This window comes from Hominibacterium faecale (assembly GCF_020734085.1).
Taxonomy (GTDB): Bacteria; Bacillota; Clostridia; order Peptostreptococcales; family Anaerovoracaceae; genus Hominibacterium; species Hominibacterium faecale.
Genome location: NZ_JAJAGH010000007.1, coordinates 288,358 through 346,028, shown reverse-complemented (window position 1 = coordinate 346,028; position 57,671 = coordinate 288,358). Strand labels below are relative to the sequence as shown.

Here is a 57,671-nt window from a genome sequence, read left to right as displayed (position 1 = left end):
GTAAAGGGCGATATCCATGATATCGGCAAAAACATCGTCAAAGTTATTATGGAAAATTACGGATTTGAGATCATCGATCTGGGAAGGGATGTTCCCATTGAGAAGGTGGTTCAAACGGTAGTCGATAACCGGATTAAGATGGTGGGCCTCAGCGCATTGATGACCACGACCTTAAAGAGCATGGAAGAGACCATTGCAGCTGTCAGGGCTGAGGCGCCGGACTGCAGGTTTATCGTTGGCGGAGCGGTATTGACTCCTGAATACGCAGAAAAGATCGGAGCAGATTATTATTGTAAGGATGCGATGAAGTCGGTGGAAGCGGCGAAAGAAGTCTTTGGCCTTTAACCTTCTTTTTTGACCGAATAAAAACACAAAGTATTGACAATAAAAATCATGGTGATACAATATGTAGTATCTTGTGGTGATTTAAGGAGAAAATAATGAAATTAAATGCAAATGCAGAAACGGTACTGAAGCAAAGGTACTTGATCAAAGACGAGAATGGAAATCCGGTGGAAACGGTAGATGGTATGTTTCACCGGGTGGCAAAAGCCATCGCTTCTGCCGATGCGCTCCATGACGAACATGCTGACACGGATAAGACGGAGAGCATTTTTTATGATATGATGACCAATCTGGAATTCTTGCCCAATTCTCCCACGCTGATGAATGCAGGCCGGGATCTGGGACAGCTCTCCGCATGCTTTGTGCTGCCGGTAGAGGACAGCATGGAATCAATTTTTGAAGCCATCAAACAGGCGGCGCTTATCCATAAGAGCGGCGGCGGCACAGGTTTTTCCTTTTCCAGACTTCGCCAGGAAGGAAGCACGGTTAATTCCACCGGAGGCGTAGCAAGCGGCCCCATCAGCTTTATGAAGGTATTCAATATGGCAACAGAAGCGATTAAGCAGGGCGGCTCCAGGCGCGGAGCCAATATGGGCATCCTGCGCATCGACCACCCGGATATCTTGAAATTCATCGACTGCAAAGCAGATAACACGGAGATTACCAATTTCAATCTTTCCGTCGGCCTTACAGAAGAATTTATGAAAGCTGCGGAAGCTGGAAAGGATTACGATCTGGTTGACCCCCATACAGGTGAAACGGTAAAGCAGCTCAATGCGAGAACTGTTTTTAATAAAATCGTTGATGCGGCATGGAGAAACGGTGAACCCGGGATTATTTTCCTGGATCGCCTCAACCGGGATAATATCGTACCGGAACAGGGAAAGATCGAAGCCACCAATCCATGCGGTGAACAGCCGCTGCTGCCCCATGAAAGCTGCAATCTGGGTTCGATCAATCTGACGCAGATGGTAAAGGCAGAGAAGGGAAGAAAAACTTTTGATTGGGAAAAGCTGGAGAGGACCGTGAAACAGGCCGTCCACTTTCTGGATAATGTTATTGAAGTCAATAAATATCCTCTGGATCAGATCGAATTTACCACTAAGCAGACAAGGAAGATCGGACTGGGCGTCATGGGATGGGCTGACAGCCTGCTGATGATGGGAATTCCCTACAACACAGAGGAAGCCGTACAGCTGGCCGAGGAGGTCATGTCCTTTATAACGGAAAAAGGCCGCCAGGCCAGCCAGCAGCTGGCGGAGGTCCGCGGAACCTTCCCCCTCTTCGAGCAGAGCATCCTTCCTCAGGACAGACCCCAGAGGAATGGAACCATTACCACCATTGCGCCGACAGGAACCCTTTCCATCATCGGAGGCTGTTCTTCCGGCGTGGAACCGGTCTTTGCGTATGTTTTTATCCGCAACATCATGGATGGTACGGAAATGCTGGAAGTCAACCCCATTCTCAAAGAGGAACTGGAGAAACGAGGCTTATATTCGGAAGGGCTGATGCGGCGTATTGCTCAGGAAGGCGCGGTCAGCCATATCAAAGAGCTGCCGGAAGATATCCGCAGAGTCTTCGTTTCCACCCACGATATCAGCCCCGAATATCATGTGCGCATGCAGGCCGCTTTCCAAAGACATACGGACAACGCGGTTTCCAAGACGGTTAATTTCAGCAACGAGGCGACCAGGGAGGATGTGGCAAAAGTTTATTCGCTGGCCTTCACGCTGGGCTGCAAGGGCGTTACCATTTATCGCGACGGCAGCCGGGATGAACAGGTGCTCAACATCGGAAAAGTAAAACGTGCCGACCAGGCGGAGGAAGCCCGGCATATTACGCCCCGTCCCCGTCCTGACGTTGTCACCGGAGTGACCGAACGGGTGAAGATCGGCTGCGGCAACTTATATATAACGGTTAACTACGATGAGCAGGGCATCTGCGAAATCTTCACCAATACTGGAAAAGCAGGCGGGTGTCCAAGCCAGAGCGAGGCTACGGCCAGATTAGCTTCGGTAGCGCTGCGAAGCGGCATCGATGTCAATACCATCATTGATCAGCTGAGGGGAATTCGCTGCCCTTCGACCATTCGTCAACACGGATTGAAATGCACGTCCTGTCCAGATGCCATCGCAAGGGTGATCGAGCAGGAATATGAAAAACAGGTTGCACTTGGTAACTGGCTGCCCCTGCCGGACGCCATAAAACCGACGCCGGAAATTCAGCCGGATGAAGAAAGCCGCTGCCCGGAATGCGGCAGCCGGCTGGAACACGAGAGCGGCTGCGTCATTTGCAGGCAGTGCGGATACAGCAAATGCGGCTAAAAAGATAAAAAATGACAGAACCCCGAAGCGAAAGTTTTGCGGGTTCTGCCATTTTTTTTGTTGAATTTTAATAAAGTAGTTGTATAAAATGCTATAATGGAATATAATATATAGTTAATAGGAAACATCATCAGAGAATGCGAAGGCAAAAGAACGCCATGATGAGGTGGCTGGATTCGCACTGAGTGTTTCTTTTTCATTGGTAAAAATACGAAAAAAGGGGGTTAATGATTATGAACAAAACAGAACGTATTTTGCTGCATGGGGGATATATCAAAGAAGACAGACTGTATGACAGCAGCGGTACTTTAAGAGGACCTCTGAATGTGGCTGAACTGAAAGTTTTGCCGGGGTACCTGAAAACCCACGACGGCAGGACCTATTATGTGGCAGTATAAGGCTTCTGCCTGATAAAGCTGAAAAGAAACTGCGGACTAGGATGCTGCCGGCTCCTGCCGCAGTTTTTCTTTTTCGGTTTATATGTATGAGGACGCCTCCAAGGTTGCTCTTGTTTAACCTATTTGCTATACTATAGCTATATATGTGTAAAGTATGGTTGCAAGGCCGGCTTTGCGTGCTTAGATGAAAAATAGAGGGAGACACGGCTATGCGAAAAAGATTGGTAATACTTGCACTGATTTGTGTTCTAACCGCATCTTTACCAGCTTGCGGCTCCCAGGAAACCAGTTCCACCATTACGATTGATGAAAAAGTTGACGAATCGGTCGCTCTTTCCATGTTTGTTCCGGTAGGTGTGGACCTAGGTGGCACTGATAGCTTTCGGGACTTGACGCTGGCGTATAATAAACAAGACAGCAAAATTCGAATTACTGTAGACAGCGTTTCTACCGCAGATGGGTTTGACGATTTTTTAGAAAAACGTCTTGATACAAAAGATGCGGTGGATATCTTTGTTGTTAATGCAGAAAATGTTAAGGACATCGCACAAAAAGGGCAATTCTATGATCTGTCCGGCCTTAAGAGTTTCCATGAACTCACCAAAAGCGCCAAGGAGCAGGCGATGGTTGGTGATATTGCTTATTCAATTCCGTTGAAAATGGCGGTCTATGTAATGGATGTCAATGTATCCCTTCTAAAACAGTATGATTTGGAAGTGCCGGAAAATTATGAGGATTTTCTGCACTGCTGTCAAGTCCTGAAGAAACAAAACATTACGCCAATTTCACTCAATCGCTGGTGAGCTATGGCTGTTCCGGTCATGGCACGCAGTCTCTATCCAATTTACCAGGCGGAAAATCAACGGCAGCTGATCGATGGTCTGAATAAGGGAGACTTGAAAATCGGCGACTATATGATCAATGGATTTCGAATGTTTGAGGAATTTCTAAAGAATGGGTATTACGGTGAAGGTCTGACGATGGAAAAGGTGGATGCGATCAAGGCTAATACTCAGGACCGTGCGGATTTTCTCAGCAGCAAGACAGCCTTTCGTTTCTTTCCGATTGAAGAACTGAAGGCTACTGAAATGGAGAATGAAGATAAGGCCATCTGTACGGGAATTCCCATGCTGCCCGACGGAGTGATCACCCTGCCGTCAATCTCCGTTCGTCTTTGTGTGAATGGGGGCAGCAGCCACCTTGAAGATTCGATCAAATTTGTAGATTATCTGACTTCACAGCGTGAGGAGCTGCTGTCATCGGATACGTCGGGCAGCCTTTCTCCTTTTAAACGACCGGCTGAGACGAAGGCAGAGGTCCCCTGGAAGCAGGCTGTATTGGAATTGCTGGATGGGGGCGGGCAGATACCTTTGGAAGATATGAACCTCCGTTTTGGCTGTTGGGACAATACCCGTCAACTTTGCTTGAAAATGATAGGCGGCATGTCGGCGGAAGATGCCGCGAAAGAATTCAATCGCATTCAGATGGAAGAAATTCAGGCATATGAAGAGAAGCAAGCATTAGAAGGAGGGGCTGGTGGTGAATAAAGTCAACCGAAAAAGAAATCCTGCATGGTACATAACCGCTTGTTTCTTATTGTTTTTGGCATTGATTTTGTTTCTTGGATATACCGTGAAAAAATATTCCGACGGAATTTACCAAAATATCCGGGAATCCACAACGGAAAGCGTGGAGGCATTAACCTCCGACCGAGTAAAGATGTTGGATAAAACGCTCAACCTGCTCGAAACCCAGGCCCAGGCACTGGCGATACATCTATCAGAGCCGAAACTTACCGTTACTCCCGATATGTTAAAAACTTTTGCAAAAATGCGTAAAGAATATCTTTTCATTGGGGTGTTCAACTCGGATGGAGCTGTTGTCAGCTCGGGGGGAACATCAGCCAAAATCTCTTCCAACGATGAAGTCTATCGTCAGGTGTTTGCCGGGAAGTCCGGTGTCACCGATACTTTTTTAGGTGAGATGGGTTATGAGGAAGTACGGGTTTACGCGCCGATTTATCAAAGCGGTGTTATCACTGGGGGCGTATATATTGATCTTGACGCGGAGATACTACGCAGCGCTGGTGAGAGCTCTCTTTATGACTCGGCCGGATATAGTTATCTTTTGAAACAGGACGGCACCATTCTCCTGGCGCCCAGTTTTTATAGCTATGCTCAAATTTATCACAATGTACGAGACGTGTTTGCCGCTTCTAAAAGCAATCAGAAGACCGTGGAGGCGCTTATGAATGCACTGAAAAAAGGAGAGCGGGGAAATGCGGTGTTAGAGTTTTCGGGGGAGATGCAAATCCTTTGTTTTGAGCCTTCCGCAGTAAAAGAAGGGTGGTATTACGTTTCCGTACTTCCTTTGGCCCTGGTGGAAAACAACGGTCAGACCGTGATTCGGCTGTCTTCTCGGATGATTGCGCTGTTTCTTGGATTCGTTCTCGCTTTTTTTGTTTTTCTAGGGGTCATCTTATTTGTTCTGCTGCGAGACAAATGGAAGCAGGAGACAAACGAAGGGCGGGTCTATAAAGCTATTTCTGAGAATATTGATACGGCTATCTTCATTATGGATCAGCATACACACCGTATCCGCCATGTGTTCGAAAACATGCGCAGTATTCTCGGCATTCCGGCAGAGAAGGTGCAAGGGAATATATGTGATTCGCAGTGGCTGACACATATCGGTCTGCCCGCCGAGGTGATCGCTATGGTGGAGGAGGTAGAATTATCTTCACAACCGGTTACGGCGGAATTGAAATATAATAACCCCCATCTGGGAAAAGAAGTCTGGCTGAGCGTCAGCGTTTCGCCTTTGAACCTTAAGGGCCGGAAAGAATATATGGTGGCCTTTACCGATATTACGGAGAATAAAAACCTGATGGAACAGCTGCATGCAAGTATGCTGGAAGCCCAAAGCTCCAATGAGGCCAAAAGCAGCTTTTTGGCAAATATGTCGCATGATATTCGTACGCCGATGAACGCGATTACAGGAATGACCGATATCGCAATCCGCAGTATCGAAGACCGGGAGCGAGTACTGGACTGTCTGAATAAGATTACCTTGTCCAGCAACCACCTCAAAGGCTTAATCAATGATATTTTGGATATGTCCAAAATCGAAAGCGGAAAGCTGACCTTAAATGCAGGTATCACATCGCTTCCCGAAGTGATGGAAGGACTGGTAAATATTATTCAGTTCCAGGCGGATGAGAAAGAGCAGCAGCTGCTGGTGGTGATTCAGCATGTGGAACACGAAACTGTTTTGTGCGATGCTGTCCGTTTGAATCAGGTTCTTATGAATATCCTTGCAAATGCTGTGAAATTTACTCCAAATAAAGGGTCAATCCGGTGTACTGTGGAAGAAACTTTTTCCCCGCGTGGTGCGGAATACGGTCGATATTTGTTTACGGTCAAGGACAACGGTATCGGAATGAGCAAAGAACTCCAGGAGACCATCTTTGATGCCTTTACAAGGGAAAAGAGCAGCCGCATCGAGAAAATCGAAGGCAGCGGCCTGGGGATGTCCATCAGCAAATGGATCGTCGATCAGATGGGCGGTACGATCCAAGTATCCAGTCAATTGGGACGAGGAAGCGAGTTCCTGGTAACGTTAGATTTCCCGGTATCCGGCCAACCGATAGAGGTATGCGGTCTAGAACAAGGCCTTTCACTGCTGCTGATCGATAGGGATGAGCAATCGAGTCAGAGTGCCGCCTCTACTCTTGAAACCCTCCGATTTCTGGTGGATACGGCCTGCGATACAAAAAAAGCGCTGGAATTTATTTCGCACAAGCATGAAGCGGGGTGTGAATACGATGTTATTTTGCTGAATCATCATTTTTCTAAGGAAGACCTCTTTGCTTCCATCGCCAGGATACATGAAGCGGCTCGCCGCTCGATTATAATCGTGGCTGGGGCAAACGATTCTGAGATCGGAAAGCAGGTGGAGGAAGAAGGGGCAGATGCTGTGATCAGTCCTTTGTTTTTTAAATCAACCTTATCCAGAGAGATCACACGAGTCTTGCTTCACAGAGCAGATGAACCCACGCCGCTTCCAACGGATAAACCTTTGGAAGCCTGCCATGTTCTTATGGCGGAGGATAATGAACTGAATCGGGAAATCGCAGTGGAGCTCCTGTCCTCAAGCGGAGCTCTGGTGGATACTGCAGAAGACGGATACCAATGCTTAGAACGCTTTTTGGCATCTGAGGCCGGCTATTACCAGATGATTTTGATGGACATCAGGATGCCGGTAATGAACGGCTATGAGGCCGCAAGGCAAATCCGATCCAGTGCCCGTGCTGATGCAGAAGCGATTCCCATTCTAGCAGTGACGGCCGACGCCTTTTCTGAGGATATTCAAGCGGCAAAGGATGCGGGTATGAATGGACATATATCCAAACCCCTTGATATGGTGCAAGTGATCGCAGAGATGAAAAGGTGCCTTTCACGATTTTAACTCACATAATACTACGTTGAGACTAAGCTGAAAAAATCTGCGGTGATAATCGTTCTTAAAAGATTTTTATAAAAGGGTTGTCCAGGAGGCGGCTTTCGAAAGTCCTGGACGGGGCAGACTTGATCTGCAAGACATAATCAATCGATGCACGGCATATCTTTTCAAAGAAGCGCTGAAAGGAGAGTCCAAACGCGGGCCAGCTGGCGATGGCCTATGATGCTGCGAAAATAACCCAAGGAATCACGATGATTTGCTCCCGGCCCCGACTCCCGGCCTCAGCCCTCCGGGAACGTAACACTTAAGGATTCAGGGATCACGACGATTACTATTACTGCGGCAGTCACCTGGTGCTTTTACTGCTGAAAAAGCAGAGTGAAAGGAGAAGAGAATTGAAACAAACGTTTATCATAACAGGCGGTAAAATCTTTACTTCTGATGAGGAAGGCTTGTATGCGGATTCCATGATTGTCGAAGACGGTGTGATCACTTGGATTGGTGCTGAGGCGGAGCTGCCGGTTAAAGATTATCCAAGCATTGATCTGGCAGGAAAGCGGGTGCTTCCGGGCTTTGTTGATGCCCATATGCATTCGGTGATCCTGGCCGATTTCAGCAGGCAAATCTCTTGTCTGCCGCCAAAGGTGCATTCTATTGAAGAGATGGTAAGCGAGATTAGCCGAGCGCGCCGCAAGCAAGGCCCGGATCAGTGGATTCAAGGGTGGGGCTACGATGAGGGAAAGCTGGCGGAAAAGCGTTCCCCCAATCGCTATGACCTGGATCGGGGATGTGCGGATGCTCCGGTGTGCATCCTCAGAACCTGCGCCCATATCCGCTGTGTCAACAGTAAAGCGCTGGAGCTGGCCGGAATCGATAAAAACACCCCCGATCCCCAGGGAGGTCAAATCGACCGGGATGAGAATGGAGAACCCACCGGAATTCTGAGAGAAAATGCCAGAGATTTAGTGATGGGAGTAATGCCGGAATTGACCCGGCAACAGATTGTAGAAGAGTTGGTGGAGCTGGGGCAGCTGCTGGCTTCCCAGGGAATAACGGCAATCGGCGATATGGGAAACCTGGAGCCTGGAGATCATTTTGACAAATATCTGGAGGCCGCAGAAAAAGGGTTTAGACAAAGAGCGGCGATCTATTATATGTGGGATCATTTTGCGGATAACAAGGAGTTTGACATTCCTGCATCCCATTTCGCAAAGAATCGGCAGATACGGGCGGCAGGTCTGAAATTGATCGGAGACGGCAGTGTTTCCGGCAGGACGGCCTGGATGAACAAGCCCTACTTGGGAACAGGCGATGAATACGGAATGCCGGTCTGTTCCGATGAACTCATGGAGAGCGCCATAGCTTTCTGTAAAAAGAAGCGCTGCCAGCTTTCCATGCATGCTATGGGGGCAAAGGCGATCGAGCGGATTGTAGGTCGGGTATATGGGGAACCGAAGTGGACAGATGGAAATGAGCCTCATCTTCGGGTGGAACACGTCACCGACCCGACGGAAGAGGCGATGGACCAAGCTATTGAAAAGGGGATTGCTTTTGTTACTCAGCCGATTTTCCTCTATGCGGAGATTGAGAGCTATCTGACCAATCTTGGAGAAGATTGGATGAAACAAACTTACCCGATCAAGCATATGCTGGATAAGGGCGTTAAATTATGTTTTTCTACCGATGCTCCCGCCACATCGTGGGCAGTTCCTTCGGATCCGTTTCCCTGCATCAAAGGGGCTGTGACCAGAATTGCTTATGATGGTACGGACTGCGGGCAGCAGCAAAAGGTGGATGTAGAGACTGCAATTAAGCTCTATACAAGAGAAAGCGCCCAGGCTGCCGGGTTCGAAAGGATCGGACAGCTGAAACCCGGATACTATGCGGATTTTATTGTCCTCGATCAAGATATTTTCAGCATTCCTCCTGAGGATATTGATAAAATCACTGTTGAACAGACTTATATCGCGGGTGAAAAAATATATCAGAAGTAGATTTAAGAAAAGAGGAATCGAAAATGAAACGATCGACAAAAGACAGTCTGGTGATCGGGTTTGCCATGTTTGCCGTATTTTTCGGCGCGGGCAATCTGATCTTTCCGCCTCAGATCGGGCTGGTGTCTGGCGCACACGTTGCCGCGGGAATTATCGGTATGACTCTGACCGGCATTCTGCTGCCCATGCTGGCGGTAGCAGCAGTGGGAAATATGGGCGACAGTCTGAAATCGGTCACCAGGCATGTCAATTCTTGGTGGCACGTGCTCTATATGGTACTCAGCCTGTTCATTATTTTATTCGGCACGATCCCCAGGTGCGGCGGCGTCGCCTATGAAACCGGGCTGATGGGGATTTTTCCCGACCTTCCGCCATTTAGCAAATGGATTTTTCTGATTTTGTTTTTTGGGATTTCCTACTATTTTGCAAGCAGCAGATCCAGTGTAATTGATAAGATCGGCAAATACATAACACCGATTTTGCTCATCGCCCTTGTGGCGATTGTGGTTATGACTTTTGTAAATCCCCTGGGTCATCCTTCAGGGGAAGCTGTGGCCAATCCATTTTCAAATGCGCTGCTGACCGCATATAACACGGGAGATGTGGGCACCGGCTTGGTCTGCGCCGGGATTTTTATCGCGACCATTAAAGGAAAAGGTTATACGGCTGATAGGGATTTTAAAGGGGTCCTTTTTAAGACGATTCTGGTCTCTTTTATCATCCTATTCATCGTCTATGGCGGCCTATGCTATTTAGGCTCCACCGGAACCCAGCTATTTGCCTCTGACACGGACCAGACCGTTCTACTGGTAGGATTGATTCGAAAACTAGCCGGCTACGGCGGAATTGTTGTCCTTTCCATTGCGATTATCTTTGCTTGTCTGACAACTGCGGCCGGAATGATCGCTACCGGGTCAGATTGGATTTGCATCGCTTTCCCCAAGCTGTCGTTTCGGATCGTGAGCCTGGTGGTTACACTGATTATTTTATTGATGGCATCTACAGGGGTCAACTTTGTGGTTAAGGTTTCCGGCCCGATTTTTACGTTTATTTATCCCATGTCCATAGTGATGACTATCCTTGGTGTTGGCAAGAAGTTCGTTCCCAACGATGGGGCCTGGAAGGGCGCGGTTTATGCGGCAACCTTATTCAGTTTTTACGACGCCTTTGCTCTGGCGAGGGCCAACGGACTGATTTCAATAGCAACCGATGGACTGGATCGGCTGATCGGAGCCATTCCGCTGGCTCAGTACGGGTTTGACTGGCTGATACCTGCGGTCATAGGTTTCATCGTCGGCGCTGTGATCTGGAAAGTGCTGGGAAAGCAGGATGCAGGTCCGGAAAAGAAGTTGGATGATGCACAGGCTTCTAGTTAAAATTTAAAAAATTGGGGAGATGGACATTTCAGATACAAAAAATGCAAAGACTCGAGGTTTTGTATCTGCCACACCACTTCTGTCTGAGACGCCTCATGACCATGATGGAAATGATCATACACAGGGTTTGAATTTACAATTGTTCGAATTTTTTATATAATGTCTGGAGAAGTGAACAAAACCCAGAAAAGGGACTTTGATTCAGGGGCTCCTGCATAGCTGAAAGGAACAAGTGTGAAATGATCCATTTAACAAGTGAGACAAAACAGCTTTTAAATATTATCGAAGGGCTGGTGATAATCGATCCCAGCAGCGATATCCTTTTTATGGAGGATGAGCTGGCCAGAAGTATCGGATTTTCAAAAGGGGACGAAGCAGTAGGAAGATCCATCAAAGAGCTCCTGCCCCATAATACCGCCTATAAAGTATTGTCCACCGGTCAAAAACAGATCGGCGAAGTGTATATTTCTGAAGGACACACGATCGTTTCCAATGCGTTCCCCATCTATATGGATGGAAAGCTTGAGGGCGTTTTGGAATACGATGCTTTTGGCGATGCAGCAGAAATCCATAAATTCCTTGATAAAGTGATCAATATGAACCATGAGATCAATTATCATAAAAATGATCTCCGGCCTTTGAAGAGCACTAAATACTCCATCGATAATATTATCGGCCGCAGCAGGGCTACTGCACTCTTGAAAAAACAGATTAAGCAGGTGTCTTACAGTGTTTCCACTGTCCTCATCTATGGGGAAACGGGTTCAGGAAAAGAATTGGTGGCACATTCCATCCATGACCTGAGTACCAGGTCCCTGCACAATTTTATCAAAGTCAATTGCGCCGCGATCCCTTCCGAGCTCTTTGAATCCGAACTCTTCGGCTATGAAGAGGGGAGTTTTACCGGAGCTAAACGGGGCGGAAAAAAGGGGCTGGTGGAGCTGGCGGATGGAGGAACCTTGTTCTTAGACGAAATCCATCAACTGTCCTTCGCCATGCAATCCAAGCTGCTGCGGTTTTTGCAGGAGCGGGAGTTTATACGGGTGGGCGGCAGTAAGACGATGACCGTGGATACAAGAATCATTGCTGCTACCAATGAGAATTTACAAGAGCTGGTGGAACAAAAACTGTTTCGGGAAGATCTGTACTACCGGCTCAATATCCTTGAAATACAAGTACCGCCTCTGCGGGACCGAAAAGAGGATATCCAGCCCATCACAGAATCGATCGTGCAGCAGCTGAACAATCTGCTGGGGAGAGCTGAGGTACGCCGGATTAAAGGCATATCGGAAGGCGCTTTGCTGCTGCTGAAGCAATATGACTGGCCGGGAAATATCAGGGAGCTGCACAATGTTCTGGAGCGAGCGGTGAATCTCTGCTATGAGCCGATTTTGGATTTAAAGCATTTGAAAGATTTTCAGCAGAAAGTCATCGAATCCCAGCCTGCGGCCACTGTCAACCGAATGGGAGAACTGTTTCCGCAGATGAGCCTGATCACGCTCAAAGAAGCAAAGATGAACGCAGAGCTGGCAGCAGTACGTGCAGCGCTTAGCGTTTTTCATGGAAATAAGACAAAAGCGGCCCAGTCGCTGGGAATCAGCCGGCAGGCCCTGGGTAAGATCGTAAAAAAGCATAATCTATAAATAAAAATAAGCCGAAGCCCTGGTTGAACCTTTCAGCCGGGGCTTTTTGCTGTATAGAAAAAAATGAATGATGTATGCTGCGAACCGATTGTTTCATGGCGATGATCTTAAGGGAGTGGAAACAAATGTTTCCGATATGCAGAATGTTTAGCAAATAGGAAAGAAAAGTTTACATATGGGAAAGAAGCCTGAAATTAGGCGAAAAGATGCAGATTTGGTTGAAGAGAACGAAATCGTGGAAACAAAACATTACACTTTTAGATAGCAGAACGAAGGTTTTTTTTAACAGTCAGTCTGGACACCCCCCGCACTCAAGCTTAGAAACCTTGAAAAATGCAGGACCGGCTATATGGAGCGTCAACTTAAAAACAGAGTGGCATGGGTTTTGCTTAATATCTAAGTGTACACAGACATGTCTGAAAATTTAGAATCTATAGGAGGATCATTATGGGAAGATTTTTAAACGTAGGCATCTTGCAGATGCCTGTCACAGAAGACCCGTCCGTAAATCTGGCATATTTTGAAAAAGAACTGGAGCGCATTATGATGGGATTTCATAAACCGGAACTGGTAGTCGGTGTGGAATGTCTTCAAAGCTTGGTCCCATGCAGTATTCCCGGACCAATGACCGATTATTTCGCATCCCTTGCAAGAAAATATGAAATTTATCTCATTCCCGGAACTGTTTATGAAAAGCACGAAGAGCTGCCTGATGACAAATTCTATAATGCGGCGCCGATTTTTAATCCCCAGGGAGAACTGATCGATGTCTATCGTAAAATGGCCCCCTGGTATCCGGCCGAAGATAAAGTAATGCCTGGTAATCGCTACGTTGTATTTGATATTCCGGAAAAGGATACCAAGATTGGTGTGCAGATCTGCTATGATCTCAACTTTCCGGAGATTTCGCGAAATGAGACGCTGATGGGTGCTGAAGTCTTGGTCAAATTAACGCTGGACCCCCAGGAGCTGTTTGAATTGAACCAGCATATCCATTATGCCAGGGCTTTGGAAAATCAGGCATACCTGGTATCAACCAACTGTGTCGGCCAATTTGCTTCATCGACCATGTACGGCCATTCACAAGTGATTAGTCCGGAAGGATTTCTCGTATGGGAAGGCGGAGATGTGGCTGCGATCTGTGTTGTTACGCTGGATTTGGACTTGGTAAAGCGCTCAAGAAACTGCGGAACCAAGTTTATGGACCACTATTTACAACATGTGGGAGAATTCAATTTTCCAGCGCCCTTTGCAGGGGCCGCGGCAGACGCGCCGCTGTTTGAAACCATATCTAGCGTCGCCCGTGATGCCGAGTCCTATGATAAAAACGTACAGCCTTACGGTGCCAATATCTTGGGCAGGCGGACGGCGATAGACCATGATTTGGAAGCATATGAAAAAGACCTGGACCTGTTTTTACAGGAGCGAGGGTTTGAATAAGAATACACAGGAGGTAGACTGATGAGTAAAAATACGGCAAAAACCAATCTGATGCGGCTTGCAGTATTATCAATTGCGGTGGTTGGTTCAATGAACTGTTTTATGATCCCCGCGCTGGCGGTCATCGCTGACGCTTTTCCCGAGGCCAGCCCGACAGCAATCCAAATGATCATGACCTTTGCCATGATCGGCCAGTTTCCGATGAGTGTAACTTCCGGCTTTGCCGGGGCTAAGATCAGCCAGAAAAAGCTGCTGCTCTTTGGCGTCATCTGCATTATTGCGGGCGGAGCGATGCCCATGCTGCTCCACGGAAGCATCATTTATCTATATATCGGCTCCCTGTTTATGGGCATTGGACAAGGGATTGCTCTCACCCTGATGGGGAGCTTAATCAATACCCTATTCACGGGGAAGATGCGCAGTCAGCTGCTAGGATGGCAGAATACGGTGACCATGATTACCCTGATTCTGATCTCCATGCTGGGAGGAGCTCTCGCCAGCATTCAATGGACCTATATCTACTTGATCAGCTTTCTGGGCATACCGACCCTGATCTTCATTGCCCTCTGGCTGCCGAAAGAAAATCCCCACAGTACAGAAGAGGAACTGGCAGAAAATGCGGATTTATCGGGGCCGAAGGCAAACAGAATTCTATCCGTACCGGTCATTCTGCTGTTGGCGTTTATCTTTTTCTTTGAAATTGGCTTTGCCTCGATCAATGTGAATGCGGCTATGCTCATTGAAGACCGGAATATTGGAGGCGGTGCCGCATGGGTAGCTGGCCTGATGAGCTCTTTTTCCTATCTAATCAGCATGGTCTCCGGAATCTTATATGTCTATATCCTCAAGCTTTCCAAAGAATTTATCCTGGTGACCAGCGCCGTATCCATGACCATTGGACTGTTCCTCAGCTATGCGTCGTACAGTGTTTTCATCTATGCGGTCGCACAGACCTTCATCTTCTTCGGCTACAGCATCGGCATCGTAGGAGGCATGGAAATGGTAGGGCGCTTTGTCAAACCAGAATGGGTTTCCAGCTGCATGGGAGTCTTTTGGGGATTCGACTGCATCGGAACAATGGTCGAGCCCTATTTGGTCAACTCGATCACAAAATTTTTCTCAGGAGAAGTAACGCCGGGAGGCGCGCTCTTTGTAGGCGGTATATTTATGGCGGTCACAATCGTCATTGCAATTATATTAGGTATGAAAGGACGAAGCAACTTTATGGATCTGAAAAAGAAAACCCGCCAATCCGCGTGATCTGAAACAAGAAAGGAATAGGTTGAAAAATGTTAAAGTTTAATCAAGAAACGGGAAACTATGAAATGGTCAGAGAAGCGGTTGTCATTGATCCGACGGCCTTTTCCCTGGAAGAATCAGCAGATGAAAACGGCGTCGGTCATTTGTTCATCACAGCCAAAGGAGCCGAAAAAAATTTGGAAATGAGCGATTACTGCGTCAATGAAGGGGATGAAGTCCCTTACCATTATCATGAATACGGAAGTGAGATTTTCTTTGTCACAAGAGGAAGCGTAGATGCAGTGATGGGAGGAAAACAGATTGTTGTCAATCCAGGTGATATGATTCTGATCCGGCCCTTTATGCCCCACGGCTTTGAATATCGCGAAAATGGAACTGTCTGGCATGAGATTATTCAAGGAATGGATTTGTGGGAAGGTTTGACTGGGCTTGACCGAATCTATGAAAACTGCCCGGAAAAAATAGAGGACGATCTGTTCATGCGAGATTATCTGAAAACAGAAGGCCGAGTGGATTATCTAGGCTATCCTTATCTGGAAGCGGAGACAGTTTCTCCGGAAGAAATGCCTGGATTCTGCGGCAAAGACATGTATTACAAGAGCTACCAATTGCCGGGTATCGAATGCCGCATCAAATATCCAAGGTGGAAAATGGATAACAGAAAAGAAGTATGGGAGTTCATCATGGACCAGGGTCAGATCATCGCCTGGGATGAACCCTACTTCAGCCATGAACTGATGGTAGTGCGCAGCGGCAGTGTGAAGGTCGAAATCGAAGGATATGAAACACAAATCGCAAAGACTGAGGATATCATCCATATCCCCGATTATGCAAGACATCGAATTACTGTTTTAGAGTCTGGGACAGTGCTGCAGGACTTCAATGTTCAGTACGATTTGTTTCTGATGATGGAAGAGCTGGACATTGCAAGAAGAGAAGGACGCTTGGACGATGATTTGGTTTTAGACTGCCTGAATCGTTATCAATGTCCGGTTACAGAAGCCAGCGGGCTGATCTGCCGCTAGCGGAAAACAAGTTGTTGCAAGAGAAAAAGAAAAGAGGTTGACATGAATACAGAAAGAATCATCCTTGATCCAAAGGATCCAACGCATGCGATCAGCGCCGTTTCCGGAAAAGAAGACAGCGCCCACAGCTTTGTGCAAAATGTGCATATCAGCGGCAATAATGAAATGAACGATTATATCGCTTACGAAGGAACGAGCATACCGCTCCATACCCATGACAAAGGATATGAGCTGTTCTATGTTCAGGAAGGGGAGATGACCGCTGTTTTGGGCGGATATCAGGCAAAGGTAAAGTCGGGGGATATGCTGCTGATTCCGCCCGCCATGCCCCACGGTTTTACCTATGGCAAAGAGACCGTATGGTGGGAAGTCATGAATGGTATGTTCATGTGGGATGGAATCTGGTCTTTGGATCGAATCTTTGAAAATTGTCCGGAGAAATATGAAGACAAAGCGTTTCGAGATCAGTTCGAGAGAAGAAAAGGTCAGGTATCCTATCCCCAGTTTCCAATGAAGGCAGTGACAAAGACGGAGGCGGAAAACTTGCCGGGCTTCAGCGGAAAGGGCAGATTTTATAAGACCTACAGTTTTCCCGGGATCCAGTGCAGACTGAGATATCCCAAGTGGGAGATGGCCGGAAGAAAGGAGATTTGGGAATTTGAGCTGGATGAACAGATAGCGGTGAGCTTCACCCATTATGTCAGCCATGAGCTCATTGCTGTGACACAGGGCAGCGTCAAAGTTGAGGTGCAGGGGCGCGATCCTATGACGGCCAAGAAAGGCCAGATTATCAACATTCCCAACTTTACGGCCCACAAACTGACTTCTCTGGAGTCCGGTACGACTTTGCAGGATTTTAATGTTCAGTTTCCTTTGATGCTGCTGTTGGACGAACTTGTCTTCACGAAAAAACAGGATCCGCAGAACGTAGATAAGGCGTTTCTGAAAGAGCGGTTTGACAAGTACCAGTGTCCGTATACGGAAATTACCGGCATTTTTGTACCATGATAGACAGGAGGACCTTCTTATGGAATTTGTACTGGAACAAAAAGTCAAAGTGCTCATAGGCGATGGGAAATTGGATCAGATCGGCGTTCTTTTGAAGGAGGCCGGATATAGCAGAGCGTTTCTTGTCTATGACAGTGGGGTCAAAGCAGCGGGGATTATTGAACGGGTTTTTACATATCTAGACCGCCAACAGGTTTACTATACAGCTTTTGATAAAGTTGAGCCGGACCCTCCTGCAAACATCATTGATGAGGGGGCTGAACTGTGCAGGAAGGAGCATTGTGATTGTGTTGTTGCAATAGGCGGCGGAAGCGCGATCGATACGGCCAAAGGCATCACTGTACTTCGCTTTAATGATGGAAAAATTTTGGACTATAGAGAAAAGGAGATTAAGCCTGCCGCCGGTCTGATCACCATCCCCACGACTGCAGGAACCGGCTCTGAGCTTTCTCAGGGGATTATCATTACGGATCCCTTGAAAAAGGAAAAAGTGCCGCTGCTTGCTTTTCAGGCTATGAGCGAATATACGATCCTGGATCCGGAGCTGACGCAAACCATGCCAAGAAAGCTGACGATTACCACTGGGCTGGATGTGTTTTCCCATGCGGCGGAAGCCTATACGACTCTTATGTCCAACCCTGCTTCAGATTTAATCTGTGAAAAACTGATGGAAACGGTTTTCCAGTGTCTGCCCGCAGCAGCCAGCGACGGGCAGGATTCAGAGGCCAGAAGAAAGATGCTGATCTGTGCTTCTCTTGGAGGCTGGATGCTTTATAACGCCAGCGCCCATGTGGGACATTCCATCGCTCACGTGATCGGCGCCGAACTGAAGATCGCTCACGGAGCAGCCTGCGCATATGCTTTTCCGGCTATGATTAAGGAAGCGGCCTGCGTTCTGCCGGAGAAGGTCCGCAAGATCGGCCAGATTCTTGGTGCGCCATTGGATGAAAATCTGACGCCAAATCAGATTGGAGAAAGGACGGCCAAAGCATACATGGTTTTCCGCGACCAGATTCTGGGCCTGGAGCCGCAGCAGATGCCAAGTCTCCAGGCAGACCATGTTGAAACGATGGCAAATGCGATTGCCAATGAGCCGTTTGCACAGATCGCACCTTTTAAAGTCACGGAAGCGAAGGCGAAAAAGATGTTAATGGAAATTCTGGTGCGGCAAGGAGGAATAGCATGAATCCATATGATCAGGAATTGGAAAAGATAAAACAGGTCCTTGAGACTTACTTTGAAGCGGCTTACTGCAAGGATCTGGAACGTTTGAGAGAGATCTTCCATCCGCAGGCATCTATGTACGGATATCTGGCCGGGGAGCTTGTTCTTGGATCACCGGAGCTTTTTATTCAAGACATTGGGGCAAGGCCCTCGATGAGAGAGGAGGGCATAGACTGCCGCTGCATAGTGAAATCCATTTGCATGACCAAGGATACTGCGACTGCTGTTGTGGCAGAAGATAACTTTTTCGGCTCTTTCTGCTTTGAAGATAGCTTTCAGCTGCTGAAGGCAGATGGAACATGGAAGATTGTGAGCAAACTGTTTACCACAATTGATGAATAGACTATTTGAAAAGGGGGCTTGCGTTCGGATTTTTTGAAGAATCAGCATTTCAGATTCAAAAAAGAAAAAAAGTTGGATTTTTTGTTTTGCATCCAGGCATCTCATTTTTTCTCGCCCCCTTTTTGCCTGGCGCTCTCCCCAGCCCAGGCCGATTCCCGCGGAACTTCCCCAGTGAAAACAGCTGGAATTTCTGCCGCAGAATGGTATAATGGAACCATTCTGATTGAAGCGGAGGGATTAACTTTTTCATGAAACGATTGCTGAATTTTGAATATGCCTGCATCCACGGAACATACTGGATGTTCTACGGGGTGGCCAGCAGCTTTGCCTCGGTCTTTTTACTGGCAAGGGGCTATTCCAGCTCTCAAATCGGGGTCACGCTGGCCGCCGCCAATATTCTGGCCGTCGTGCTCCAGCCCATGGTCGCGGACCTGGCTGACCGGATAAAGCGGCTGTCACTGATTGGAATCACTGAGATTCTTACTATTATGATGATGGCTGTGACGGTGGGTCTTTTTATCTTTGACGGCCGAACGGCTGCGCTTTGTACGACGTTTGTCCTCCTGATCGCCTGGCACACTGTGCTGCATCCTCTTTTGAATTCGCTGACCTTTAAACTGGAGGAATGCGGGGTGGCTATTAATTTCGGCGTTGCCAGGAGCATGGGATCACTGGCTTATTCCGCTTTGGTGGCTGTGCTGGGGACTTTGGTGGAAGAGCGGGGGATCTTGGTGCTGCCTATCACGGGCGAGATCATTCTGGCAATGCTGCTCATCAGTCTGATTTTTACAAAAAAGTCTTACGATCAGGCAAGGCAGATCAATGAAAAAAAGGTGCCGGCAGCAGCGGAGAAGCCCAATGGGAAGGATGAAGAGTCGATCAATCTTTGGCAGTTCATCAAGAATAACAAACCTTTCTTTCTGGTCAATCTGGGTGTGATCGGCTTATATTTCAGCAACTCTATACTCAACAACTATATGATGCAGATCGTCGCCTCTGTAGGCGGCAGCAGCCAGGACATGGGCTGGATCCTGTCGCTCATGGCTTTTTTAGAAATTCCCACCATGATCTGCTTTAATTTCCTGCGAAAAAAGTTTTCCTGTCAGCTGCTGATCAAAACAGCGGCTGTCGGCTTTACGGCCAAGATTGGGATTTGCTATCTGGCAGGCTCCGTGGCTATGATCTTCGTCGCCCAGGTATTCCAGCTGGTTTCTTTTGCTCTCTTTTTGCCGGCTATGGTTCATTTTATCGACGAGGTTATGCGCAAGGGGGAAGCGGTCAAAGGTCAAGCGCTGTTTACAACCATGATCACGATTACCACTGTATTTTCCAGCTTGATCGGCGGCATGATTATCGACGCCAGCGGCGCAAAGATGCTGACTATGGTAAGCACGCTGGCGACTGCCGCAGGGGCGGTCATTATAATTGCAGCTGTGGATAGAGTAAAACCAAAGACAGAGTAATACCGAGAAAAATCCTTAAATCATTCATTTATTTAAGGATTTTTTCATAATTGCCCCGTTATACTGATCATACAAAACAGGAAAGGACGAAAACTTATGATAGGGCGAATACTGAAAAAAGACATGAAACGGAGAAAAAGCATCAATCTGATTCTCTTTCTCTTTATAACCATCGCAACCATTTTTCTGTCCAGCAGTGTGGGCAACATTCTGGTAGCGTCATCTGCGCAGAATTTTTATTTGGACTACGCCAAGATCCCCCAGATTAATATCATTACTTCAGGGACGGAGGAAAAGGCGGACATTGAGCGTTGGCTGAAGAAGGATGCTCCTGGTGTGAAAACTTATGGGTACGATCATATTCTGATCTTACCGGAAAAAGGAGTCGACCTTTCACAAAACAACAAGAAAAAAGCTTTTGATGCCAATGGAGCCAGCATCTATCTCAGCGCCAAAACGGAGCCGTACTGCAAAGTCTTTGATAAAGACGGCAAAGACTTTGATCTGGGCGAGGGAGACATTGCCCTGACACAAGTCACTATGGACCGCAATGACCTGCAGACAGGAGACCAGGTTACCATCAAAGTGGGCGATATGGAAAAGACCTTCACCATAAAGCTGGCCATCAAAGATGCGGCCTTTGGCAGTGATATGGCAGGAATGTGCAGATTAGTCGTAAGCTCTGCCGAATATGCGCGCTTTGCCGCGAACGATAAGGCTGATTTGCTGGGCATGCACTATGTGGATACGGATGATGAGGAGCGGTTTAATCAGGAACTGAATAATCATGGTTTTACAACCCTGAGCAGTACCATCGATAAAAACACGTACAAGATGGCGTATTCCTTTGACATGCTCACCGTTGCCCTTTTGATTCTCATTGGAATCTGCCTGATCCTGATTGCCCTTCTGGTCCTTCGGTTTACCCTTGTATTTACCATTGAAGAGGATTATCGGGAAATCGGGATCATGAAAGCTGTCGGCATCAAAAGCTTTGCCATAAAAAAGGTTTATCTGGCCAAATATCTGATCCTGGTAACAGCGGGAGCATTGTGCGGTCTGGCTGTCAGCATTCCGGTGAGCCGGGTTATGCTTTCCAGCGTCAGCAAAAACCTGATCCTGGAAAACAGTGATTCCAAATTTTGGGTCAATAGTCTGTGCGCCCTGCTGATTATCCTTCTGGTCATGGGATTCTCCTATGGATGTATGCACAAACTGAACAAAGTTTCGGCCATAACCGCCATACACGGCGGACAGACCGGGGAGCGGTACGGGAAAAGAGCCGGCTTCAGACTCTACCGCCGGAAACGAATGCCGGTAACCGCATTTTTGGGCGTAAACGACATCTTCAGCCATGTGAAGCGTTATCTGGTTTTGATGATTACCTTTTGCATCAGCTTTATTTTGATCACCATACCGCTCAACACCATCAATACGATGCAGAGCGATGAAATGGCCCGGCAGTTCTGTGTAAACCCGGATACGGCTGTTTGCGCAAGAGAAATAGAAGGAAGCGGCAAGGGAACCTATAAAACCAGCGTTGAACTTGAGAAGGATATGGATCGGGTTACGGATGAGCTGAAAGCAAAGGGGTATGAAGCAGAGCTTACCGGAGTCGCCATCTATTTCTTCCAATACAAGGAGCCGCGCAGGGATGATAATACCAATGTTATGACCACTCAGATTCTGGGATCTGACCAAAACTTTCTTCGTTACCAGGAGGGGGATGCGCCGGTACTTGAAAATGAAATCGCTTTTTCCCAGCAGATTTTAGAAGAGAATGGCTGGAAGATCGGCGATTCGGTGGAAACGCAGATCGGCGGCAAAGAAAAGCGCATGATTATTACCGGAACCTATTCTGATTATATGCAGCTAGGAAAGAGCGCCCGTCTCAATCCAAAAGTAGATTGCAGTAAGGCGAGTCTATTCGATTACTGGAATATAATGGTTAAGATGGACACGAATCTTACCCAGAAGCAGTTGGCAGAGAAACTGGAAAAAGAACTGCCCGATTATGAATGGGCAACCGCGCAGGATGTGGTAGACCGAAACACAGGAGGTATACAACAATCTCTGGAAGATATGATTGTGCCCATGACAGCGGTGCTTCTTTCGGTAATCATGCTCATCACCTTCCTCATGGAGCGTCTGTTCGTCGTGAGGGAAAAAGGGGAAATCGCTATGATGAAAAGCATGGGATTCCAAAACAAAGATATTCGTATGTGGCAGACTTTGCGGATGGTTCTGGTTGCGCTGCTTTCCATGCTCGCCGCCGTGCCGCTTTCGCTGCTCAGCAATCAGTTCGTGCTGAAGCCGATCTTTTCCGCTATGGGAGCCAATGTTGAAATACAGGTTGTACCCCTCCAGGTATACGGCATTTGTCCGGCTGTTCTGCTTTTGGGAATTATCATCGCCACTATGCTGGCATCTATAAACGTAAAGAAAATCAATATCCGTGAGTTGAATAATCTGGAATAGGAGAGAAATGAAATGGGAGTATTAAACGTAACCAATCTTTGTAAAACTTATATTGTGAATAAACGCCAGAATAACGTTCTGCGCAACGTAAATCTGACCATTGAAGAGGGAGAAATGGCAGCAATCATGGGACCTTCCGGATCGGGCAAAACCACACTGCTCTACACGGTCAGCGGCATGGATGAGGCGACGGCCGGGAAAGTGGATTTTTTCGGAAGTGAGCTGACGAGTCTCAATGCAAGACAGATCAGCGATCTGCGGCTGGAAGAGATGGGCTTTGTCTTTCAGCAGATGTATATGCTGAAAAATCTTTCCGTGTATGATAATATATTATTACCGGCGTATCAGTCCAGGGAAGGAAAGAGCAAAGCCGGGAGAAAAGCCGCCAATGAGCGGGCAAAGGTTCTGATGCAAAAGCTGGGGATCAGCGCCATTGGGGAAAACGATATCACCGAAGTGTCCGGCGGCCAGCTGCAACGAGCCTGTATCTGCCGCAGCCTGATCAACCAGCCCAAAATCATTTTTGCCGACGAGCCTACCGGAGCCCTCAATAAACAGAACTCCATTGAGGTTATGGATGAGCTGTGCCGCATCAACGAAGGCGGAACCAGCATCCTGCTGGTTACCCATGATATGAAGGTGGCGGCAAAATGTGAACGGGTTTTGTATATTGAGGACGGCAATATTCGTGACGAGTTCGCCTTGGGAAAATGGAAGAATACCCAGGATATCCGGGCGCGGGAAAGAGCGCTCAATGACTGGCTGATAAAATTAGGATGGTAATGGATGAACGATATTTTACTGGTAGAAGATAATGAAGAGCTGGCGGAGCTGATTATGGCGTTTCTGCGGCGGGACGGCTATACAGTCTGCTGGGTGACAACGGGAAAAGGGGCGGTATCGTATATGGAAAACCACTCTGTCCGGCTGATGCTGCTGGATATCATGCTTCCGGAGATGGATGGTTTTGCCGTATGCCGGGCAGTGCGAAAGCAGCATAATCTGCCCATCCTCATCATGAGCGCCCGTTCGGGCCGTGAAGATAAGCTCAGCGGCTATGAATTGGGAGCGGATGATTATGTGGAAAAGCCAGTGGATGGGGAAATCCTTTCAGCGAAAGTCAGGGCACTGATGCAGAGAGCCTACGGCAGCCAGCAGAAAGGCCCCCTGGTATCAGGGGATCTTGCCATTGACTTGGAATCCAGATGTGTGAGTCTGAAAGGCAAACCAGTAGAGCTGAACGTGAAAGAATATGAGCTGCTGCTCCTCTTTGTCCGAAATCCAGGGAAAACTTTGCGCAAAGAATTCCTCTTTGATCGCATCTGGGGCAGCGACAGTTTCAGCGAAAGCCAAACCCTGACCGTTCATGTGAAAAGGCTTCGCAGTAAAATAGAAGATAATCCCCGTGAACCAAAGAGGATCCGCACGGTCTGGGGAGTCGGGTATCGCTATGAAGAAATATAATGGTTTGATCGCCGTTTCTGTCCTGGTCTATCTTCTGCTGGCTGCCGCCGCAGGATATGGAGTCAAGCATACGGCAGGTGAGAAGGATCAGGCATGGAAAGTGGAAATTAATCGCATTTACACCAGCTTATCCGGGGGAGCCCCTCTGGATAAGCTTAATTTGCATTGGTATGACCATGTGAAACGGGTAACCTGGCTTTCTGTGGAAGATGCAATGGAGGAAGCACAGGGGGCGCTGTTTTATGAAGAGGACAATCAACTGGAGTCGGAGATCAAACCGCTCTTTGAAAACGATCGTTTAAAAGGATATCTGCGGTTTGATTATCAGGAGCCCGAGTTTGATACCGGTATGCTGCTGGTGCTGGTCCAAATCTGCCTGGCACTGATGGAGCTGTTCCTGCTGGCTGTGCTGCTGTACCTGAAATACCGATTGATCCGGCCTTTTCAGCAGCTGAGCAGTCTGCCTCAGGAACTGGCCTGCGGCCATTTCAAGGGGATTGTGAAAGAAGAAAACAATAAATTTTTCGGCCGCTTTCTGTGGGGGATCGGTCAGTTGAAAGATACGCTGGATGCCAGCAAAAAGAGGCAGATGGAGTTGGAGAAAGAAAAGAAAAAGCTGCTCCTTTCCCTGTCCCACGATATCAAAACGCCGCTGGGAACCATCAAGCTGTACGGTAATGCGCTGGAAAACAAGATGTATGACAGCGAAGCTCAACGGACCCGCGCCGCTCATCAGATCGGGGTTAAGGCGGAGGAGATCGAGCGCTATGTGGAAGAGATTATGAAAACGTCCCGGGAGGATATTCTCGACATCCGGATCGAAGAAGGAGAATTTTATTTAGATCAGCTGATGAAACAGGTGCTGGCTACCTATGGTGAGAAATGCCGCATCCGGCTTGTGGAACTGGAAGTAGGGGCTTATGAAGATCGGCTGCTGAAGGGCGATCTGCAGCGGGCGGCGGAAGTGTTGGAAAACTTGTTTGAAAATGCTTTTAAATATGGCGATGGAAGGCGCATCGAGATTACCTTTTTTGAAGAGGATTACTGTCAGCTGATCCGCGTCTTTAACAGCGGGTCTGTTGTCAGCGATAATGACTTTAACCATATCTTCGAAAGCTTTTTTCGGGCCGGCAACAGCGAAGGGATTCCGGGAACCGGGCTGGGGCTTTACATTTGCCGGGAGATCATGCGTAAAATGGGCGGGGAAATCTTTGCGCAAAAAGAGGAGGGCGGGATGGCCTTTGTGCTGGTTTTTGGATAGAGGGGAAGCGGGAACAACAGAGCAGGAATCGTTCTTTACACTAATTTTTAATTCAGTGCAGCTTAAAATCCGGTTAAACCATCGGCCCCATCAACGCCGAGTTCTATCAGTGTTTGCTTTGTGCTGTTAAAGTTCTGTTCAAATAGCTGCTGATAAGCGCTGGCAAACCGATCTTGGTTTGAAGAACGACAACTTTCCAATAGAGGATCGGCGATACGTACCCATCCGGGAACCGGCTCTGTACCGGTTTCCTCAAGGCGCAGGACGCTGCCATTCAAAAGCTGCAAGGTGATCTTGCTGTAAATTTCCCGTATAGCCGCAAGTGGACAGCAATTGACTACAGCCTGCAGACCGGCGCTGACCACATCAACCATAGCTCTTTTTTCACCGGACTGGGACGCCGCATGGATAATCTCTTTGAAGAACGATTGATGAATATGAGGAAATGTATACCGCATGACTGGTCCCCCTATGATTGCCAGCAGCTGGAGAGCTTCTAGAAACGTTCTCATGTTATCATCTAAGGTGAGCTCTTTTAGCTTGCGGGGAATCGTGGAATCCCCCTTAGAAATTACACGAGTCCCAACGCCGTTAACGGTTTTAGCCACACCCAATTTGTTGAGTAGGGCCATTGTTCTGCGAATTGTAATTTCAGAAACATGGTATATATTTGCCAAGATAGAACCATTGGGCAGCAGCGTGCTTACTGGATAAACGTTTTGATTAATTTTGCACACAAGATCAATGGCAATGACATCACAATATCGGGTGCGCCCCTTATGTGGTTCCCATGAAAAAGTTTCTGGAGACAGATTGTTCGATGTCGATTCAAAGACATGCAGATAAGCTTCAATCTTTTCAAAAAAACGCTGACACAACAGTTCTAAAGGCCTCATGGAACGGTTGGAAGTTTTTTCGGTATATTGCTGGATATATGTCAGATATTCCTTTTTTATTTCTTGAAAAAAGGAAATAGCTCCTGCTTTGCCATATTGGTTAAAGAGAATATCTACAAAAGCGCTTTCTGCAAAGGCGCCGATATCATAATATAGATTGAGCGCAGTACGGCTTCCAAGAGCATGGAGGGATTGTTCAAATTTTTGATAGAGATCTCTGATCCCATTGGATGGCAATTCGCCTTGGAAGCGAGAGCTCATGGAAAAATCGATCTCCATATGCCGGATGCTGTGAAAACAGATGGCCGGTGAAATCAATTTCAAACTTGCACAAAGATCCAGCAGCGCCTCAGCCCTCTGCCGGAATATATCCGTTTTTAAATAGTTTTCATATGGTTTGGCTAGAACGACAGTAGCCCTTCCGCGGCACAGCTTTACCAGGCCGTTGTTTTCAAGCATTTTGAGTGCTCGCTGGGCCGGACAGTAAGAAACTTGAAATTGGTCTGCAATAGCTTTTGCAGAGGGGAATCGTTCCTGGTCGTAAAATCCCATCTGTATTTTGCCCGCAAGAGTGCGATAAATTGTTTGCTCCTGGCTGTTATCGTTCTTAGGCATTGTGAACATCCTTTCTAAAATCTGCTTCATAAGTGCCGGCTATCGGGAGGATTCTTTTATATTAGCACAGAAAGGCGTTTCATTGAACGAAAGTTTTGTTTAACCAATATATTTCTGCAGAATTTCTATTAAAAAATTCACATCGATGGGCTTTGGAATGTGTTCATTTATTCCGACATTATAGGCTTTTCCGATATCAGCGGTAAAAGCGTTGGCAGTTAAAGCCAGAATCGGGATTGATTTGGCATCCTTTCGTTTTAGACTGCGGATCTTTTCTGTGGCTTCATAGCCATCCATGACCGGCATTTGAATGTCCATCAGAATTACATCATAGTATTTGGATGATGATTCTTCAAACATATCCAGGGCGCGCTTTCCATTTTCTGCATACTCCACAATCATTCCCTGCATTTGGAGCAGTTCCAGAGCAATCTCGCGATTCAGATCATTGTCTTCTACCAGCAGCGCGCGTTTGCCAAAAAGGCCCGAAGGCGTCTCTTCCATCCGCATATTTGAGGTGTCAACTCTGCCGCTGGAAAGGAGCATGTGAAGAACATGGAGCACCTTGGATTTGAAGAGGGGTTTGGTGATAAAGGCATCAGCGCCGGCTTGCAGAAATTCTTCTTCTATATTGGAGTAATCATAAGCGGATATTATAATGACAGGAACATCCTTTCCCAGCTTTTGGCGAATCGTTTTCAGAGTTGTCATGCCGTCCATCTCCGGCATCTTCCAGTCCAAAATAACGGCAGAGAAATCATCGCTGCATTCATGTGCCTCACATACGCGGATGATGGCTTCCTCGCCGGATAGAACCCAATAACCCCGCATGCCCAGTTCATTTAAGAGAGCAGCCACGTTTACACATGTGGCCTTATCGTCATCGACGACAAGAATAGGAAGTCCCATTAGTTCGCTATCACAAGAGAATTCTTCATCGATCAGCTCAAAGGGAAGGGTGACGGTGAACTGACTTCCCTTATTGAGCTCACTCTTTACATCGATAGAACCGTTCATCATACAAACAATATTTTCCGTAATGGCCATTCCCAGACCTGTTCCCTGAATCTTGCTGATTCGTGAATCGGCGGCCCGTGAAAAAGGTTCAAATAAATGGGGTATAAACTCTTCCGGCATACCAATCCCGTTGTCTGTGAAGGAGAACTCAAACTGTCCTTTGCTTTCAATCGGAGAAGAGCCTTCTTTAATTCTCATGGATACAGTTCCGCCCTCGGGCGTGTATTTGATAGAATTGGACAGCAAGTTCATTAAGACTTGCTGTAATCGATCGCCATCCGCAATAATCGTTTCATGCTGTACATCACAGACGCTTATATTAAGCTCCAGCTGTTTTTTGCTAATCAAAGGTCTGCATATATCTGAGATATTCTGGATCAGCTCCGGCAGGTGAATTTCCTCAGGCGCTAAATCAATTTTTCCACTTTCTATTTTGGACATGTCCAAGACTTCGTTGATGAGGCCGAGAAGATGACGGCTGGAGACATTGATTTTGCTCAGACAGTCATGTACTTTATCCGGTGATGTGAGGTTCATTTGGGCAATCGCCGTCATTCCCATAATGGCGTTCATTGGCGTTCGAATATCGTGGGACATGGAAGACAGAAAGTTGGTCTTGGCCGAGCTGGCTATTCTGGCTGCCTGATAGGCATCTTCCAGAGCTTTGCGCTGTCTTTCCTGTTCTAGGCGTTCGGCGGTCACATCAATGCCCAGGCTGTAAAAGGAGGGTATTCCGTCCCAACTATCCTCGGCGGCGGCATAAGAAAGCGTCAAGGTCAAGATTCTTGTTTCGCCGCTGCGTGTAATAATCCGAACTTCCGTAATCATACTTTTGCCGGAGGATTGCATGTTTTCCATGATCGGAATCAAGCGTTCCAGATCGTCCGGATGCACATAGGTGCATTGGGAGTGAAGCTCCGTTTCAAATTGTTCTTTTGTATAACCGATTAGATTCAGGAATTCGGCGCCGTACCAGAGAATAGTGCTGTAATCTCTCGCATCCAGGCGGGCAGAACCCCCGGGAATTGATTTGAGCAGAGCATCCCGCTCCCGGTCTTTTTTTGCCAGCTTGAATTCTGTGCTGTACATGTCGTGAGAGAGTTCAATGCGTGCCGTATGTCCATCCCAAATAATAAGCTTGTTTTTGATCATAAAAGTCCGATCCAGAACAGGATTGAAGAATTCCCATTTATACACCTCATTGGGATTCAGTTTGGAGTTGGTGCAAAAAGGACAAGGAGAAGTCCGGCCTTGGATAACCTCATAACATTTTCGGCCGATTACATCTTCTTCGCGGGCCTTCAGGGTGTCCAGAGAGGTCTGATTTACGTACAAGAGTTCATAGGTGTCTATGTCGCTGACATAGGCGTTCCCCTCATATTCTTCCAAGATCCATTCGAAATACTGGCGTTGACGGTCCTTTTCCAAGACAAGATCAGTGATATCGGAATGAACAGCAAGAAAGACAGGGTGTCCTTCGATCATTTCGCCAGTAAAAGTTCCTCTTGTGCGCACCCAAATAAAGCTGCCGTTTTTAGAAGGCATGCGGTAGTCAACTGTGAATGAGGTCTGTGCCAATTCCATCGCAGTTCTCGCAGCATCTTTGAGTTTGTCTAGCTCCTGGAGATGATTGGTAAAGTACTGAGTGAGGGTTCTAAAAAGGGAGTGAAACTCCTCCTTTGCAAAACCGATGCTTTTATAAAAATGGCTGTTTGCCCATAGGAGCGATAAGGTACTTTCGCATATGTATTTGCCGGCGCTGCAGCCGATGGTCTCTATGAGTGAATTGGATAGCTCCGTTGTACAGGCTTCAGGGATATTCCAATTTTCTTCCATATTGAGATTTTTTTGATGCTTCATATATTCAACTCCTCTTTACGACAAACTGCTTGGGAACTACCTAGTTCATATTATATCTAGTTGAACAGATAAAAGCAATGATAAAAAGGAAATCAATTTTTATGTCAGCTCATACTTTTTCATTTTCCTCCATAAGGTCGAAGGATCAATGCCCAGGGCCCTTGCTGCTGCAGCTTTGTTTCCGCCGCACTGCTCCAGCGTGGACAAAATCACCTCTTTCTGCAGATCCTTCAGCTTGCCGCTGGAAGCCGCAGAGATAGGTGCTGCGGTTAAGGCCGATGAATCGATGGTCTCCCGTAAGAGCGTTTCGTCAATGGATGACTTCTCGCAAAGAATGACCGTCCGCTCAATGATATTGGAAAGCTCGCGGACGTTGCCGTAAAGGGGGAGATTTTCCAAAACCTGCAGTGCCTGGGGAGCGATGCTGGTAATATATTTATCATGCTGATGATTAAACTTGTTCAGCAGAGCGTATGCCAGATCCTTGATATCCTCCTTACGTTCCCTCAGCGGCGGCAGCTTGAGTTCCAAAACGCATAGGCGATAATACAAATCCTCTTTGAACTTGCCTTCACGGATCAGCTGCAGCAGATTTTTGTTGGAGGAACAAATGACTCTGATGTCCACATGAATGATTTTATCCCCGCCTACGCGGATCACATCTCCTTCCTGGATAACTCGGAGGAGTTTGGATTGTGTGGTAATGGGAATCTCGCTGATTTCATCCAGGAAAATGGTTCCGCCGTCGGCAAGCTCGAAAAATCCCATTTTCCCTTCTTTATTGGCACCGGTAAAGGCGCCTTTCGCATACCCGAATAACTCACTTTCAATTAGATTTTCTGGAAGAGAAGCGCAGTTTACAGGGACCCAGGGCTGGGTCTTTCTTCTGCTGGTATTATGGATACTCTGGGCAAAGAGTTCCTTGCCGGTTCCGGTTTCACCGGAAATTAAAACGGCGCTGTCATATTTGGCATATATTTCAGCCTTTTCTTTGGCAGCGGTGATGGCTTTGCTGGTTCCCTTAATATCGGCAAAATAATGTTCCGCCCATAAGCCCTGGACATATAAGTGCTTTCTGGTCTTATGACGCAGCTCCTGGATTTCCGAAACCTTTTTAACGGAGATAACGCTTCCCTGTTCCTCTCCATGCACGATTACCGGAAGTTTATTTAGGATTACCAGAGTATACTGAGAAGGATCTTCCAGCTGGTCGGGTGTGACTGTATCGATATCCACGACATGATTTTGCTGCAGAGCATCGTCAAAGCGAAGACCCAAAAGAGAACCGTTAAAAATCCGTTCCGCGGCAGGATTGGCTCGGAGAATTCGTTGATTTACATCGACGGCGATGATTCCTTCCGAGGTGGCCTGGAGAATTGCATTATCAAGCTCACTTTTCTTTTCTTTTTCAATCATCTCTGCAGCGATGGATTGTGCATTGAGGATCGTAGTCTGAATGACCAGCTCGTCCACGTTGACTTCAATCCCTTGTTTTCCATAACGCTGGGCCTGTTTTACCGCCCGATAACCGCCGATGATCACTTCATATCCTTCTGAGAGCATATCTAACGTCTGCTCCTCAATGGTCTTTTCCATATCCAATTCACAAAATCGAATGCAGTTTTGTTCCACCCCTAAAAATTCCAAGCCTTTTTGCAAATAGTGAAACAACGGAGCTGTCCCAATATGGACGATCCGGTTAGAATAGGACAATGCTTTTTTTGCGGCAATGGCAGCTTCCAGCCCGCTGAAAGGCATTTCCAACAGAGAAATGGAAACTTCCCTCTTTAAATATTGGTAGGCAAGACCGGTAGAAATAATAATTCGGGTACCCCTGGCAATCAGATCATTAGCAATGCTTACAGCATCATGTTCCGTGGCCTTATAGAGCGGGTAATCCAGATTAAGCTCTTTTAAGACCTCTTTGGTGGTGTTGTAGGTAAGGGTATTGGGCAGAATAATCGCTACAGAATAATCCATATGTACCTCCGTAAAAGGGAATTGGCGTTGGAATAATATGTACCAATCTTAGCATGCGCTAGAGGAAAATGCAAGAAAAAGCCTTGCGCATCATTGCATAATGCAAAGGTGAACGGCATTTTACAATGATAAATTTCTTCCTATGGGTCGGATTTTACGCCTGAATTTATTGAAAAGTCGAATATTTGTAAGAATTTCAGCGATTTGTAACATCTTGTAACAGATTGTTAATTTTTTTGGCACAGACTTTGCGTTATATAGGAGCAAAGGTCAAAACAGGCTGTGACATACAAGGAGGTTGAAAATGAAATATTGTTTGAATATTGAAGAATTGTTCCCGGAACTGGATTTTTACGATCGATTTAAGGCGGCAAAAGAAGCAGGTTACGATTATGTGGAGTTCTGGGGCTGGCAGGAGAAGGACGTTAAACGGATTAAAGAAGAATGTCAAAAGCATGACTTGAAGATCAGCGGTTTCAAAGGGGATTTGGACTGGTCTCTCTGTGATAACACGGTCAGCGGGGACTTTATTGACTGGATGAAAAAATCCATTGAAACAGCTAAGTTTTTTAACTGCGACTCGATCATCGTACATTCCAATTCCATCGGAGAGGACGGATCGTCGAATTTCAACCAGGTCTATAGTCCGCAGCGGCAGATTGCCAATATCACCAGCACGCTGGTCAAGGCGGCGCCGATCCTGGAAAAAAAGGGGATCACCATGTGGCTGGAGCCTCTTAACAATCTTGGCGATCTGGCCGGTATGTTTCTGGTGGACGCAGGCGTAACGGCGGATATCATCCGCGCCGTCGGCTCGCCCAATATAAAGATGCTCTGCGACCTGTTCCATATGCAGATCATGCATGGAGACCTGGCTAATCACATGCTGCACAATCTGGACATCATGAATTATATCCACATTGCGGACGCACCTGACAGAGGCCAGCCCGGAACAGGGGAGATCAACTACCAGTTCCTATTGACCAGTCTCAAGAAAAACGGCTTTGACGGCATCGTCTGTTTTGAAATTACACCTCAGGGAAACACCCAAGAGGTGCTGACAGCTTTTGATAAGCTTCGTGCGAAAGTAGAATAGGACAAAATGCAGGAGGAAATGACAATGGAGTTAACAGGAAGAAATTGTGTGGTCAGCGGGGCGGCCGGCGGCATCGGATTCGCTGTCTGTGAAAAGTACGCGAAAAGCGGCGCCAATGTGGTTATGCTGGATGTCAATATGAAGGCTCTGGAACGGGCTGTGGAAAAAATTGAAGCCTATGATGTAAAAGCGCTCCCCATGGTAGTCGATCTTGCTTCTGTGGCGGAAATTGAAAAAGCCATGGAAATTGTCGACCAATCCTTTGGAGCCGTAAATGCTCTGGCTAACTGCGCGGGCGTCTCCCTTTACGGCGATCTGCTGGAGTATACGGAGAAAAATTGGGATTTAAGCCTGGACATCAACTTAAAAGGAACGTTTTTTCTTTCCCAGGCCGCAGCGAAGAATATGGTCAAACATGGCGTGAAAAATGGAAAAATCGTTTCAGTATCCTCCCAGGCCGGCCGGGTAGGTGAACAAGGCGGACATGCATACGGAGCTTCAAAAGCCGGGATTTGTATGCTGGCGCAGACAATGGCACTGGACTTGGCGAAATATGGAATCTGCTGCACGGCACTCGCTCCGGGAATTACCGATACGCCACTGTTCCGCAATTATCTGAAAAACGGAGCGGAAATGGCAGGAATGACAGAACAGGAATTTGAAGAAATGCGTGCGCAGGAAGTTCCTCTGGGGCGGTTTGCCAGGACAGACGAAATCGCGGATCTGATCTGGTTTCTGTCCAGCGATAAAGCAAATTATATTACCGGTGCAACCATCGATATCACCGGGGGAAACGTTAATGTATAACAAATTATGAGAGAAAAGGAGAAGAGCAATGGCAGAAAAATTTATTGCAGGACCGAGTCCGAATATCGCTTTTACAGACGATAAGATCGGCAGAATGAAAAAAGAAGTCTTTTACATGAGTGACGAAGAAGTCGATAAAGAGCTGGAAGCGTTCGGATTCCCGGCGCCTCCTGAACTTTGCAAAGCCGGATCCTATATTCAGACAACACCCGGCAAGGAGCAGGATGAGATCCGAAAAAAGAACGATGTGGTACTGATCCCAATCGGATGTACCGAAGACCATGGACCTATGAATCCATCCGGTATGGATACCTTCATGGTGACCGCCATTGCAGAAGGTGTCAGAAGATATACCTTAAACCACGGTCCCCAGGTCAGTATCGCTTTCCCGCCGCTCCTTTACGGCGTCCATCCCCAGAGCCATGTGGGTATGGACGGAACCATCGTACTTCATGAGGAAACCGCCATCAGCATGCTGAAAGATGTCATGCTGGGGTTATGGAACTCGGGATATCGCAAGATGATCTTGATCAACAACCATGGGCATCTGCCGGTACTGCAGACAGCAGTTTGGAAGTTCATGAAAGAATATCAGCTCCCGGGGATCTACCGGATTGTTGACTGGCACAGAGCCGTAAGAGAAATGTTTGCCTTAAAGGAATGGGGCGGTCAGTTTGAAACCATGTTTACCCATGCCTGCGAGGCTGAGACCGGATGCGGTCTGCTGTGTTTTCCGGATATGGTCAATATGGACTATGTGGAAAATGGAGCCGGTGCGGGCGTGTTGCCGGGCGGACATTTTGACGGCAGCGTCGATGACACCCATCCCAGCCGCTGGGAAGACGGAGAAGGCCATAATGTAATGGCGTTTGTCGCCACGCCCAACGGAGTAGCCGGAAAAGCCACGGCCGCTACGGCAGATAAACTGAAGAAACCTTATCTGGCTATTATGAAATATCTGGTCATGCTGATCGATGAATATTTGGAAGCTTATCCGCCGGGAACGGTTCCTGATCCGGAAAAAACGACCCTCAGAACGAAGGAAGAACTGGCGCCTTATCTGAAAGAGCCCCATACAGAAGGCTGGAAGTCGGTATACGGTTTGTCCAAGACGATTTTATAAGAAAGGAGGAAAGCATGAACGATTATAAACTTACCGGCAAGGTGGCGATTATTACCGGCGCAGGCCAGGGGATCGGCAAAGCAGCCGCCCTTGCCGCGGCAAACAGCGGAGCTTCGGTGATCCTCTGCGGAAGAACATTGGAAAAGCTTGAAAAAGCCGCAGAAGAGATTCGGGCTCTCGGTGTCAAGGCGCTGCCAGTGAAAATGGATGTCACAAACCTGGCGGACATTGAGCGGGCGGTTGCTGAAGGCGTAAAAGCGTTCGGGCATATTGATATTCTGTTCAACTGCGCGGGTATCTGGAAGCCATCAAAACTGGTAGATTTGGAACCGGAATTCTGGGACAACATGATGGACATTAACCTCAAGGGAGCGGTCTTCATGTCCAGAGAAGTGGCCAGACATATGATCAAAAACGGCATCCATGGAACCATCGAACTCATCTCTTCCCAGGCGGGGAAGGTGGGAGAATACGGAAATTCCACCTACGGTGCTTCAAAATCAGCTATGGACGCCTGGTGTCAGGCAGTGGCTCTGGAGTTAGGTGAATATGATATCAATGTGGTGGCTGTCGCTCCAGGCTTCACTTACACAGAAATGTTAAAGGATGTATACGCCAAGCGGGGTGCGCTGGAAGGAAACGATCCGGAAAGCTACGCACAGGAAGTCGCTGCGGGCGTGCCGCTGAAAAGAATGGCTGCCCCGGAAGAAGTGGGGAGCATGATGGCTTATCTTGCATCGGAAGATGCATCTTATATCACCGGTGTCGTACTGACCATTGCCGGTGGAAATATAACTGTATAAAGCTGAGCAGGGGGTTTGACTCTGATCAGTTCTACTGTCGTTATTATTTGAGTTTACAAAAATTTTTAAAAGGAGAACTTATTATGACAGAGAATGGAAACACTTTGAACAACCAAGGTACTGGTCTGAAAGGCAGTATGGGCGTCGGCGCTCTGGTTATGACGGTATTGGCGTTTTCCGCGCCGCTTTCAACCGCGACCGGATTCATCCCGCAGCTCTTGATCTACGGCAATGCAGACGGCGGCCAGGGCAACTCGGCGCCATGGATTTATATTATCTGCATCATAACCCTGGGATTTTTTTCCGTTGGCTTTGCCAAAATGGGGACGGTAATGGAAAGGCCGGGAGGCTTCTACGCCTATATCACCGATGCCCTGGGCAAAAAGGTGGGGCTGGCGGCGGCCATGGTATCGGCCATTGGATATTCCCTCGTGGGCTTTTTCATGCCGGGACTGATGGCCATTGTTGTGGGCGGTCTGGTTGAGGGCGCAGGCGGTCCGGCTATTCCGTGGTGGATCTATGCCATCGCTTTCACCGTATTATCCACATTGCTGGCATCCATGAGCATTGATTTTTCTGCAAAATTCCTATTTATTGTAATGTGTTTTGAAGCGGGGATCATGCTGATCTTTGATGCTTTGTGCTTTATAAATGGCTCTCCTGCCAATTCCGGCGGTCCCATGTTCAGCTTCATTGATGTTTCGACTGGAACCCTAGGCGTTGCCATGCTTTTTGCAATGGGTAACTTTTATGGATTTGAGGCAACGGTTATCTACAGAGAAGAGTGTAAAGAACCAAAGAAAACGATCCCAAGAGCTACGTTTATCGCAGTATTCGGGATTGGTATCTTCTACCTGCTGTGCGCATGGGGCTTCATCGCTCACTTTGGAGCAAGCAATGTAACAGCAGCAGCAGAAGCGGATTCAGCCAACCTGTTCAGCGGCGTCATGGCCGGGTTCCTGGGACCTTTTGCAGGCCACTTTATTCAGATCATTTCCATTATCTCCATCTTTGCCTCCGGTCTTGCGATCCAGAACGTTGGTGCAAGATACTTTTACTCCTTGGGAGTGGACTGCGTAATCCCCAAAGCTTTCGGCAAAATCCATCCGAAACAGCATTCCCCGTATGTTGCGGCTATTTCCATCGGTATCCTGTGGATCGTTCTCATCGTGATCCTGGGAATCATCTGCGGATTTGATGCGGAATACACCTACACCAGACCAAACGTAATCGGCAATCTGTGTGTGACTGCAATCCTGGGCCTGGTAGCTGTGGCAGTTCTGGTTTACATGAGAAAGAATGCAAAGAAATATAACTTCAGCCCATTCCATACGACTGTTTCTCCGATCATCGGACTGATCGGCATCGGCTTCACGGTAATCCTCTGTGCGTTGAACCTCAATCAGTTCCTGGGGACAGCCACCGGAGGGTCTGTGATCATCGTTGGACTGATTGTCGTATATGTAATTGCGGCGCTCATCTATGCCAACTGGCTGCAGAAGAATAAGCCGGATACCTACTTGCGAATCGGGCGTTACGATCCTGAAAATATGAGTGTTGATGAAATGGAAGAGATGTAAAAATAGTTTCATTACGGGGCAGGCGGCACTTGGAAAGGCGGCCGGCCAAAATAAATAGAGAGACTGATTATGGAAAATCCAACAAAAATCCCTGGAAGAATATGTGTAGATCATGTGGGCTATACCGTGCCTGATTTGGATAAAGCCGTTGAGCTGTTTGTCAATGTGTTCGGCTGTGAGATCGTGTTCACGGGCGGACCATATGATGATGCCGGTTATGTTTGGCCGGGTGAAACAAAACCAGAAAGAACACCTATGCGCTGCGCGCTGCTTACTCACGGAGGAACAACCAATGTCGAGCTATTGGAATATCAGAACCCTGGTCAAAAGGATGCAGTTCCGCCTCGCCCCTGTGAAAAAGGAGGGGCGCATATCTGTTTCTTCGCAGAAGATATAGAAGAGGCGGTGAAGGTACTGAGGTCAAGAGCTGATGTACTTGTAATGGGGGATATTGAAAAGGAAGCTGGCGGTGCAATCGACAGTGCTGACTGGATTTATACAGTAACTACCTGGGGACTTGTTATTGAAATTATGAGGTGGAAGCCAGGAGAGCTTCCATACGAAAAGACAACAGATGCGCGGCTGGTCCCTCCTCCCTGGTACAAATAAAATACGGGAGACAGGTTCTGACAGCGTACATATATCCATAGGTAATTGAAAAGTTTTAAAAGGAGATAATATTATGGAATTCAATGGTAAGACATGTGTCGTAAGCGGAGCGGGAGGCGGAATTGCTTTCGCGCTGTGCGAGCAGTATGCAAAAGACGGAGCTAATGTTGTCCTGCTGGATGTAAACGAGGAGGCAATCATTGAAAACGCTAAAAAAGTAGAAGCCTTTGGCGGTAAAGCGCTGGCGATCAAGACAGATTTGACCTCTGTGGCAGAGATTAAGACAGCGATGGAAAAGGTAGAAAAGACCTTTGGCGCAGTACATGTTATCGCCAACTGCGCAGGTATTTCTCTGTACAATGATATGCTGGAATACACAGAAGAAAACTGGGATTTGAGCCTGGATTTAAATCTAAAGGCAGCGTTTTTCCTCTCTCAGGAAGGCGCAAAGAACATGGTGAAAAACAAGGTGAAAAACGGTAAAATTGTCTCTATTTCCTCACAGGCCGGCGTTGTCGGTGAACCGGGAGGTCACGCATACGGCGCTTCCAAGGCAGGCGTGCGCATGATGACCCAGACAATGGCACTGGATCTGGCCAAGTATGGCATCTGCTGCACAGCCATTGCACCGGGCTGCACCAATACGGAAATGATTCGCGCCTATTTCAAGAGAGCCTGCGTGCTGGAAGGCATGACTGCGGAAGAGTTCGAAAAAATGCGCACTGAAGAAATTCCTCTCGGAAGACTGGCGGAACCGGAAGAAATCGCGAACTTGATGTATTTCTTGTCCAGTGACAAGGCTAATTACATAACAGGCTGTACGATCGATATTACAGGAGGCGTTGTGAACGTATAAAAAGGAAGGTAACTATGACAGCAAGAAAATTTGGCTCACCGGGACTGTACATACAGGGTCCGGGAGAATTAAACCATGTAAAAGAGCACCTGGCATCCATGGGTGATTCGTTTCTTGTGATCGCCAGTCCCAGAAGAGTCAAGGACTTGGGAGCACAGCTTGCGGAAAGCTTTGGAGAAGGTTATAAGATCGTATTCGCCCAGTTCGGCGGGGAGTCTTCAAGAAAAGAGATTGCCCGGCTGACACAGCAGGCCGAAAAAGAAGCCTGCGGCTGCATCATCGGCATGGGCGGCGGAAAGGTCATCGATACAGCTAAAGCGGTGGCAAATCAGCTGGGTACGCCATGTGTAATCATACCAACCATTGCTGCCAGTGACGCGGCTACCACCAGATGCGCCTGCATTTACAATGAAGATGGTTCAGAAGACGGCGAGGATAGTTTTGACAAAAATCCCGACATCGTACTGGTGGATTCCCAGATCATAGCCAATGCGCCGGTAAGATTCCTGCTGGCAGGTATGGGCGATGCCATGGCTAAGATCGTATGCGCCACTACTTGTTATGAGGGCTATAGAAATAACGAGCTGGGCGGACAGGCGACGGAGCTGGGTTATGCCATTGCAAAGCTGTCTTATGAATTGCTGCTGGAGCACGGGCAGGCAGCTAAATATGCCTGTGAACAGCATGTGGTAACGAAGGATTTGGAAAAAATCATTGAAACCAACATCCTGCTGGCCGGTATCGGCTGTGAAGTAAACGGCGGAACTACTGACCATGGATTCTATACAGGATTCTGTGAACTGAAAAATAGAAAAGAAGTGCTGCTTCACGGAGAATATGTGACCTTCTCCACACTGGCAACGCTGGTGCTTCAGGGAGCGCCAAAGGCACAGATGGATGAGATGTACAGCTTCTGCGCGGCAGTAGGCCTTCCGGTTTGCCTTGCCGATGTAAAGCTGGACTATATGGATGAGGCTGACTTTGAAACTGTGGCTAAATGCGTGGTCGATCTGCCGCCGACAAAAAACCATCCCTTCCATGTGACGGTTGAAGAGGCGATCGCAGCTATGAAAACAGCCGATCAGATCGGAAAATTATATAAAGAAGGCAAAAAATTATTCTAATAAATAGCTGGCAACAAGGAGGAAAAAATGTTAAAAAACGAAAAAAGCAAAGCACTGTCCAAGAAGTTTATGGAACTGATCCCAGGAGGACATTCTAATCTGCGTGTACCGATGGATGTCACCGATTACAGACTGTTCATTGACAAAGCCAAAGGAAGCCATCTTTACGATGTAGATGGAAATGAATATATCGAGTACAACGGCGCCCTGGGCCCAAACATTCTGGGGTATGCAATGCCGGAATGGACCGAAAAATTAAAAGAATACCTGGATACAGCAGGAACATCCATCGGTTCCAATCTGCTGTTCAGCCCCTACGATGTGGAAGTAGCGGAAATGCTGAAGAAATACATACCATGCTGTGAACAGGTGAAATTCGCTATCACAGGAACCGATGCCGTTCAGGTTGCTTTCCGAATCATGAGAGGGTACAGGAACCGGCCGGTCATCATCCGATTTGAAGGCCACTATGCAGGATGGGTGGACGATGTACTGGGCGGCCGCGCCAATCCGGATCCCAACGCAAAACCATATACGGACTTTAGCACAGAAGATCTGCCGGATGATTATCCGTATGCTACTCTGGGAAGAAAACAGACAGCGGGAGAAGAAGTGTTCATGCTGCCATGGAACGATTTTGAAAGACTGGAAGCCACTTTTGAAAAATACCATGAGGAAATTGCAGGCATTCATCTGGAAGGAATCGTTGCAAACCATGAAATGCTTTATCCCAAACCAGGATGGCTGGAAAAGATCAGAGAACTGTGCGACAAATATGAAGTGGTAATGTCCATGGACGAAGTTATTTCCGGACTGCGGGTCGGCATCGGCGGTGTTCAGGAATATCTGGGCGTGACACCCGATATTTGTACGATGGGGAAAGCCATTTCCAACGGATTCCCGGTATCCTGCGTATGCGGCAAGAAAGAAGTCATGCAGGTGGTAGAAAACGGCGTACTGACTCCGGGTACCTATCGCGGATGGGCCTTTGGCCAGTGTGCAGTAAAGGCGACCTTAGATATCCTGACAAAAGATGATTGCGCATGCTATAAGAGAAGAGAGCCGATCCAGGAAAAATTGGTGGCAGGCCTTGACGAGATTGCCAAGAGACGGGATATTCCAATGACCATTACAGAGGCTCCGGGCATGTTTTCCACACTGTTTGGTATCCCAGGCGGCAGACAGACCCTTTATACCAACGAACAGCTGGCTGAATTCAAGCCAAAGAGAGTGGAGTCCTTCCAGAAATATCTGCAGGAACAGGGAGTCTTTCTAATGTTCGGCGGCAGACTTTATCTGAGCATGGCCCATACTATGGAAGATATCGATAAGACGCTGGAAGCGGCTGACGTTGCAATGAAGAAGATGCACGACAATGATTATAAGTATATTGCTGAATAAAAGAAGATCGGCAGACAGTAAGCTTTTCTTTTAACATACCATAGATAACAAACAGATTCCCGGTATGGATGAAATTTCCTGACGGGAATCTGTTTGTTTAAGGAAATGTTGGTTGTTTTAAAGAATTCATTGCAATTTGCAATGAATGTGGATATTTGCAATAGATGCATAAATACAAAGATAAGCTGCCAGGCTGTCGATGGATGATAAACGTCATGAAGTAAACCCATTTTCCAGGAGAAAGGCAGCTTATATACACAAAAAAGGCTTTTTCCTTATACAAAAATCAGTTGGCACATATTTTGCTCTATATATGGACAAAAGAGATTAAATCTTAGGAGGTAAGAAAGTGAAGAAGAACTATCATGGGATCATTCCCCCGATCGTTTCACCTGTAGATAAAGATGAAAACATTGATGAGCAGGGGTTCAGAGCGTTGATTGAGTATTGCATAAAGGGCGGATTGCATGGATTTTTGGTTGCCGGGACCAATGGAGAGACGATGCAGCTGACGCAGAAGGAAAGAAATAATGCGATCCGCATCTGCCTGGATCAGGTAAACGGCAGAGTCCCTGTCATCGCCGGCGTGATGGATACCAGTACCCGAAGGGTCATCGAAAACATCAAAGCCCTGGAAGATATGGGCGGTACCTGCGCAGCCGTTACGCCGATCTTCTACGACAGACATACATCGCAGGATGAGACGATAAGACATTTTGAACAGATTCTCAAAGAAACCAGCGTAGAGCTGTTTGTGTACAACATTCCACCATTTACCGGGATCAAGCTGACGCCGGATACGGTGATGAAGATCGCAGATATGGACGAGCGTGTAGTAGGATACAAAGACAGCGCGGCCGCTTATACGGATTTCCTCAAGATGGTTGGAAGATACAAGGATACCTCGTTCAGCGTCCTTTCCGGCGCAACGCCCCAGGCATTATCAGGCGTGCTCATGGGTGCAGATGGATTTGTTCCCGCACTGGGACCAGCCTTCCCGGAAATGTTCGTATCCGCATATGAAGCAGCTAAGAGTAAAGATGTGGAACTTACCATTCAGTACGATGAACTGATCCGTGAATCGGGAAAAATCCTGGGCATGTCGAAAAATGCCACAGCAGCGGCCAAATATGCCATTTCTCTGAGAGGACATATTGATAAGAGGGTTATGATGCCCCAGGATGTTATCCTGCCGGAGGAAGAGCCGAGGATCAAGGCCAAGCTGGAAGAAGTCGATGCTATGTATGAAGAATTAAAAAAATCTGTGAAATAACAAATTAGAGAAAGAAGGGAACAAACATGTTTACAATCAATGGTAAAGTTGCAGTTATCACCGGGCCCAGCGGCGGTATCGGGAAAGGGGTGGCAATGAAGTTCGCGGAAGCAGGATTTGATATTTTCGGTGTGGATTATGCGGACTGCGCGGAATTAAAAAAGGAGATTGAGGGCAAGTTCGGTACAAAAGTGGAATATATGCAGGCCGATCTGACCAAGACGGATACGGCCCTGGCAGAGAAAATTATATCCTCGGCAGTAAAAGCCTTTGGCAGAGTTGATGTACTAATTAACAATGCGGGTATTGCAAGAAGATGCGATGCCATCGATTACAAAGAAGAAGATTGGAACGCAGCGATCACCATCAATCTGACTACCTGTTTCCTGTTGAGCCAGCAGGCTGCCAAGCAGTACATCAAACAGGGGAACGGCGGAAAGATTGTCAGCCTGGCCTCCATGCTGGCCTTCAGCGGCGGCATCCGGGTTCCTTCCTATGCCGCAAGCAAGCACGGCATCGCCGGCATCACAAAGGCACTTTGCAATGAATGGGCAAAACACGGCATCAACGTCAACGCAGTAGCGCCGGGATATGTGGACACACCGATGAATCAGGCCCATAAGGACGATCCTCAGAGATTCAAGGAATTAAATGAAAGAATCCCCTTTGGAAGATGGGCGACGCCGGAAGAAATCGCAGGGCCGATCCTCTTCCTGTGTACAGAAGAAGCAAAGTATATCAACGGATATGTTCTGGCAGTAGACGGCGGCTGGCTGGCCCGTTAAGCCGGCTGCGGAAAGGAGAAAACCATGACAGTAAAAGTAGACCATAAAGAGATCTGGCAGTTTGTCGCAGACCTTTTTCAGGCTGCAGGAACGACCAGAGAAAATGCGCAGATGGTCGCAGACGTCCTGATCCGGGCAGACCTTCGGGGAATCAAATCCCACGGCGTCAGCAGGATTCCCATTTATATCAAACGAATGGAAATGGGACTAGTCAATTCCCGTGCAGAAATTCGGATTCTGCATGAAACACCGGTATCGGCGGTAATTGACGGCGGATACGGACTGGGTCAGATTACAGCAACAAAGGCCATGAAGCTGGCCATTGAAAAAGCAAAGACTTGCGGCGTAGGTATGGTAGGTATGAACAAGAGCCATCACTATGGCATCGCGGCCTTCTATTCCCAAATGGCAGCAGAAGAAGATATGATCGGATTCTCCTGTGCCAATACCACGGCCCTTATGGCAGCGCCGGGCGGAGCCAGCAAAGCCATCGGAAACAGCCCCTTTTCTTTCGCATTTCCAGCCGGGGAGCAGATGCCGGTTATTTTTGACGCGGCCTGCAGCGCAGTGGCGCAAGGGAAGATTATTGTAGCCAACATTAACGGACAAAAGATTCCTGACAACTGGGCTTTGGACCGCGAAGGAAATCCGACCACCGATCCTGCGGAAGCGTTGAAAGGCTTTCTGTTGCCTATGGCAGGGCCGAAGGGATACGGCATTGCAGTCGTTATGGAGATTCTGGCAGGTGTGCTCAGCGGCTCCGATACCGGGGTCCATCTGGGATCGATCTACAATGACCTGGAAAACCCGCAGGATTGCGGCAACTTCTTTATGGCCGTCGACCTCAAGACATTTGGCGATCCGGAAGCGTTTAAAAATAGAATGGACGGATATATCCAAGATATGAAGAACGGTAAGAAAGCAAAAAACATCAAGGAAATCTTTATGCCGGGCGAGATCGAATTGAAAAAGGAGATAAAGGCGCGCAAAGACGGCATTGAAATCGAAGACGATACCTTCGCACCGCTGGTGGAGCTGGCGAAGAAGTATAAGGTAAAACTGAATTACAAATAAAAGTGATGTTTACGAAACAGGAGGAAAACAATGAGTAAAACAGGAAAAGCGTGGGTCATGGCTGGCCCCGGACAGCTGGAATTACAGGAATTCCCTTATCCAAAATGTGAAGATGACGGTATTATTATCAAAGTGGAAGCGTGCGGAATCTGCGGTACAGACAAGCATATGTGGAACGGCAACGCAGGCATGGTAGATTTCCCCATTATTCCGGGACATGAATTTGCAGGGGTGATCGAAGAGATCGGCCCGGACTACAAAAAGAGCATGCTTATGGTCGATGGAACTCTGGATCTGAAAGTAGGCGACCGAGTAATCCTGGGGCCGGGAACCAAGGGCTGCGGCAAGTGCCCTACCTGTCTCAAATACCCGGACAAACCGCTGCTCTGCCAGAATCGGTTCCGTTATGGGCATTCCAAAGTGGGCGAACCACCATACTTCCTGGGCGGCTACTCCCAGTACATTTATGCTCTGCCGGATTCATGGCTGTTCAAGGTACCTGACGGCATGTCGCCGGAACTGGCTGCCATGGCGGAGCCCACCTGCATCGCACTTAGAGTTGTGGAACGGGCAATGGAACCGGGAACGCCATCCACCGGACATGGATTCGGAATTGGCAAGACGGTTGCTGTGATCGGCGCGGGTCCCATCGGACTTTTGATTATGGCTGCCTTCAAACACGCGGGCGCAGGCAAAATCATTGCCATTGATATGCTCCCGAAAAAGCTGGAAATGGCACAAGAATTCGGCGCGGATATATGCATCAACGCCAAGCTGAGCGTAGAGGAAAGACAGCAGATGATCATGGACAGCAACGGCGGCGAACTGGCGGACGTGGTTGTAGAAGCGGCGGGAGCGCCGATTGCCTTCAAACAGGCCATTGATTTTGTAAGAAGAGGCGGTATCGTAATCGAAGCGGGCCACTTTACAGACGGCGGGGATATTCCCATCAATCCGTATACCATCTGCAACAAGGACTGCGACATCCGCGGCGTATGGGCAAATCATCCGGTAACCTTCCGGGATGCGCTGAACTTCATGGACAGAACGACTGTGCCTCTTGAAAAACTGGCCACCCATATCTTCGGTATGAACGATGTTCCGGAAGCCATGAAGACGGCCGGAGGCCCGGATGTAGGTAAGGTCATCATCAAGCCCTGGGAATAAAAAAGTAATACTTTTTCTTAACATAATAAGGGGAGCGGCTGCTGTGTCATACCGGCCGTTCCTTTTTCGTGCAAAGGAATTGGAGAACACCTCTGTTGCCACGGTTGACAGTTATATCGAAGCTCTTGAAATGTCTAATTTGATCTATCTTGCAAGGCCGATGGACTATTTCAGAAAAGCTTTTGCGATACCTGCCATTGCGTTTCTTTATCTTTTAGGCAAGGTGGAAGCCGACGGACAAAACGGAAAAATGTAATAAAAATCCGCCATTAAAACATCATTCGGATTTTGAAAAATTGCATAAGAAAAAGCTGCCGCATCAATGGAAAACTCCACCGTTGATGCGGCAGCTTTTTTAGCTGCGGGCAGAATGGGCTTTGAGTTGGTCCCGGCAGACCGGTCCTTGGCAGTCGCCTCTATTCCTGTTCCGTAAAAAGCACCACTCTGCAGGGAGAACCATCCACACCCTGAAGATTTAGAGGAAGTGCTGCCAGAGAATATTCTTTTGTAAAATCGATCCGATCGACATTTTTGATCAGCTCCACAACCACTACCTGGTTTTCAAAAAACAGCTTATGGATCTGATCATCTTTTCGACTGCCGCTTTCCTTGCAGTCAGGAGATACGGTATCGACCGCAATCAGTTTCATGCCGTTTTGCACAAGGAATTCTGCGGCCTCCAGGGAAAAATAGGGCCATTTGCCATGGTAGTTTGGATTTCCATAATAGGTTTCCCAGCCAAAGGCAAAGACCATGCGTTCACGCACCTTTAATCCCTTAACATCTCTCAGTTCCACCGTTTCCAATGGTTTAAAACGGCGAAAATCTATGACTGCCGTATCGCCGATGCATACGTCCAGGTTTGTTTGATCGATGGACGGCCCATCCTTGATTAGATGTCTGGGGGAATCCATGTGGGTACCGGTATGGGAGCCTAAAACGATTCGACTGGTATTGAAGCCGCAGTCTTCGACTTTCCCCATAAGACTGAGCTCAACCTGGGGATGTCTCTGCGGATTTCCGGCAATCTGCCCGCTTTCATATCTTGCGGATAAGTCAAGTACGTTCATAATTACGCTCTCCTTTTGTGAGGATTATTCGACCTTGGAGGCTCTTTTGAGGAAGTCCGGATCCTGATGCCTTGGATTTGGATATGTATAGAATCCCTTTCCTGTTTTTACGCCCAATTCGCCTTTTGCCAGCTTTTCTTCAAGAATCGGCAGATTCTCTTTGGTCGTACCATACCACTCTTTGAGAATGAGATACATCGTATCGATCCCGGCAGCATCCAGGATTCCAAAGGGGCCGGTCTGTTCCTGACGGACGCCCATCCAGGCCCGGTCGATTTCCTCAATCCCCGCAGCGCCTGTGCGATAAAGGGTCAGTCCCATATCAACAAAGGAGTAGAGCATATTGTTAGCCAGATATCCTGGTGTTTCCTTTTTCAGCAGGCAGGGGTTCATATGGATGGACTTTGCAAACTCAATCAATAAATCCACATATTCCTGTTTGGTTTCCGCTACCGGAGAGATATCCGTTACATTTCGATAGAAGGACGGCATATAAAAGTGCCACGCCAGGAAACGCTCCGGTGCTCCGGAGGCTGCTGCGTATCTGGACGGATACAAAGAGGAGGAGTCTGTGGTGAGAATGGCGTCCTTAGGCAGGTATGGCGCAAAGGATTTCCATACGGCTTCCTTGGTTTCATAATCCTCATAGACCGATTCGCTTACAAGGCCGATGTCATCAGGAACCAGAGATGGATCTCCGACAATAAAGCTGATATTTTTCACAGCTTTGTCCGCATATTCGTCAGTAAAGTAGCCTTCTGCGATACGAGGGGCCATGACTTCGTTTCTTACCCGATCCAGTACCACCTGTTTCTTGTCTTCACTTCTGACATAGACGACGACTTCGCGCCCAAATAAAACGAACTGCGTGGTAATGTGTGCGGCCATGGTGCCGGCGCCAATCACTAATATTTTTTTGATATCTTCTGCTTTCATACTAAACCTTCTTTCTTTTCATTCTGTGAAAACTAATTAAAGTGTTTTTCTACCATACTAATATCGCAATTCCTATGCCAGCTGACGGGGCTGCTGCAAAAAGTTTATCAAAGGGGCTGTGAGACAGTAAATTGACAGTGGCGGGAGAAGAGAAAGGTTAAGAAAGGCTGAGCGATCTTCCTGGCGAAAGCATTATCTGAATTGCATTGTGCAAATATAAATTGCAAAGTGCAATCAAACAATATATCACAATAGCAGGGCTCCTTCTTGTACGGTATGAGGAAAAAGTAGAATCATGCAAGATGCAATGTATGATTGCATCTTGCAAATATATAAATAAAGGCCCAGATCCTGGATTGTGTCAGTGGCAGCAATATAAAAGGACCTTTTACGCAAAAATCGTGAATTTGAGCGGAAAGCAGCCAGCATCTATCTTTTTAAAAGAGCCGGCAGGTGCTTGGCATACTTCTTGCGATATTTATAAATGCCAAGACAAAGGGTCCCCCAAATACATCGAATGCTTGAGAGAAAAAGAGTTGACAAACAAATGCTTCCGATAAAAACGTCAAGTATATTCATTTCGCATTCAAAAAGATTGTTGGCTTAAAAAATGACCCTTTGTGCAGAAAACCAATCTGCTATGTTGCTGTTTATGTACACATACGGTAACTCGGTTATCTACACGTTTTTTATGAAGACCCACTGGGTCTGTAAAATAAATAAAAAAGGAGAGCAAAAATGGAATTCAGTTATTCAAGAGAACAACAAATGGTCAAGAAAATGATCAAAGAGTTTGCAGAAACCGAGATCGCGCCAATCAGTGAGGAAATTGACGCCAATGCCGAATATCCTTACGAAACGGTAGCCAAGTTAGGGGAGCTGGGTGTCATGGGCATGCCCTTTCCCGAGGAATATGGCGGAGCGGGAAGCGATTATCTGACCTACATCATGGCAGTGGAGGAGTTATCCAAAGTAGACGCGTCCCACGGGGTCATCGTCCAGACCCATAATGCCCTGTGCTGCTGGCCGATCTTCACCTATGGAACCGAGGAACAGAGAAAGAAGTATCTACCCGATCTGCTTTCGGGCAAGAAGCTGGGCGCCTTCGGCCTGACCGAGCCCAATGCGGGGACCGATGCGGCCATGCAGCAGACTACGGCCAAAGACGGGGGAGACTGCTGGATCCTCAACGGAAGCAAGATCTTCATTTCTGGCGGAGGGATCGCCGATGTCTATGTGATCATGGCCATGACGGATAAGAGCAAAGGAAACAAAGGCATCAGTTCCTTTATCGTGGAAAAGGGAACGCCGGACTTTACCAGAGGAAAAAAAGAAAACAAGATGGGCATCCGCGGCTCCATCGCAGCGGAGCTGGTCTTTGAAGACTGCCGGATTCCCAAGGAAAACCTGCTGGGGAAAGAAGGAAAAGGCTTTAAAACGGCCATGAGTTCGCTGGATGTGGGGAGACTGGGGATCGCGGCCCAGGCACTGGGAATCGCCCAGGGGGCCTTTGACCAGACGGTCGAATACATGAAGCAGAGAAAGCAGTTTGGAAGAAGCCTGGACCGATTCCAGGCATTGGCTTTTGAGATGGCCAATATGAAGACCCGCATCGACGGCTCCAGATTCCTTTTGTACAATGCCTGCAACACCAGAGACCGGGCAGCAGCAGGAGACAAATCGGCAGAAGGACAGCTTTCCGTGACAGCCGCCCAGGCCAAGCTGTCCTGCTCCGAGACGGCCTCCTATGTGGTGGACAAGGCAGTCCAGTTCCACGGCGGATATGGATACATCAAGGATTATCCGGTGGAACGGATGTATCGGGACCAGAAGATTACCGAAATCTATGAAGGAACATCGGAAGTGATGAAGATGGTCATCTCAGGAACGATCTTTAAATAGGAGGAACAAAAGAATGAACATCGTTGTATGCGTGAAACAAGTACCAAATACCAATGAAATCAAGATTAACCCGGAAACTGGCACCCTGATCCGGGAAGGTGTGGAATCGATCTTAAACCACGATGATGCCAATGCCCTGGAGCAGGCGCTGCAGATCAAGGATACTCAGCCGGATACGAAGGTGACCGTCATCACCATGGGGCCGCCCCAGGCTAAAGAGATGCTGCAGGAATGCATCGCTATGGGCGCCGATGAGGCAATCCTGTTATCCGACCGGGCGCTGGGCGGCTCCGATACCTGGGCCACCTCCAATGCTCTGGCGGCAGGGATCAAAAAGATCGGCGAGTATGATCTGATCTTCGCCGGGCGTCAGGCCATTGACGGAGACACGGCCCAGGTGGGACCGCAGATCGCGGAGAAGCTGGGCGTGCCCCAGGTTACCTATGTGAAAGAATTCAAGCTGGAAGCGGATGAGATCCTCGTAAAGCGTGCGCTGGAAGACGGCTATGAGCTGCTCAAACTCAGACCCCCATGTGTGCTGACGGCGATTAAAGAGCTGAATACGCCGCGATACATGAGCATCCGGGGCATCCTCAAGGGAGCCAAAGCCGACATCCGGGTATGGAGCGCAGAGGATATCGGCGTGGATCAGGATACGGTGGGCCTGAAAGCTTCGCCGACCAACGTATTTCGTTCCTTTACGCCAAAGCCAAAGGGGAAAGGGGTTCCCGTAGCGGGAGATACAGCAAAAGAACTGGCAGAAAACCTGATTAAAGGACTGAAAGAAAAACACATTATCTAAGGAGGCGGGATACATGAAACAATTTGCAGAATACAAGGACGTATGGGTATATACGGAGCAGAGAGACGGCAAGCTGATGAAGGTGGCGCTGGAGCTTCTGGGCGAAGGCTGCCGGCTTTCCAGAGAACTGGGAGAAGGGGCCAGAGTCTGCGCCGTACTGATCGGTGATGAGACCGACGGACTTTTCGACGAACTGTACGCCTATGGAGCGGACGCGGTTTACCAGATCGAGGATCCGCTGCTCAAAACGTATACCACCGATGGTTATGCCAAGGTGATGACCGACGCCATCCGGGAATACAAACCGGAGATCGTGCTGTTCGGCGCCACCCATATCGGAAGGGATTTGGCTCCGAGAATCGCGGCCAGACTGGACACCGGACTGACGGCGGACTGCACCCGGCTGGATATCGATACCGGAAACTATATGGACTATCTCCAGACTTATACGACCGCCAGCACCGGGGGCCTGGATCCGGAAAGCAGGGATACCGGTCTCAAGCAGACCAGACCGGCCTTCGGCGGCAACCTGATGGCGACCATCATAACGCCGAGAACAAGGCCGCAGATGGCGACGGTGAGACCGGGCGTAATGGATAAATTGGAAAAGAAGGAGGGCGCCAAAGGCGAGCTGATCCGGGTCGAAGCCAAGATCAGCGCGGATGACATTCAGGTGGAAGTGCTGGAAGTGGTAAAGGCAGCCAAAGAACTGGTATCCCTGACGGATGCGGAGATCATCTGTTCCGGAGGAAGGGGTCTGGGCGGCCCGGAGGGCTTTGAATTGATCGGGCAGCTGGCAGATCAAGTAGGCGGCATGGTGGGAGCATCGAGAGCGGCCGTGGATGCGGGCTGGATCGATCAGAGCCATCAGGTGGGTCAGACCGGAACCACGGTAAAGCCGAAGATCTATTTTGCCTGCGGCATATCGGGAGCTATCCAGCACCTGGCTGGCATGCAGACCTCCGATATCATCATCGCCATCAACAAGGACCCGGAAGCCCCGATGATGCAGCTGGCGGATTACGCCGTCTGCGGCGATCTGAAGAAGGTCATTCCGGAGATTATTGAAAAGTGGGATGCATAACAGAAAGAAAGGTGAAGAACATGTTCCAATCGATCATATTTGAAGAAAAAGGGCAGATCGGATTTTTAACCATCAACAAGCCGGATGTGCTCAACGCACTGGATGCGCAGGTTCTGGAAGAGATTGATCAGGCGGTCAGCCTGGCAGAAAAAAGCGAAGAAATCAAAGCGATGATTATAACGGGAGAAGGTAGAGCCTTTGCCGCCGGTGCGGATATCGGCACCCAAAGCGTATTGGATCTGGAAGGCGGCAGAAACTGGGGGAGAAATGGTTCGGCTGTTTTCAGAAAGCTGGAGCTGCTTGCCATTCCCACCATTGCGGCTGTCAACGGGTTTGCGCTGGGCGGCGGCTGTGAGCTGGCTATGGCCTGCGATATGATCCTCGCCAGCAGCAAAGCAAAATTCGGCCAGCCGGAAGTAAGCCTGGGAATTACGCCCGGATTTTCCGGCACCCAGAGACTGCCCCGCCTGGTAGGAAAAGCAAAAGCCATGGAATTGATTTTGTCCGGCGATATGATTAAAGCAGAGGAAGCTTTGAAGATTGGCCTTGTAAATCAGGTGGTGGAGCCGGAAGAGCTGCTGGATGCGGCAGTAAGCCTTGCAAAAAGGATCATTAAGAACGGGCCTTTGGCCGTGAAATATGCAAAAGCCGCTATCAACCGAGGAACGGAGATGGATTTGGATTCGGCCATTTCCCTGGAAAATGAACTGTTTGCAATGTGTTTTGCTACAGAAGACCAGAAGGAAGGTATGCAGGCGTTCCTGGAAAAACGGGATGCGGCCTTCCAGGGCAAATAAGGAGGAAAAAATGAGAGAAATATTAATCAAAGGACAATTAAACAAATTCAAAACGTTTCAAGAATTTGCAGAAGAATTTCAACTGGGGAGCGAGGATCTGATCCTGACCAATGCGTTTATCTACAAACCATTCATGGCAGATCTGAATCTGGAGTGCCAGGTGGTCTTCCAGGAAAGCTTTGGCGCGGGAGAACCTTCCGAAGAGATGATTACGGAGATTTTCAAGGCTGTTAAGCCGGAGACCTTCGAGCGGATCGTTGCGGTAGGTGGCGGCGCCATCATGGATATCGGAAAGGTGCTGTCCTTGAAGAGGACAGGTTCGGTACATGACCTGTACTTTAAAAAAGCAGAAGTGGTTCCGGAGAAAGAACTGATCGCAATTCCGACTACCTGCGGCACAGGCTCGGAAGTGACCAATATTTCCGTAGCGATCGTACGCGATGACAATGGAAACACCACAAAGCTGGGATTGGTATCGGATCTGCTGATCCCAAGCTCCGTTTGTCTCATTCCGGAAATGCTCAAGACTCTGCCTTATGCGCCTTTTGCATCTTCAGCCATCGATGCGCTGATTCATGCGGTAGAATCCTACCTGTCCCCATCCAGAGCCACCATGACCTCGGAACTCTATGGAGTAAAGGCGATGGAACTGATCCTGGAAGGATTCAGAAGGATCCGTGAAGGCGGAGAAGAAGCAAGATTCAACTATCTGGACGAGTTCGTAACGGCTGCCTGTTATGCAGGGATCGCCTTTTTGCAGGCTGGGTGCGCAACCGTTCACGCCATGTCCTTCCCTCTGGGCGGTACTTATCATGTGCCCCACGGCGAGTCCAACTATGCCCTCTTTGGCAAAGTCCTTGAAAAGTACGACGCGGCTCAGCCTGAAGGAAAGATCATGGAATTCAAACAGACCATCGCCGGGATCCTGGGCGGGACGGCTGAAGATGCCATCGGCAACCTCAATAAACTGCTGGAAACGATCCTGCATTTAAAGCCCCTGAGAGAATACGGATTCAAAGAAGAAGACATCGAAACCTTTGCTGATTCTGTCCTTGAAAATCAGCAGAGGCTGGTGGTAAATTCCTATGTTCCATTGACAAAAGCGCTGATCAAAGAGATTTATGCCGAATGCCTGTAAATTAACTTGTCCTCTGTATCAAATTATGGCGCTGCGTGGATCAGCTTCTTGGTCTGCGCGGCCGGCCATGAGTACAAGGCATTTTTTTGGAATAGCGGAGGTATTACCTTGATAAGCCAGATGTAAAGGTTAAAGGGCAGGAACAGAAAGACTTATCAACCTTTTCACTCACAAACGATCAATCATCCCCGCGGTCAGAATGCAGGATATTCATTTTCTCCTTGGTAGCTTTATGCTGCGTTGGAAGCTCCTCAACGGGTAAGTCGCGGACCTTGCTTTCCGTGCCGTCCTTGATGGCTTGTTCGTAGTACCAGCATTTAAACTCCAAAAAATCAAGCGTCTCCTGCATATCAGCCATTTGTTTTTTGACAGAATCTCTCCGTAAGCGAAACAAGTCAAGTCGTTCCTTCAGGGAATCATCCCCGCGATCGATCATTTCCGTAAAAGCCTTGATGTCCTTGATGGACAAACCTGATTTTTTCAGGCACTCTACAACCTTCAGCCATTCGTAATCCTTGTCCGTAAACATGCGGATGCCGCCGCTTGACCGCTCCACACAAGGAAGAATGCCTTCTTTGTCATAATAACGCAGGGTAGAAGCCGGAACCCCTAGAACCTTTGCCATTTCACCAACTGTATAAAGCATAACCGTCACCTCATAAAAAATTAAAAAATACCTATTGACTTAAAGTTAACTTTAAGTTGTATATTGAACTTAGAGTTATTATAGTGGATAACACCACGAAAGTCAATTTAAGTGATTGGAGGGAAACAAAATGAAGGTTGTGACGAGAATCATCACCCTGGCTATAGGAGTATGTTTGATTTTGTCTTTGTCAGCTTGTGGAAAGACCCAAACGAAATCAAAGAACAGTACGGAGCAGGCACAGACTGCTGTAAGCGATGCACTGGTCGTGTATTTTTCTGCAACAGGAACAACAAAAGGAGCAGCAGAAAAGATCGCTGCGATTATCAATGCCGATCTTTATGAAATCGTTCCGGCGGAGCCATATTCGGAGGAAGATTTGAATTATAACGATGATGAAAGCCGGACATCCATTGAAATGAATGACCCAAAAGCTCGTCCTGAAATCGGCGGCAAGGCGATTTCTCTTGAAGAGTATTCGGTCGTTTATCTGGGCTATCCAATCTGGCATGGAGATGCTCCCCGCATCATGAGTACATTTGTAGAAAACCATGATTTCAATGGAATTACAGTAATTCCGTTCTGCACATCAGGTGGAAGCGGACTTGGGGAAAGCGGCAGCCATTTAGCTAAACAGGCTGGCAGCGGCAGCTGGCTGGCGGGAGAAAGATTCGGCGGAAGCGTGACAGAGAAGGAATTGCAGTCTTGGATCGACGGACTGCAGCGATAAATGATAGGGAGGTAAACGATGACAGGTGAAAAAAAGATGAAGGCCGCGGTATTAGCGGGAGAAAAACAGATCGAAATGAAAGAACTTCCGGTTCCGGAGCTTAAGGCAGGGGAAATAGAAATCGCGGTTTCTGCCTGCGGGGTATGCGGCAGTGATATTCATATGTGGAAAACCGGAAAAAGTTGGAACCCTGAACTGGCAGACTTTGTGATGGGCCATGAATTCTGCGGTGTTGTTACCAATCCGGGAGACAGTGATTTTTCGATCGGTGATCGGGTTGTATTCTGGGCAAATATGTATTGCGGTGAATGCGATATGTGCAAAGCAGGAAAAGAGCAGCTGTGCCGCCAAGTAAACGGTCAGAATTATATTGGCTTTGTACGCAATGGCGCCTATGCGGAAAAATTTGTTTGGAGAGCAAGCAATGCTTATAAATTGCCGGATACGGTATCGGATACGGCTGCAGGGCTGATTGACCCGCTGATGGTCGCTTACCATGCGCTGCGGATATCAGACTTGAAACTGCATGACAAAGTGTTAGTGGTGGGAAGCGGAATCATCGGACAGCTTACAGGCGGTCTTGTGAAAAAAGCCGGTGCTTCTTATTTGGCAATGGCGAAGAGAAATGACCGCAAGCTGGGTTTGGCAAAAGAAATCGGCGACTTTGACGATTATTTTGATAGCAGCGCTTCGGACAGCGGCGCCATCATGAATCAAGCGGCAAACGGCGGCTTTGATGTTGTATTTGAATGTGTCGGTACGGAAGAATCGCTCGCGGCAAGTATCGATGCTGTAAAACCGGGAGGAACGATCGTTACGGTTGGAAATTCCATCAACGATACAGTTCATATTTCATTGAATAAAATCGTTCTTCGTGAGATTAGGCTGATGGGAAGCGTTTCCTGCACTCGAAAAGAATTTGAGGAAACGATTGATATAATCGCCAGCGGGATGATCGATGCGGACAAATACGTAACGGATGTTATGAAACTGGACGAGCTTCAGCATGCCTTTGAGCGGCTCACTTCGAAAACAGATCCGGTTGTAAAAATCGTTGTAAAGCCGTAAGAGACGAAATCGATTAAGTATGTCGGGGTTATCACATCAACAGGAAACAAATACCATCCTTCGATCCGCCATGCTTCAAAAACAGCAAAATGCTCTGATTTTCTATGGACATTGCGTCCAAATCAGGGCATTTCGAATAGGAATCAGCAAAAAAAGTATTTCAGCTTCGTAAAAGTGTCTCCAGGTCCGATATGGAAACATCCATACGTTTTGAAGTTTCCTCCATGGACATCCCTGAATCGAGGAACCGCCTCACAACCATTTTCATGTTTTCGCCGACCTCGATAATGTGGCCGTCCAAGTCGTAAAAACGCACAGAACGTTGTCCCCATGCGGCCTCTTTCACACCATTTCCCAGGTAATGAATGTCGCTGCGCTTTTCTAATTTCCCTATAAAACCATCAAAATCCTCTTCCTCAAAATACAACTCCATATTATGGGATTTTTCCATTACGCTTTTCTTTGGGACATCGACCAGCCAGTCAAATTCCTGCTGTAAGGACAAGGCGCCAAAGGAAACATTGATGCCATAATCCTGAAAAACCTCAAGTCCAAATAGCTCCTGATAAAACTTTTTCGAAAGATTCACATCTTTCACCGCGATACAAACGCCTTCATATTTCATTTAAATTTCCTCCCTCATAAGATGTGAGCTGCCAGCAGAACGGTCTGAGAGCAGCCCCTTAAAACACTTAGTGTCAGAATTACTGCCAAAAGGCTCTTATCCCGATCGTTTGCGGCCCCGGACAATCTCGATTAGAGTCGAGCCCGTAAACCTTCATCAGCCTTTTTTCAATCCGGGTTCGAAAAAGTATCAAGATAACGCGGGTTTTACGCCACTTTTATGGGTACACGTCAACCAGTTGGCATACCACCATAGAAGTGGCGTCAGAGTGTCTTAATTCCTTAAAAACATCTCGTTTACTGATAATTTCTTTTTCAAACAAACCAGATCAGCTGACTAGCTGCAGTATGAGTATAACATAATTATTTTTTCGTATAAAGCTGCGGCCGAATCTTTGGAAACAAATACGTGATAGCCCATGAATGCCTTTAAGGCATAAGTATATATAAATCATAAGTATTTGTTATAAAAACATTTCTATGCAATAATAAAACTACAAAAGGGGCTGCCCCCCTTCGATCGATAAACGATTTGAATAAATAGAGAGGTGAATGAACATGAAAATCCTTGTATTAAATGGAAGTCCCCGTGCGAACGGCAACACTGCTGCAATAGCGGAGGCCTTTTCCAAAGGAGCAAAAGAGGCGGGCCATCAAGTTGAGGTGCTTTCGGTGGGCCAGCAGAAAATTGCCGGCTGCATGGGGTGCGAATACTGCCACACAAAAGGAGATGGAAACTGCATCCAGAAGGATGCGATGCAGGATGTGTACCGGGAACTTGCGGATGCGGAAATGCTGGTGCTGGCTTCCCCCATCTATTATTTTACCCTGTCCGGCCAGCTGCAATGCTGCATTCACAGGACTTATGCGGTGGGGATCCCGAAGAAGCTGAAGAAGGCGGCCATGCTTCTCAGCTCCGGCTCCGACGGAGTTTATGGGCCGGCAAAGCAGCAGTACCGGCAGGCGTTGATCAATTACATGGGCTTGAAAGACATGGGTGTGATTACAGCTTACGGCAGCCAGAACAAATCAGCAGAAAAGCTGCAGCAAGTTTATGAGTTCGGTAAGGGAATTGACCGGTAATCTTTTGGCTACGACAGCGTAAATTCTGCCGGGCCTGCCATGGCGGCGCAAAAACAATGAATGGGATTATGAATCAACCAAAAAGAGAAATCAGCGCATTGCTGCGAAAAAAACGTAGCCGGCCAAATTTTGTATAATGCAATCTTATTATCGAAAGGGAATGACCAAAATGGAACTTACAGAAAATGCGATTTATGACAATTTAATAGATGCAGGATG

At 47.8% G+C, this 57,671-nt stretch carries 50 protein-coding genes and 1 pseudogene (2 of these 51 only partly in view); 43 read left to right on the top strand and 8 right to left on the bottom strand.

From position 1 onward, the window contains the following. The 20 genes from LG211_RS11210 to LG211_RS11115 form a co-directional block, all read left to right on the top strand. Positions 1-345 carry the final stretch of a homocysteine S-methyltransferase family protein gene (locus tag LG211_RS11210; protein WP_269477548.1) on the top strand. The gene continues 2,043 nt to the left of window position 1, outside the view, so the window shows 345 of its 2,388 coding nt (coding positions 2,044-2,388); the start codon falls outside the window, past its left edge; it ends in the stop codon at positions 343-345. Positions 346-440: 95 nt separating this feature from the next. Continuing rightward, the gene (locus LG211_RS11205) at positions 441-2,669 is read left to right on the top strand and encodes a vitamin B12-dependent ribonucleotide reductase (RefSeq protein WP_269477547.1); all 2,229 of its coding nucleotides are present in this window, start codon (positions 441-443) and stop codon (positions 2,667-2,669) included. A 233-nt stretch (positions 2,670-2,902) separates the two neighbouring features. Further along, entirely contained in the window at positions 2,903-3,067 is a 165-nt protein-coding gene (locus LG211_RS11200) for a hypothetical protein (RefSeq protein WP_253020029.1), read from the top strand. Between the two features lie 209 nt (positions 3,068-3,276). Next, a complete protein-coding gene (locus LG211_RS11195) occupies positions 3,277-3,870 on the top strand; it encodes an ABC transporter substrate-binding protein (RefSeq protein ID WP_269477546.1) in 594 nt (197 codons plus the stop codon). 18 nt (positions 3,871-3,888) lie between these two features. After that, on the top strand, positions 3,889-4,614 hold the full coding sequence (locus LG211_RS11190; RefSeq protein ID WP_269477545.1) for a hypothetical protein: 726 nt from the start codon (positions 3,889-3,891) through the stop codon (positions 4,612-4,614). Further along, positions 4,607-7,534 (top strand): response regulator, encoded by a 2,928-nt coding sequence (locus LG211_RS11185; protein ID WP_269477544.1) that lies wholly within the window; start codon positions 4,607-4,609, stop codon positions 7,532-7,534. The genes LG211_RS11190 and LG211_RS11185 overlap by 8 nt, the downstream gene beginning before the upstream one ends. Before the next feature lie 389 nt (positions 7,535-7,923). Then, complete coding sequence (locus tag LG211_RS11180) at positions 7,924-9,522, top strand: amidohydrolase (RefSeq protein ID WP_269477543.1); 1,599 nt, start codon at positions 7,924-7,926, stop codon at positions 9,520-9,522. A 23-nt stretch (positions 9,523-9,545) separates the two neighbouring features. After that, positions 9,546-10,898 (top strand): branched-chain amino acid transport system II carrier protein, encoded by a 1,353-nt coding sequence (brnQ, locus tag LG211_RS11175; RefSeq protein ID WP_148398022.1) that lies wholly within the window; start codon positions 9,546-9,548, stop codon positions 10,896-10,898. A 239-nt stretch (positions 10,899-11,137) separates the two neighbouring features. Then, positions 11,138-12,541, top strand: a complete 1,404-nt coding sequence (locus tag LG211_RS11170) for a sigma-54 interaction domain-containing protein (RefSeq protein ID WP_148398023.1) — start codon at positions 11,138-11,140, stop codon at positions 12,539-12,541. 447 nt (positions 12,542-12,988) lie between these two features. Continuing rightward, the gene (locus LG211_RS11165) at positions 12,989-13,981 is read left to right on the top strand and encodes a carbon-nitrogen hydrolase family protein (RefSeq protein ID WP_253020025.1); all 993 of its coding nucleotides are present in this window, start codon (positions 12,989-12,991) and stop codon (positions 13,979-13,981) included. 21 nt (positions 13,982-14,002) lie between these two features. Beyond that, a complete protein-coding gene (locus tag LG211_RS11160; RefSeq protein WP_269477542.1) occupies positions 14,003-15,241 on the top strand; it encodes an MFS transporter in 1,239 nt (412 codons plus the stop codon). Between the two features lie 29 nt (positions 15,242-15,270). Further along, positions 15,271-16,266 (top strand): cupin domain-containing protein, encoded by a 996-nt coding sequence (locus tag LG211_RS11155; protein ID WP_269477541.1) that lies wholly within the window; start codon positions 15,271-15,273, stop codon positions 16,264-16,266. Positions 16,267-16,308: 42 nt separating this feature from the next. Then, complete coding sequence (locus LG211_RS11150) at positions 16,309-17,274, top strand: cupin domain-containing protein (protein ID WP_269477540.1); 966 nt, start codon at positions 16,309-16,311, stop codon at positions 17,272-17,274. 19 nt (positions 17,275-17,293) lie between these two features. Continuing rightward, positions 17,294-18,460, top strand: a complete 1,167-nt coding sequence (locus LG211_RS11145) for an iron-containing alcohol dehydrogenase (protein WP_269477539.1) — start codon at positions 17,294-17,296, stop codon at positions 18,458-18,460. Then, on the top strand, positions 18,457-18,840 hold the full coding sequence (locus LG211_RS11140; protein WP_269477538.1) for a nuclear transport factor 2 family protein: 384 nt from the start codon (positions 18,457-18,459) through the stop codon (positions 18,838-18,840). Before LG211_RS11145 ends, LG211_RS11140 begins: the two co-directional genes overlap by 4 nt. A 248-nt stretch (positions 18,841-19,088) precedes the next feature. Further along, complete coding sequence (locus LG211_RS11135; RefSeq protein ID WP_269477537.1) at positions 19,089-20,303, top strand: MFS transporter; 1,215 nt, start codon at positions 19,089-19,091, stop codon at positions 20,301-20,303. A 96-nt stretch (positions 20,304-20,399) separates the two neighbouring features. Further along, positions 20,400-22,781, top strand: coding sequence for an ABC transporter permease (locus LG211_RS11130; RefSeq protein WP_269477536.1), 2,382 nt, complete (start codon positions 20,400-20,402; stop codon positions 22,779-22,781). A gap of 12 nt (positions 22,782-22,793) precedes the next feature. Then, positions 22,794-23,564 (top strand): ABC transporter ATP-binding protein, encoded by a 771-nt coding sequence (locus LG211_RS11125; RefSeq protein ID WP_253020019.1) that lies wholly within the window; start codon positions 22,794-22,796, stop codon positions 23,562-23,564. A gap of 3 nt (positions 23,565-23,567) precedes the next feature. Next, positions 23,568-24,245 carry a response regulator transcription factor gene (locus LG211_RS11120; protein ID WP_269477535.1) on the top strand — a complete coding sequence of 226 codons (678 nt, stop codon included), beginning with the start codon at positions 23,568-23,570 and terminating at the stop codon, positions 24,243-24,245. After that, complete coding sequence (locus tag LG211_RS11115) at positions 24,232-25,506, top strand: sensor histidine kinase (protein WP_148398034.1); 1,275 nt, start codon at positions 24,232-24,234, stop codon at positions 25,504-25,506. The genes LG211_RS11120 and LG211_RS11115 overlap by 14 nt, the downstream gene beginning before the upstream one ends. A 62-nt stretch (positions 25,507-25,568) precedes the next feature. Here LG211_RS11115 and LG211_RS11110 read toward each other — a convergent pair whose 3' ends face one another. From LG211_RS11110 to LG211_RS11095, 4 genes and pseudogenes are all read right to left on the bottom strand, one after another. Then, on the bottom strand, positions 25,569-26,681 hold the full coding sequence (locus LG211_RS11110) for a GntR family transcriptional regulator (RefSeq protein WP_269477562.1): 1,113 nt from the start codon (positions 26,679-26,681) through the stop codon (positions 25,569-25,571). Positions 26,682-26,819: 138 nt separating this feature from the next. Continuing rightward, positions 26,820-27,017, bottom strand: a pseudogene (locus LG211_RS11105) (GntR family transcriptional regulator); the annotation flags it as partial. A gap of 99 nt (positions 27,018-27,116) precedes the next feature. Beyond that, entirely contained in the window at positions 27,117-29,894 is a 2,778-nt protein-coding gene (locus LG211_RS11100; RefSeq protein ID WP_269477534.1) for a PAS domain-containing hybrid sensor histidine kinase/response regulator, read from the bottom strand. A gap of 99 nt (positions 29,895-29,993) precedes the next feature. Beyond that, positions 29,994-31,874, bottom strand: coding sequence for a sigma 54-interacting transcriptional regulator (locus tag LG211_RS11095; RefSeq protein ID WP_148398036.1), 1,881 nt, complete (start codon positions 31,872-31,874; stop codon positions 29,994-29,996). 304 nt (positions 31,875-32,178) lie between these two features. Here LG211_RS11095 and LG211_RS11090 point away from each other — a divergent pair, with 304 nt between their 5' ends. The 14 genes from LG211_RS11090 (at position 32,179) to LG211_RS11025 (ending at position 45,828) form a co-directional block, all read left to right on the top strand. Beyond that, complete coding sequence (locus tag LG211_RS11090) at positions 32,179-32,970, top strand: hydroxypyruvate isomerase family protein (RefSeq protein WP_269477533.1); 792 nt, start codon at positions 32,179-32,181, stop codon at positions 32,968-32,970. A gap of 24 nt (positions 32,971-32,994) precedes the next feature. Then, complete coding sequence (locus tag LG211_RS11085; protein ID WP_269477532.1) at positions 32,995-33,777, top strand: SDR family NAD(P)-dependent oxidoreductase; 783 nt, start codon at positions 32,995-32,997, stop codon at positions 33,775-33,777. A gap of 28 nt (positions 33,778-33,805) precedes the next feature. After that, the gene (gene iolN / locus LG211_RS11080; RefSeq protein WP_148398039.1) at positions 33,806-34,900 is read left to right on the top strand and encodes a 3-dehydro-scyllo-inosose hydrolase; all 1,095 of its coding nucleotides are present in this window, start codon (positions 33,806-33,808) and stop codon (positions 34,898-34,900) included. A 14-nt stretch (positions 34,901-34,914) separates the two neighbouring features. After that, positions 34,915-35,703 carry an SDR family NAD(P)-dependent oxidoreductase gene (locus tag LG211_RS11075; protein WP_269477531.1) on the top strand — a complete coding sequence of 263 codons (789 nt, stop codon included), beginning with the start codon at positions 34,915-34,917 and terminating at the stop codon, positions 35,701-35,703. Positions 35,704-35,786: 83 nt separating this feature from the next. Further along, positions 35,787-37,283 carry an APC family permease gene (locus tag LG211_RS11070; protein WP_269477530.1) on the top strand — a complete coding sequence of 499 codons (1,497 nt, stop codon included), beginning with the start codon at positions 35,787-35,789 and terminating at the stop codon, positions 37,281-37,283. Positions 37,284-37,352: 69 nt separating this feature from the next. Beyond that, the gene (locus tag LG211_RS11065; RefSeq protein WP_148398042.1) at positions 37,353-37,892 is read left to right on the top strand and encodes a VOC family protein; all 540 of its coding nucleotides are present in this window, start codon (positions 37,353-37,355) and stop codon (positions 37,890-37,892) included. Positions 37,893-37,965: 73 nt separating this feature from the next. Then, entirely contained in the window at positions 37,966-38,748 is a 783-nt protein-coding gene (locus LG211_RS11060) for an SDR family NAD(P)-dependent oxidoreductase (protein WP_148398043.1), read from the top strand. A gap of 14 nt (positions 38,749-38,762) precedes the next feature. Beyond that, a complete protein-coding gene (locus LG211_RS11055) occupies positions 38,763-39,872 on the top strand; it encodes a glycerol dehydrogenase (protein ID WP_148398044.1) in 1,110 nt (369 codons plus the stop codon). A 27-nt stretch (positions 39,873-39,899) separates the two neighbouring features. Beyond that, positions 39,900-41,273 (top strand): aspartate aminotransferase family protein, encoded by a 1,374-nt coding sequence (locus LG211_RS11050; protein WP_148398045.1) that lies wholly within the window; start codon positions 39,900-39,902, stop codon positions 41,271-41,273. Positions 41,274-41,622: 349 nt separating this feature from the next. Then, entirely contained in the window at positions 41,623-42,546 is a 924-nt protein-coding gene (locus LG211_RS11045) for a dihydrodipicolinate synthase family protein (protein WP_269477529.1), read from the top strand. A 26-nt stretch (positions 42,547-42,572) separates the two neighbouring features. Beyond that, positions 42,573-43,331, top strand: coding sequence for an SDR family oxidoreductase (locus tag LG211_RS11040; RefSeq protein ID WP_148398047.1), 759 nt, complete (start codon positions 42,573-42,575; stop codon positions 43,329-43,331). 24 nt (positions 43,332-43,355) lie between these two features. Beyond that, positions 43,356-44,405, top strand: coding sequence for an Ldh family oxidoreductase (locus LG211_RS11035; RefSeq protein WP_269477528.1), 1,050 nt, complete (start codon positions 43,356-43,358; stop codon positions 44,403-44,405). A 30-nt stretch (positions 44,406-44,435) separates the two neighbouring features. Further along, positions 44,436-45,572: a zinc-dependent alcohol dehydrogenase gene (locus LG211_RS11030; protein ID WP_269477527.1), complete on the top strand. Its 1,137-nt coding sequence runs from the start codon at positions 44,436-44,438 to the stop codon at positions 45,570-45,572. A 43-nt stretch (positions 45,573-45,615) separates the two neighbouring features. Continuing rightward, positions 45,616-45,828, top strand: a complete 213-nt coding sequence (locus LG211_RS11025) for a hypothetical protein (RefSeq protein ID WP_269477526.1) — start codon at positions 45,616-45,618, stop codon at positions 45,826-45,828. Positions 45,829-45,988: 160 nt separating this feature from the next. Here LG211_RS11025 and LG211_RS11020 read toward each other — a convergent pair whose 3' ends face one another. Then, the gene (locus LG211_RS11020) at positions 45,989-46,642 is read right to left on the bottom strand and encodes a cyclase family protein (RefSeq protein WP_269477525.1); all 654 of its coding nucleotides are present in this window, start codon (positions 46,640-46,642) and stop codon (positions 45,989-45,991) included. Between the two features lie 24 nt (positions 46,643-46,666). After that, entirely contained in the window at positions 46,667-47,578 is a 912-nt protein-coding gene (locus LG211_RS11015) for a 3-hydroxyacyl-CoA dehydrogenase NAD-binding domain-containing protein (RefSeq protein ID WP_269477524.1), read from the bottom strand. A 738-nt stretch (positions 47,579-48,316) separates the two neighbouring features. Between LG211_RS11015 and LG211_RS11010 the strand changes: the two genes are divergently transcribed. The 5 genes from LG211_RS11010 to LG211_RS10990 are packed head-to-tail and all read left to right on the top strand — an operon-like array spanning position 48,317 to position 53,301. Beyond that, complete coding sequence (locus LG211_RS11010; RefSeq protein WP_269477523.1) at positions 48,317-49,480, top strand: acyl-CoA dehydrogenase; 1,164 nt, start codon at positions 48,317-48,319, stop codon at positions 49,478-49,480. Between the two features lie 13 nt (positions 49,481-49,493). Further along, positions 49,494-50,282: an electron transfer flavoprotein subunit beta gene (etfB, locus tag LG211_RS11005; protein ID WP_269477522.1), complete on the top strand. Its 789-nt coding sequence runs from the start codon at positions 49,494-49,496 to the stop codon at positions 50,280-50,282. 13 nt (positions 50,283-50,295) lie between these two features. Then, the gene (locus LG211_RS11000) at positions 50,296-51,366 is read left to right on the top strand and encodes an electron transfer flavoprotein subunit alpha/FixB family protein (RefSeq protein ID WP_269477521.1); all 1,071 of its coding nucleotides are present in this window, start codon (positions 50,296-50,298) and stop codon (positions 51,364-51,366) included. Further along, entirely contained in the window at positions 51,354-52,163 is an 810-nt protein-coding gene (locus LG211_RS10995; protein WP_465250798.1) for an enoyl-CoA hydratase-related protein, read from the top strand. Before LG211_RS11000 ends, LG211_RS10995 begins: the two co-directional genes overlap by 13 nt. A gap of 10 nt (positions 52,164-52,173) precedes the next feature. After that, a complete protein-coding gene (locus LG211_RS10990) occupies positions 52,174-53,301 on the top strand; it encodes a 4-hydroxybutyrate dehydrogenase (protein ID WP_269477520.1) in 1,128 nt (375 codons plus the stop codon). 178 nt (positions 53,302-53,479) lie between these two features. Here the strand turns inward: LG211_RS10990 and LG211_RS10985 are convergent, their stop codons facing one another. Further along, complete coding sequence (locus LG211_RS10985; protein WP_148398057.1) at positions 53,480-53,947, bottom strand: MerR family transcriptional regulator; 468 nt, start codon at positions 53,945-53,947, stop codon at positions 53,480-53,482. Between the two features lie 130 nt (positions 53,948-54,077). On the opposite strand from LG211_RS10985, the gene LG211_RS10980 reads away from it, so the two are divergent. Together LG211_RS10980 and LG211_RS10975 are read left to right on the top strand one after the other, a co-directional pair. Then, the gene (locus tag LG211_RS10980) at positions 54,078-54,677 is read left to right on the top strand and encodes a flavodoxin (RefSeq protein ID WP_148398058.1); all 600 of its coding nucleotides are present in this window, start codon (positions 54,078-54,080) and stop codon (positions 54,675-54,677) included. Positions 54,678-54,695: 18 nt separating this feature from the next. Beyond that, positions 54,696-55,745: a zinc-dependent alcohol dehydrogenase gene (locus LG211_RS10975; protein WP_269477519.1), complete on the top strand. Its 1,050-nt coding sequence runs from the start codon at positions 54,696-54,698 to the stop codon at positions 55,743-55,745. A 160-nt stretch (positions 55,746-55,905) separates the two neighbouring features. Here LG211_RS10975 and LG211_RS10970 read toward each other — a convergent pair whose 3' ends face one another. Next, on the bottom strand, positions 55,906-56,370 hold the full coding sequence (locus LG211_RS10970) for a VOC family protein (protein ID WP_148398059.1): 465 nt from the start codon (positions 56,368-56,370) through the stop codon (positions 55,906-55,908). Between the two features lie 551 nt (positions 56,371-56,921). On the opposite strand from LG211_RS10970, the gene LG211_RS10965 reads away from it, so the two are divergent. Together LG211_RS10965 and LG211_RS10960 are read left to right on the top strand one after the other, a co-directional pair. Further along, on the top strand, positions 56,922-57,452 hold the full coding sequence (locus tag LG211_RS10965; RefSeq protein ID WP_336246060.1) for a flavodoxin family protein: 531 nt from the start codon (positions 56,922-56,924) through the stop codon (positions 57,450-57,452). Between the two features lie 169 nt (positions 57,453-57,621). Beyond that, positions 57,622-57,671 carry the 5' end (the start) of a hypothetical protein gene (locus LG211_RS10960; RefSeq protein WP_148398060.1) on the top strand. The gene runs 193 nt beyond the window's last position, so 50 of the gene's 243 nt are visible here — the first part of the coding sequence; it begins with the start codon at positions 57,622-57,624; its stop codon lies off the right edge, out of view.

What these genes read in the sequence shown, in the direction of transcription:
- LG211_RS11205 (WP_269477547.1), top strand. Translation starts at nt 441, where the DNA reads ATGAAATTAAATGCAAATGCAGAAACGGTACTGAAGCAAAGGTACTTG.
- LG211_RS11200 (WP_253020029.1), top strand. Translation starts at nt 2,903, where the DNA reads ATGAACAAAACAGAACGTATTTTGCTGCATGGGGGATATATCAAAGAA.
- LG211_RS11195 (WP_269477546.1), top strand. Translation starts at nt 3,277, where the DNA reads ATGCGAAAAAGATTGGTAATACTTGCACTGATTTGTGTTCTAACCGCA.
- LG211_RS11190 (WP_269477545.1), top strand. Translation starts at nt 3,889, where the DNA reads ATGGCACGCAGTCTCTATCCAATTTACCAGGCGGAAAATCAACGGCAG.
- brnQ (WP_148398022.1), top strand. Translation starts at nt 9,546, where the DNA reads ATGAAACGATCGACAAAAGACAGTCTGGTGATCGGGTTTGCCATGTTT.
- LG211_RS11170 (WP_148398023.1), top strand. Translation starts at nt 11,138, where the DNA reads ATGATCCATTTAACAAGTGAGACAAAACAGCTTTTAAATATTATCGAA.
- LG211_RS11165 (WP_253020025.1), top strand. Translation starts at nt 12,989, where the DNA reads ATGGGAAGATTTTTAAACGTAGGCATCTTGCAGATGCCTGTCACAGAA.
- LG211_RS11160 (WP_269477542.1), top strand. Translation starts at nt 14,003, where the DNA reads ATGAGTAAAAATACGGCAAAAACCAATCTGATGCGGCTTGCAGTATTA.
- LG211_RS11155 (WP_269477541.1), top strand. Translation starts at nt 15,271, where the DNA reads ATGTTAAAGTTTAATCAAGAAACGGGAAACTATGAAATGGTCAGAGAA.
- LG211_RS11150 (WP_269477540.1), top strand. Translation starts at nt 16,309, where the DNA reads ATGAATACAGAAAGAATCATCCTTGATCCAAAGGATCCAACGCATGCG.
- LG211_RS11145 (WP_269477539.1), top strand. Translation starts at nt 17,294, where the DNA reads ATGGAATTTGTACTGGAACAAAAAGTCAAAGTGCTCATAGGCGATGGG.
- LG211_RS11140 (WP_269477538.1), top strand. Translation starts at nt 18,457, where the DNA reads ATGAATCCATATGATCAGGAATTGGAAAAGATAAAACAGGTCCTTGAG.
- LG211_RS11135 (WP_269477537.1), top strand. Translation starts at nt 19,089, where the DNA reads ATGAAACGATTGCTGAATTTTGAATATGCCTGCATCCACGGAACATAC.
- LG211_RS11130 (WP_269477536.1), top strand. Translation starts at nt 20,400, where the DNA reads ATGATAGGGCGAATACTGAAAAAAGACATGAAACGGAGAAAAAGCATC.
- LG211_RS11125 (WP_253020019.1), top strand. Translation starts at nt 22,794, where the DNA reads ATGGGAGTATTAAACGTAACCAATCTTTGTAAAACTTATATTGTGAAT.
- LG211_RS11120 (WP_269477535.1), top strand. Translation starts at nt 23,568, where the DNA reads ATGAACGATATTTTACTGGTAGAAGATAATGAAGAGCTGGCGGAGCTG.
- LG211_RS11115 (WP_148398034.1), top strand. Translation starts at nt 24,232, where the DNA reads ATGAAGAAATATAATGGTTTGATCGCCGTTTCTGTCCTGGTCTATCTT.
- LG211_RS11110 (WP_269477562.1), bottom strand. Translation starts at nt 26,681, where the DNA reads ATGGAGATCGATTTTTCCATGAGCTCTCGCTTCCAAGGCGAATTGCCA.
- LG211_RS11100 (WP_269477534.1), bottom strand. Translation starts at nt 29,894, where the DNA reads ATGAAGCATCAAAAAAATCTCAATATGGAAGAAAATTGGAATATCCCT.
- LG211_RS11095 (WP_148398036.1), bottom strand. Translation starts at nt 31,874, where the DNA reads ATGGATTATTCTGTAGCGATTATTCTGCCCAATACCCTTACCTACAAC.
- LG211_RS11090 (WP_269477533.1), top strand. Translation starts at nt 32,179, where the DNA reads ATGAAATATTGTTTGAATATTGAAGAATTGTTCCCGGAACTGGATTTT.
- LG211_RS11085 (WP_269477532.1), top strand. Translation starts at nt 32,995, where the DNA reads ATGGAGTTAACAGGAAGAAATTGTGTGGTCAGCGGGGCGGCCGGCGGC.
- iolN (WP_148398039.1), top strand. Translation starts at nt 33,806, where the DNA reads ATGGCAGAAAAATTTATTGCAGGACCGAGTCCGAATATCGCTTTTACA.
- LG211_RS11075 (WP_269477531.1), top strand. Translation starts at nt 34,915, where the DNA reads ATGAACGATTATAAACTTACCGGCAAGGTGGCGATTATTACCGGCGCA.
- LG211_RS11070 (WP_269477530.1), top strand. Translation starts at nt 35,787, where the DNA reads ATGACAGAGAATGGAAACACTTTGAACAACCAAGGTACTGGTCTGAAA.
- LG211_RS11065 (WP_148398042.1), top strand. Translation starts at nt 37,353, where the DNA reads ATGGAAAATCCAACAAAAATCCCTGGAAGAATATGTGTAGATCATGTG.
- LG211_RS11060 (WP_148398043.1), top strand. Translation starts at nt 37,966, where the DNA reads ATGGAATTCAATGGTAAGACATGTGTCGTAAGCGGAGCGGGAGGCGGA.
- LG211_RS11055 (WP_148398044.1), top strand. Translation starts at nt 38,763, where the DNA reads ATGACAGCAAGAAAATTTGGCTCACCGGGACTGTACATACAGGGTCCG.
- LG211_RS11050 (WP_148398045.1), top strand. Translation starts at nt 39,900, where the DNA reads ATGTTAAAAAACGAAAAAAGCAAAGCACTGTCCAAGAAGTTTATGGAA.
- LG211_RS11040 (WP_148398047.1), top strand. Translation starts at nt 42,573, where the DNA reads ATGTTTACAATCAATGGTAAAGTTGCAGTTATCACCGGGCCCAGCGGC.
- LG211_RS11035 (WP_269477528.1), top strand. Translation starts at nt 43,356, where the DNA reads ATGACAGTAAAAGTAGACCATAAAGAGATCTGGCAGTTTGTCGCAGAC.
- LG211_RS11030 (WP_269477527.1), top strand. Translation starts at nt 44,436, where the DNA reads ATGAGTAAAACAGGAAAAGCGTGGGTCATGGCTGGCCCCGGACAGCTG.
- LG211_RS11020 (WP_269477525.1), bottom strand. Translation starts at nt 46,642, where the DNA reads ATGAACGTACTTGACTTATCCGCAAGATATGAAAGCGGGCAGATTGCC.
- LG211_RS11015 (WP_269477524.1), bottom strand. Translation starts at nt 47,578, where the DNA reads ATGAAAGCAGAAGATATCAAAAAAATATTAGTGATTGGCGCCGGCACC.
- LG211_RS11010 (WP_269477523.1), top strand. Translation starts at nt 48,317, where the DNA reads ATGGAATTCAGTTATTCAAGAGAACAACAAATGGTCAAGAAAATGATC.
- etfB (WP_269477522.1), top strand. Translation starts at nt 49,494, where the DNA reads ATGAACATCGTTGTATGCGTGAAACAAGTACCAAATACCAATGAAATC.
- LG211_RS11000 (WP_269477521.1), top strand. Translation starts at nt 50,296, where the DNA reads ATGAAACAATTTGCAGAATACAAGGACGTATGGGTATATACGGAGCAG.
- LG211_RS10990 (WP_269477520.1), top strand. Translation starts at nt 52,174, where the DNA reads ATGAGAGAAATATTAATCAAAGGACAATTAAACAAATTCAAAACGTTT.
- LG211_RS10985 (WP_148398057.1), bottom strand. Translation starts at nt 53,947, where the DNA reads ATGCTTTATACAGTTGGTGAAATGGCAAAGGTTCTAGGGGTTCCGGCT.
- LG211_RS10980 (WP_148398058.1), top strand. Translation starts at nt 54,078, where the DNA reads ATGAAGGTTGTGACGAGAATCATCACCCTGGCTATAGGAGTATGTTTG.
- LG211_RS10975 (WP_269477519.1), top strand. Translation starts at nt 54,696, where the DNA reads ATGACAGGTGAAAAAAAGATGAAGGCCGCGGTATTAGCGGGAGAAAAA.
- LG211_RS10970 (WP_148398059.1), bottom strand. Translation starts at nt 56,370, where the DNA reads ATGAAATATGAAGGCGTTTGTATCGCGGTGAAAGATGTGAATCTTTCG.
- LG211_RS10965 (WP_336246060.1), top strand. Translation starts at nt 56,922, where the DNA reads ATGAACATGAAAATCCTTGTATTAAATGGAAGTCCCCGTGCGAACGGC.